Source organism: Pseudoalteromonas sp. MMG005, from assembly GCF_018101015.1.
Taxonomy (GTDB): Bacteria; Pseudomonadota; Gammaproteobacteria; order Enterobacterales; family Alteromonadaceae; genus Pseudoalteromonas; species Pseudoalteromonas aurantia.
Genome location: NZ_JAGJEK010000001.1, coordinates 1 through 57,671, shown reverse-complemented (window position 1 = coordinate 57,671; position 57,671 = coordinate 1). Strand labels below are relative to the sequence as shown.

57 protein-coding genes and 1 pseudogene are annotated in these 57,671 nt (G+C 40.9%); 18 read left to right on the top strand and 40 right to left on the bottom strand.

Going from position 1 to position 57,671, the window contains the following annotated elements; all coding sequences use genetic code 11:
* The first annotated feature begins 500 nt into the window (after positions 1–500).
* The 4 genes from J8M01_RS00290 to J8M01_RS00275 all read left to right on the top strand — a co-directional run bounded on the left by J8M01_RS00290 (position 501) and on the right by J8M01_RS00275 (position 4,733).
* On the top strand, positions 501–1,457 hold the full coding sequence (locus J8M01_RS00290; RefSeq protein ID WP_211056656.1) for a porin: 957 nt from the start codon (positions 501–503) through the stop codon (positions 1,455–1,457).
* Positions 1,458–1,635: 178 nt separating this feature from the next.
* Positions 1,636–2,325, top strand: a complete 690-nt coding sequence (gene phoB / locus J8M01_RS00285; RefSeq protein WP_010362411.1) for a phosphate regulon transcriptional regulator PhoB — start codon at positions 1,636–1,638, stop codon at positions 2,323–2,325.
* Positions 2,326–2,359: 34 nt separating this feature from the next.
* A complete protein-coding gene (phoR, locus tag J8M01_RS00280; protein ID WP_211050411.1) occupies positions 2,360–3,694 on the top strand; it encodes a phosphate regulon sensor histidine kinase PhoR in 1,335 nt (444 codons plus the stop codon).
* A gap of 70 nt (positions 3,695–3,764) precedes the next feature.
* Positions 3,765–4,733, top strand: a complete 969-nt coding sequence (locus tag J8M01_RS00275; RefSeq protein ID WP_210997252.1) for a phosphate ABC transporter substrate-binding protein PstS family protein — start codon at positions 3,765–3,767, stop codon at positions 4,731–4,733.
* A gap of 51 nt (positions 4,734–4,784) precedes the next feature.
* Here the strand turns inward: J8M01_RS00275 and J8M01_RS00270 are convergent, their stop codons facing one another.
* The 8 genes from J8M01_RS00270 to sfsA all read right to left on the bottom strand — a co-directional run bounded on the left by J8M01_RS00270 (position 4,785) and on the right by sfsA (position 11,028).
* Positions 4,785–5,024 carry a hypothetical protein gene (locus J8M01_RS00270; RefSeq protein WP_192508645.1) on the bottom strand — a complete coding sequence of 80 codons (240 nt, stop codon included), beginning with the start codon at positions 5,022–5,024 and terminating at the stop codon, positions 4,785–4,787.
* A gap of 11 nt (positions 5,025–5,035) precedes the next feature.
* On the bottom strand, positions 5,036–5,884 hold the full coding sequence (gene panC, locus J8M01_RS00265; RefSeq protein WP_211050413.1) for a pantoate--beta-alanine ligase: 849 nt from the start codon (positions 5,882–5,884) through the stop codon (positions 5,036–5,038).
* Entirely contained in the window at positions 5,884–6,678 is a 795-nt protein-coding gene (gene panB, locus J8M01_RS00260) for a 3-methyl-2-oxobutanoate hydroxymethyltransferase (protein WP_192508643.1), read from the bottom strand. Before panB ends, panC begins: the two co-directional genes overlap by 1 nt.
* 33 nt (positions 6,679–6,711) lie before the next feature.
* Positions 6,712–7,194: a 2-amino-4-hydroxy-6-hydroxymethyldihydropteridine diphosphokinase gene (gene folK / locus J8M01_RS00255; RefSeq protein ID WP_211050417.1), complete on the bottom strand. Its 483-nt coding sequence runs from the start codon at positions 7,192–7,194 to the stop codon at positions 6,712–6,714.
* Positions 7,194–8,489, bottom strand: a complete 1,296-nt coding sequence (pcnB, locus tag J8M01_RS00250) for a polynucleotide adenylyltransferase PcnB (protein ID WP_211056655.1) — start codon at positions 8,487–8,489, stop codon at positions 7,194–7,196. Before pcnB ends, folK begins: the two co-directional genes overlap by 1 nt.
* A 295-nt stretch (positions 8,490–8,784) precedes the next feature.
* Positions 8,785–9,690, bottom strand: coding sequence for a tRNA glutamyl-Q(34) synthetase GluQRS (gluQRS, locus tag J8M01_RS00245; RefSeq protein WP_210997247.1), 906 nt, complete (start codon positions 9,688–9,690; stop codon positions 8,785–8,787).
* 12 nt (positions 9,691–9,702) lie between these two features.
* Entirely contained in the window at positions 9,703–10,146 is a 444-nt protein-coding gene (gene dksA, locus J8M01_RS00240; RefSeq protein ID WP_192508639.1) for an RNA polymerase-binding protein DksA, read from the bottom strand.
* Between the two features lie 174 nt (positions 10,147–10,320).
* Positions 10,321–11,028 carry a DNA/RNA nuclease SfsA gene (sfsA, locus tag J8M01_RS00235; protein ID WP_211056654.1) on the bottom strand — a complete coding sequence of 236 codons (708 nt, stop codon included), beginning with the start codon at positions 11,026–11,028 and terminating at the stop codon, positions 10,321–10,323.
* Positions 11,029–11,110: 82 nt separating this feature from the next.
* Here sfsA and pepB point away from each other — a divergent pair, with 82 nt between their 5' ends.
* Entirely contained in the window at positions 11,111–12,406 is a 1,296-nt protein-coding gene (pepB, locus tag J8M01_RS00230; RefSeq protein ID WP_192508637.1) for an aminopeptidase PepB, read from the top strand.
* Positions 12,407–12,468: 62 nt separating this feature from the next.
* On the opposite strand, the gene J8M01_RS00225 is transcribed toward pepB, so the two are convergent.
* From J8M01_RS00225 to gpmM, 5 genes are all read right to left on the bottom strand, one after another.
* Complete coding sequence (locus J8M01_RS00225) at positions 12,469–12,888, bottom strand: CBS domain-containing protein (RefSeq protein WP_211056653.1); 420 nt, start codon at positions 12,886–12,888, stop codon at positions 12,469–12,471.
* A 109-nt stretch (positions 12,889–12,997) separates the two neighbouring features.
* Complete coding sequence (locus J8M01_RS00220; RefSeq protein ID WP_318782629.1) at positions 12,998–13,768, bottom strand: divergent polysaccharide deacetylase family protein; 771 nt, start codon at positions 13,766–13,768, stop codon at positions 12,998–13,000.
* Positions 13,769–13,813: 45 nt separating this feature from the next.
* Positions 13,814–15,037 carry a S41 family peptidase gene (locus J8M01_RS00215; protein WP_247670919.1) on the bottom strand — a complete coding sequence of 408 codons (1,224 nt, stop codon included), beginning with the start codon at positions 15,035–15,037 and terminating at the stop codon, positions 13,814–13,816.
* A 37-nt stretch (positions 15,038–15,074) separates the two neighbouring features.
* A complete protein-coding gene (locus J8M01_RS00210; protein WP_247670918.1) occupies positions 15,075–16,181 on the bottom strand; it encodes a peptidoglycan DD-metalloendopeptidase family protein in 1,107 nt (368 codons plus the stop codon).
* Positions 16,182–16,210: 29 nt separating this feature from the next.
* On the bottom strand, positions 16,211–17,755 hold the full coding sequence (gpmM, locus tag J8M01_RS00205) for a 2,3-bisphosphoglycerate-independent phosphoglycerate mutase (RefSeq protein WP_211056651.1): 1,545 nt from the start codon (positions 17,753–17,755) through the stop codon (positions 16,211–16,213).
* 264 nt (positions 17,756–18,019) lie between these two features.
* Between gpmM and J8M01_RS00200 the strand changes: the two genes are divergently transcribed.
* The 4 genes from J8M01_RS00200 to gpsA are packed head-to-tail and all read left to right on the top strand — an operon-like array spanning position 18,020 to position 20,252.
* Positions 18,020–18,451, top strand: coding sequence for a rhodanese-like domain-containing protein (locus J8M01_RS00200; protein ID WP_192508632.1), 432 nt, complete (start codon positions 18,020–18,022; stop codon positions 18,449–18,451).
* 12 nt (positions 18,452–18,463) lie between these two features.
* The gene (gene grxC, locus J8M01_RS00195) at positions 18,464–18,721 is read left to right on the top strand and encodes a glutaredoxin 3 (protein WP_010362429.1); all 258 of its coding nucleotides are present in this window, start codon (positions 18,464–18,466) and stop codon (positions 18,719–18,721) included.
* Positions 18,722–18,755: 34 nt separating this feature from the next.
* A complete protein-coding gene (gene secB / locus J8M01_RS00190) occupies positions 18,756–19,241 on the top strand; it encodes a protein-export chaperone SecB (protein ID WP_119861134.1) in 486 nt (161 codons plus the stop codon).
* Between the two features lie 3 nt (positions 19,242–19,244).
* A complete protein-coding gene (gpsA, locus tag J8M01_RS00185) occupies positions 19,245–20,252 on the top strand; it encodes an NAD(P)H-dependent glycerol-3-phosphate dehydrogenase (protein ID WP_211056650.1) in 1,008 nt (335 codons plus the stop codon).
* Positions 20,253–20,299: 47 nt separating this feature from the next.
* Here gpsA and trmL read toward each other — a convergent pair whose 3' ends face one another.
* On the bottom strand, positions 20,300–20,764 hold the full coding sequence (trmL, locus tag J8M01_RS00180; protein ID WP_192508630.1) for a tRNA (uridine(34)/cytosine(34)/5-carboxymethylaminomethyluridine(34)-2'-O)-methyltransferase TrmL: 465 nt from the start codon (positions 20,762–20,764) through the stop codon (positions 20,300–20,302).
* Between the two features lie 194 nt (positions 20,765–20,958).
* Between trmL and J8M01_RS00175 the strand changes: the two genes are divergently transcribed.
* Entirely contained in the window at positions 20,959–21,804 is an 846-nt protein-coding gene (locus J8M01_RS00175) for a cation diffusion facilitator family transporter (protein ID WP_192508963.1), read from the top strand.
* Here J8M01_RS00175 and J8M01_RS00170 read toward each other — a convergent pair.
* Genes J8M01_RS00170 through J8M01_RS00160 form a run of 3 tightly spaced genes read right to left on the bottom strand, consistent with a single transcriptional unit; the run spans position 21,762 to position 24,797 of the window.
* On the bottom strand, positions 21,762–22,730 hold the full coding sequence (locus J8M01_RS00170) for an alpha/beta hydrolase (protein WP_211056649.1): 969 nt from the start codon (positions 22,728–22,730) through the stop codon (positions 21,762–21,764). The two genes, J8M01_RS00175 and J8M01_RS00170, sit on opposite strands and share 43 nt — an antisense overlap.
* Positions 22,727–24,130, bottom strand: coding sequence for an ATP-binding protein (locus J8M01_RS00165; protein ID WP_192508628.1), 1,404 nt, complete (start codon positions 24,128–24,130; stop codon positions 22,727–22,729). Before J8M01_RS00165 ends, J8M01_RS00170 begins: the two co-directional genes overlap by 4 nt.
* Positions 24,111–24,797, bottom strand: a complete 687-nt coding sequence (locus J8M01_RS00160) for a response regulator (protein ID WP_210997237.1) — start codon at positions 24,795–24,797, stop codon at positions 24,111–24,113. The genes J8M01_RS00165 and J8M01_RS00160 overlap by 20 nt, the downstream gene beginning before the upstream one ends.
* Before the next feature lie 152 nt (positions 24,798–24,949).
* Between J8M01_RS00160 and J8M01_RS00155 the strand changes: the two genes are divergently transcribed.
* The 3 genes from J8M01_RS00155 (at position 24,950) to J8M01_RS00145 (ending at position 28,039) form a co-directional block, all read left to right on the top strand.
* Positions 24,950–25,390, top strand: coding sequence for a hypothetical protein (locus J8M01_RS00155; protein WP_210997236.1), 441 nt, complete (start codon positions 24,950–24,952; stop codon positions 25,388–25,390).
* 709 nt (positions 25,391–26,099) lie between these two features.
* Positions 26,100–26,417 (top strand): hypothetical protein, encoded by a 318-nt coding sequence (locus tag J8M01_RS00150; protein ID WP_211056648.1) that lies wholly within the window; start codon positions 26,100–26,102, stop codon positions 26,415–26,417.
* Positions 26,414–28,039 (top strand): PepSY-associated TM helix domain-containing protein, encoded by a 1,626-nt coding sequence (locus J8M01_RS00145; RefSeq protein ID WP_211056647.1) that lies wholly within the window; start codon positions 26,414–26,416, stop codon positions 28,037–28,039. Before J8M01_RS00150 ends, J8M01_RS00145 begins: the two co-directional genes overlap by 4 nt.
* A gap of 91 nt (positions 28,040–28,130) precedes the next feature.
* On the opposite strand, the gene yacG is transcribed toward J8M01_RS00145, so the two are convergent.
* The 7 genes from yacG to nadC all read right to left on the bottom strand — a co-directional run bounded on the left by yacG (position 28,131) and on the right by nadC (position 34,896).
* Positions 28,131–28,370: a DNA gyrase inhibitor YacG gene (gene yacG / locus J8M01_RS00140; protein ID WP_192508623.1), complete on the bottom strand. Its 240-nt coding sequence runs from the start codon at positions 28,368–28,370 to the stop codon at positions 28,131–28,133.
* Between the two features lie 49 nt (positions 28,371–28,419).
* Entirely contained in the window at positions 28,420–30,102 is a 1,683-nt protein-coding gene (pilB, locus tag J8M01_RS00135; protein WP_211056646.1) for a type IV-A pilus assembly ATPase PilB, read from the bottom strand.
* 110 nt (positions 30,103–30,212) lie between these two features.
* Positions 30,213–30,818 carry a dephospho-CoA kinase gene (gene coaE / locus J8M01_RS00130; protein ID WP_211056645.1) on the bottom strand — a complete coding sequence of 202 codons (606 nt, stop codon included), beginning with the start codon at positions 30,816–30,818 and terminating at the stop codon, positions 30,213–30,215.
* A gap of 6 nt (positions 30,819–30,824) precedes the next feature.
* Positions 30,825–31,712: an A24 family peptidase gene (locus J8M01_RS00125; RefSeq protein ID WP_211056644.1), complete on the bottom strand. Its 888-nt coding sequence runs from the start codon at positions 31,710–31,712 to the stop codon at positions 30,825–30,827.
* Between the two features lie 59 nt (positions 31,713–31,771).
* On the bottom strand, positions 31,772–32,995 hold the full coding sequence (locus J8M01_RS00120; RefSeq protein ID WP_348772701.1) for a type II secretion system F family protein: 1,224 nt from the start codon (positions 32,993–32,995) through the stop codon (positions 31,772–31,774).
* Between the two features lie 75 nt (positions 32,996–33,070).
* Entirely contained in the window at positions 33,071–33,532 is a 462-nt protein-coding gene (locus J8M01_RS00115; RefSeq protein ID WP_210997230.1) for a prepilin-type N-terminal cleavage/methylation domain-containing protein, read from the bottom strand.
* A 506-nt stretch (positions 33,533–34,038) separates the two neighbouring features.
* Positions 34,039–34,896, bottom strand: coding sequence for a carboxylating nicotinate-nucleotide diphosphorylase (nadC, locus tag J8M01_RS00110; protein ID WP_211056643.1), 858 nt, complete (start codon positions 34,894–34,896; stop codon positions 34,039–34,041).
* A 140-nt stretch (positions 34,897–35,036) separates the two neighbouring features.
* Here nadC and ampD point away from each other — a divergent pair, with 140 nt between their 5' ends.
* Both ampD and ampE read left to right on the top strand, forming a co-directional pair.
* Positions 35,037–35,576 carry a 1,6-anhydro-N-acetylmuramyl-L-alanine amidase AmpD gene (ampD, locus tag J8M01_RS00105; protein WP_211056642.1) on the top strand — a complete coding sequence of 180 codons (540 nt, stop codon included), beginning with the start codon at positions 35,037–35,039 and terminating at the stop codon, positions 35,574–35,576.
* A 13-nt stretch (positions 35,577–35,589) separates the two neighbouring features.
* Positions 35,590–36,444 (top strand): beta-lactamase regulator AmpE, encoded by an 855-nt coding sequence (ampE, locus tag J8M01_RS00100; protein WP_211056641.1) that lies wholly within the window; start codon positions 35,590–35,592, stop codon positions 36,442–36,444.
* 19 nt (positions 36,445–36,463) lie between these two features.
* Here the strand turns inward: ampE and J8M01_RS00095 are convergent, their stop codons facing one another.
* On the bottom strand, positions 36,464–38,959 hold the full coding sequence (locus tag J8M01_RS00095) for a PilZ domain-containing protein (protein WP_211056640.1): 2,496 nt from the start codon (positions 38,957–38,959) through the stop codon (positions 36,464–36,466).
* A 209-nt stretch (positions 38,960–39,168) separates the two neighbouring features.
* Between J8M01_RS00095 and radA the strand changes: the two genes are divergently transcribed.
* Positions 39,169–40,539: a DNA repair protein RadA gene (gene radA, locus J8M01_RS00090; RefSeq protein WP_192508614.1), complete on the top strand. Its 1,371-nt coding sequence runs from the start codon at positions 39,169–39,171 to the stop codon at positions 40,537–40,539.
* A gap of 13 nt (positions 40,540–40,552) precedes the next feature.
* Complete coding sequence (locus J8M01_RS00085) at positions 40,553–41,473, top strand: hypothetical protein (protein WP_211056639.1); 921 nt, start codon at positions 40,553–40,555, stop codon at positions 41,471–41,473.
* A 79-nt stretch (positions 41,474–41,552) separates the two neighbouring features.
* Here J8M01_RS00085 and serA read toward each other — a convergent pair whose 3' ends face one another.
* The 15 genes from serA to rsmD all read right to left on the bottom strand — a co-directional run bounded on the left by serA (position 41,553) and on the right by rsmD (position 56,585).
* The gene (gene serA, locus J8M01_RS00080; protein ID WP_192508612.1) at positions 41,553–42,782 is read right to left on the bottom strand and encodes a phosphoglycerate dehydrogenase; all 1,230 of its coding nucleotides are present in this window, start codon (positions 42,780–42,782) and stop codon (positions 41,553–41,555) included.
* Between the two features lie 12 nt (positions 42,783–42,794).
* A complete protein-coding gene (rpiA, locus tag J8M01_RS00075; protein ID WP_192508961.1) occupies positions 42,795–43,448 on the bottom strand; it encodes a ribose-5-phosphate isomerase RpiA in 654 nt (217 codons plus the stop codon).
* 74 nt (positions 43,449–43,522) lie between these two features.
* Positions 43,523–44,143, bottom strand: a complete 621-nt coding sequence (locus J8M01_RS00070; RefSeq protein WP_211056638.1) for a 5-formyltetrahydrofolate cyclo-ligase — start codon at positions 44,141–44,143, stop codon at positions 43,523–43,525.
* A gap of 2 nt (positions 44,144–44,145) precedes the next feature.
* Positions 44,146–44,685 (bottom strand): hypothetical protein, encoded by a 540-nt coding sequence (locus J8M01_RS00065; RefSeq protein WP_192508610.1) that lies wholly within the window; start codon positions 44,683–44,685, stop codon positions 44,146–44,148.
* Between the two features lie 122 nt (positions 44,686–44,807).
* A complete protein-coding gene (gene purD / locus J8M01_RS00060) occupies positions 44,808–46,091 on the bottom strand; it encodes a phosphoribosylamine--glycine ligase (protein WP_192508609.1) in 1,284 nt (427 codons plus the stop codon).
* 15 nt (positions 46,092–46,106) lie between these two features.
* Positions 46,107–46,940 carry a class I SAM-dependent methyltransferase gene (locus tag J8M01_RS00055; RefSeq protein WP_211056637.1) on the bottom strand — a complete coding sequence of 278 codons (834 nt, stop codon included), beginning with the start codon at positions 46,938–46,940 and terminating at the stop codon, positions 46,107–46,109.
* A 97-nt stretch (positions 46,941–47,037) separates the two neighbouring features.
* Positions 47,038–48,624: a bifunctional phosphoribosylaminoimidazolecarboxamide formyltransferase/IMP cyclohydrolase gene (purH, locus tag J8M01_RS00050; RefSeq protein WP_211056636.1), complete on the bottom strand. Its 1,587-nt coding sequence runs from the start codon at positions 48,622–48,624 to the stop codon at positions 47,038–47,040.
* A gap of 249 nt (positions 48,625–48,873) precedes the next feature.
* Positions 48,874–49,164 (bottom strand): DNA-binding transcriptional regulator Fis, encoded by a 291-nt coding sequence (fis, locus tag J8M01_RS00045; RefSeq protein ID WP_005491017.1) that lies wholly within the window; start codon positions 49,162–49,164, stop codon positions 48,874–48,876.
* An 18-nt stretch (positions 49,165–49,182) separates the two neighbouring features.
* Positions 49,183–50,154 carry a tRNA dihydrouridine synthase DusB gene (gene dusB, locus J8M01_RS00040; protein WP_192508606.1) on the bottom strand — a complete coding sequence of 324 codons (972 nt, stop codon included), beginning with the start codon at positions 50,152–50,154 and terminating at the stop codon, positions 49,183–49,185.
* A gap of 252 nt (positions 50,155–50,406) precedes the next feature.
* Positions 50,407–51,291 (bottom strand): 50S ribosomal protein L11 methyltransferase, encoded by an 885-nt coding sequence (gene prmA, locus J8M01_RS00035; protein WP_211056635.1) that lies wholly within the window; start codon positions 51,289–51,291, stop codon positions 50,407–50,409.
* Positions 51,292–51,369: 78 nt separating this feature from the next.
* Positions 51,370–53,208 (bottom strand): RNA polymerase sigma factor RpoD, encoded by a 1,839-nt coding sequence (gene rpoD / locus J8M01_RS00030; protein WP_192508604.1) that lies wholly within the window; start codon positions 53,206–53,208, stop codon positions 51,370–51,372.
* 104 nt (positions 53,209–53,312) lie between these two features.
* A complete protein-coding gene (gene dnaG / locus J8M01_RS00025; protein WP_210997219.1) occupies positions 53,313–55,070 on the bottom strand; it encodes a DNA primase in 1,758 nt (585 codons plus the stop codon).
* Between the two features lie 104 nt (positions 55,071–55,174).
* Positions 55,175–55,621, bottom strand: coding sequence for a GatB/YqeY domain-containing protein (locus J8M01_RS00020; RefSeq protein ID WP_192508602.1), 447 nt, complete (start codon positions 55,619–55,621; stop codon positions 55,175–55,177).
* Between the two features lie 20 nt (positions 55,622–55,641).
* Positions 55,642–55,857 carry a 30S ribosomal protein S21 gene (gene rpsU / locus J8M01_RS00015; RefSeq protein WP_010362466.1) on the bottom strand — a complete coding sequence of 72 codons (216 nt, stop codon included), beginning with the start codon at positions 55,855–55,857 and terminating at the stop codon, positions 55,642–55,644.
* Between the two features lie 125 nt (positions 55,858–55,982).
* Complete coding sequence (gene rsmD / locus J8M01_RS00010) at positions 55,983–56,585, bottom strand: 16S rRNA (guanine(966)-N(2))-methyltransferase RsmD (RefSeq protein ID WP_192508960.1); 603 nt, start codon at positions 56,583–56,585, stop codon at positions 55,983–55,985.
* Positions 56,586–56,845: 260 nt separating this feature from the next.
* On the opposite strand from rsmD, the pseudogene J8M01_RS00005 reads away from it, so the two are divergent.
* Positions 56,846–57,671, top strand: a pseudogene (locus tag J8M01_RS00005) (signal recognition particle-docking protein FtsY); the annotation flags it as partial.

Sequence of the window (57,671 nt, the reverse complement as noted above, 5' to 3'; positions counted from 1 at the left end):
ACACACCTGATTAAATTAAAGCTCCGAATACGGGGCTTTTTTTTGGATCATTATTTTATTAACTTTCTTTATTCACAGGTAAACTCATAATGTATTGATAAAAAACAGTAATAACTTATTCTCAGGGCCCCAATTAGAGCAAGTTGATGTTAAGATCATGTTGGGATCACGATTGTACTAACGATATCCAATGTAGATCAAGATTGTACTAATTGATCACGGCTTAATGCCTATTTCACTTGGTTTACGCCGTGTTAGTCATTATGTTTATACTGTTTGATCTAACTAAAGTGGCGTAAAGCTAGTAAAAAACTGATCCCAAACAGGATCGCGTTAGTAAGATTTTGATCCTGATAAGTTGGGTTGATATAAATTTGATCTGTTCCTAATCACTGACTTGATCTATTTAGAATTACAGCTAGTTTTTAACTTAGACGATAATTATATGAGCATCGTATGGACTCGGTGTTTTCCTCTTACAATTATGAGGCTGCGCTAATATGAAAACCAAATTATTACTCTCTCTTTTTACACTCTGCTTGCTTGTAATATCTGATGTTACGCTAGCGAATGAAGTTAAAGTCTATGGTCGAGTTCACGCCGGTTTACAGTTTAGCGATACGGGCGATGAAGATGAAACATCGATTAAAAGCTATGCATCGAGGATGGGCCTTAAGGGTAAAGCGAAGATAAATGAGGGTGTTGATGTTTTCTTTAAATATGAATTCGAAGTTAATCCAGTTGATAACGATAAAGATGGTAAAGATGGCGATAACATCACCGCCCGGTCGCAATATGTTGGGTTAAAAGGTAGCTACGGGGAAGTACTTGTTGGACGAAATGACACTCCAGTAAAAAAGTCACAAGGAAAAGTTGATTTAATGAATGACTTTGCCTCTGATATTAAGTCGCTATTTGCAGGGGAAAACCGCCTAGGGGATACGATTCAATATACCTCTCCATCACTTAACCATATGAAGTTTGTGGTTAGCTATATTGCGGAAGATAACAGTAAACAAGATGGAGAAACAGGGGTATCTATTGCGGGCGTGTACGGTGATAGTAAATTGAAAAAAACACCTGTTTACGCCAGTGTTGCTAGGGATTCAAAAGTTGCTGGACGCGACATTACACGGGTTGTATTGCAAGGAAAGCTAGGCGATGTGACATTAGGTGGCTTATACCAGCAAAGTGAAAAAGTGGATAGTGATGATTCTGTTGATAGCTTTGTTGTCAGTGCCGCGTATAAACTCCCGAATAGTTATAAATTATTAGCTCAATATCAAGACACCGATGGTGCTGAAGGTAAATTGAAAGATTCTGGAAACTCGACGTCGTTAGGTGTTGAGAAAAAGCTATCTAAACAAGCGCGTATGTATTTATGGTATTCCAAATTTGATCTTGATAACTCAGCAGATCAAGATCACATGGCGTTAACATTACGTTATGATTTTTAAAAAAACTTCCTAAAAAATGACATGATATAGTCATAATACCTTGTTAAAAAAATCGTTTAGCGCAAATAGTTAAGCGATTTTTTAGCAGGTTTTGTAGATCCACGTTACACTTTCATAAAACTGTCACACTTAGTCATAATAATGAAAACATCTTCGGTAATGAAAGAGAATATTGGGAATGTCACGTAAAGTACTTGTAGTTGATGATGAAGCACCTATCAGGGAGATGCTGGTATTTGTGCTGGAACAAAATGGGTTTCAAGCGATTGAAGCAGAAGATTACGATTCAGCAATTACGGCGATGGTCGAACCATACCCAGATATGGTGCTGTTGGATTGGATGTTACCCGGTGGTAGTGGGATTCAAATCGCGAAAAAGTTTAAGCAAAGTGAATATACGCGTCAGATACCAATTATTATGCTAACTGCGCGTGGTGAAGAAGAAGACAAAGTAAAAGGCTTAGAGGTTGGCGCTGATGATTACGTCACGAAACCTTTTTCTCCAAAAGAATTGATGGCGAGGATCAAAGCAGTGATCCGTAGAGTATCGCCGACTTCTTTAGAGGAGGCCATCGAAGTTCATGGTCTGCGCCTTGATCCTATATCACACCGTGTAACGTCGGCTGGCAGTGAGTTAGATATGGGACCGACCGAGTTTCGTTTGTTACACTTCTTTATGACACACCCAGAGCGAGTATATAGCCGAGAGCAATTACTTGATCATGTCTGGGGTACTAATGTCTATGTTGAAGATCGTACTGTTGATGTACATATCCGTCGTCTACGTAAAGCGATAGCACCTCTGGGTCATGATAGATTAGTACAAACTGTGCGCGGTGCCGGCTATCGGTTTTCAAGTAAACTGTAGCGGCATGATGAATTATATTTAGGGTCCATCGTATATGTACCGAGTGATTAATAAACAGGCGTTGTTTAAGCGCCTGTTTTTGTATTTTTTACCACTAACTTTGATCGGTATTTTGATTGGTGCACCTTTTATTTTATTGTTTATAGGTGCATTGTCTTTACTGCTTTGGCATTATCACCAGCTATATAGATTAAGTGATTGGTTGCTTAACCAACGAAGCTTTAACCCTCCTGAAGGTGAAGGGGCATGGGAACAAATATTTGAAGGAATATATCATTTACAACATCGAAACCGCAAAAAGCGCAATGAGTTAGCAGAATTGATACGCCGCTTCCGCGAAGGTGCAGAGGCGGTACCCGATGCGGTTGTAGTATTACAACAAGATCTCAGTATTGTGTGGTGTAATCAACTTGCTTTAAAAGTGCTTGGGTTGCAGTGGCCAACAGATCACGGTCAGCGATTAGATAATTTGATCAGGGATCCTAAGTTTGTTAAATACATGCAACTGCATCACTTTGATGAGCCGTTAGAGCTAGACTCAAGCCATGCAAATGATCAGGTACTCGAATTTCGTGTTATGCCATATGCTGAACAGTTGATGATGGTTGTCCGGGATATCACGCGTTTAAAGCAACTAGAACAAATGCGTAAAGACTTTGTGGCAAATGTTTCACATGAACTGAGAACACCATTGACGGTTGTTACGGGTTATTTAGAAATGATGGATGCTGATAATATGCCACCGCCTATGATGTGGGAGAAAGCGCATACAACCATGATTGAACAATGCAAACGCATGGATAGCCTAGTAAATCAATTATTATCATTATCACGTATTGAAGGTGCAAGGCGACATGAGAAAGACAGGCCCGTTAATGTACCTGCTATGCTTGCCTTAATTCAAACTGAAGCATTATCTGTTAACCAAGACAAGCAGCACGAAGTTGTATTTGATGTAGATCCACTTTTAGATATTTTAGGGTCTGCTGATGAATTACGCAGTGCATTCTCTAATCTGGTGTTTAATGCGATTCATTATACAAAACCACATGGCAAAGTCGTTGTCTCTTGGCAGTACAATGATAAATCAGCTTGTTTTTCAGTGAAAGATAATGGTGATGGTATTGCCCCTGAGCATATTCATAGATTGACGGAGCGTTTTTATCGTGTTGATAAAGCACGTAGCCGTAAGACGGGTGGCTCTGGGTTGGGGTTAGCAATCACTAAACATGTGCTAACAAGGCATGATTCTAGTTTAGAGATCCAAAGCACGTTGGGAGAAGGATCATGTTTTTCTTTTTCCTTCACGCAAGATAAAGTAAAAATTATGACAGATGGTGAAAGTCATGAAACTGTCACTTTAGAGTAATTTTATTGTCATTAAGTCGCGGCAGAATAAATCGCGTTATTTAATGGGAAGAACAATTGGAGCAACCCAAATGAAATTCAAAAGTTTAGTCGCCGCTATGGGCGTAGCTGTAACAACACTTGTCGCAACACAGGCGTCAGCGTTAGATAAAAACCTAGTTGAGTATAATAAAACGAGTGGTATTTCAGGTAATTTTTCTTCAGTTGGTTCTGATACCCTTGCCAATATGATGACCTTCTGGGCTGAAGAGTACAAACGTATTTACCCTAATGTGAATATTCAAATTCAGGCAGCTGGCTCTTCAACAGCGCCTCCAGCATTAACAGAGGCAACTTCTAACTTTGGCCCAATGAGCCGAAAAATGAAGTCAAAAGAAATTGAAGCCTTTGAGAAACGTTATGGATATAAACCAACAGAAGTCCGTGTAGCTATTGATGCACTTGCCGTTTTTGTACATAAAGATAATCCGATTGAAGGCTTACGCATTGATCAAGTTGACGCTATTTTTTCATCAACACGTAAGTGTGGTGCTACAGACGAAGTTAAGCGTTGGAGTGACGTAGGTTTAGCTGGAGATTGGGCTGCCAAAGATGTTCAACTTTATGGACGTAATTCGGTATCAGGTACATACGGTTACTTTAAGAAAAAAGCTCTGTGTAAAGGCGACTTCCGTAATAACGTGAATGAACAGCCTGGTTCGGCATCTGTTGTACAGTCAATTTCATCATCTGTGAATGCTATTGGTTACTCGGGTATTGGTTATAAAACGTCAGGTGTACGTACTGTACCATTAGCTAAAAAAGGTAATAACTTTGTTGATGCTACATTAGAAAATGTTGCTAAAGGGAAGTACCCATTATCTCGATTTTTATATGTTTATGTAAATAAGCACCCGAATAAAGCATTGTCACCTATTGAAGCTGAATTTCTAAAAATGGTTTTATCAAAAGATGGACAAAAAATTGTTGAGAAAGATGGTTATGTACCACTTTCAAGCAAAATGGCGACCGTTGAACTGAAAAAACTTGGTTTACTGTAGGAATAACAGATAAAAAACCGCTCATTTGAGCGGTTTTTTTGTAAAATTAACTTATTGGTACTGCCGAGTTTTACTCTTCGTCAGTTGCTGGGCTTGAACTTTGCACTGGTTAAAAGTTTCAATACATTCATTATTACATATTTGATGTGACATTGTTTCTGGTGTATTACTGTTCACACAGCTTGTTTCACATTGATAATTTTGTTGAGCACATTGATTCAATTCTGCTGAATTGTTACTTTGGCATGCACTTAATAGTAATATTGCGCAGAGTGACAGTACAGTTTTCATCTTACTTCCTTCTAGATAGAGACTTGTAAGTTATCTATTAAGCGTACTGATCCTAAAAAGGCAGCCGCTAAGATCACCAAGTGATCATCTCCAAGTGTAGCAGGATTTAGTGTATCTTTATTTGCGATAGCAAAGTAATCAGCTTTTAAACCTTTTTGTTCTAGTGACACTTTTGCATCGGCTTCTAATTGAGCAAAGTTGTGGTTACCCGCTTTAAGTTGAGTCGAGATCTCTAGTAGGGATTGATAAAGCGCTTTCGCTGTTTCCTTCTCAGTCTCGCTTAAATAGCCATTACGAGAACTCATTGCCAAACCTGAGAACTCTCGCTGTGTTGCAACACCGACAACTTCAATTGGCATCGAAAGGTCGCGTACCATGGTTTTGATGACTTGCAGTTGCTGATAATCTTTTTCACCGAAACATGCGAAATCGGGTTGTACCATGTTAAATAATTTCGTCACGATGGTTGCAACGCCTTTAAAATGGCCAGGCCTTTTACCACCGCAATAACCCAGTGATATACCAGGCACATCGACATAGCTCTGAGCACTTAAGCCATTAGGGTATATAGATGCAACAGAAGGTGTAAAAACAATATCAGTGCCAAGCTCTGCTAGCCCTTTTTTATCTTCGTCTAGGGTGCGAGGGTAATTATCTAAATCTTCATTTTCACCAAACTGCATAGGATTGACAAATATACTGACAACAACTTTATCTGCGAGTGTTTTGGCTTTTTCAACAAGTGAAAAGTGTCCTAAATGCAAATTCCCCATTGTTGGTACAAATGCAATGCTCAGCCCTTGCTGTCGCCACGCTTTAATTTGGCTACGTAATGATTTAATTTCTGAGGTTGATTGCATTAACTAAACTCATGTTCGCTAGTTGGAAAGGTGCCCGATTTAACGTCGGCGCAGTATTGTTTAACTGCTTCTGGCATGTTGCCCGTTTCAGCTAAATAGTTTTTGGAAAACTTAGGAATATAACCCGCAGAAATCCCAACAAGATCATGCATTACTAATATTTGTCCATCGGTATCTTTACCTGCCCCAATGCCAATGACTGGAATATTAACGGCTTCAGAAATACGTTTGGCAAGTGCTGAAGGAATACACTCAATGACGAGTAGCTGTGCACCAGCTTGTTCTAAGGCTTGTGCGTCAGCAACCATTTTATCAGCCTGTGCTTGTTCTCGACCTTGTATTTTAAAACCTCCAAACACATGGACTGATTGTGGTGTAAGGCCTAAATGGCCGCATACAGGAATGCCTTGTTGGGTGAGAGTTTGAATAGTTTCATATAACCATTCGCCACCCTCTAACTTCACCATATTGGCACCAGCACGCATTAATTTAGCAGCATTATCACAGCTTTGTTGTGGATTTGCATAGCTCATAAATGGCATGTCTGCGACCACAAATAGTTCTTTACTTCCAGCGCGCACACAACGGGTATGGTAAGCAATTTCATCGGTGGTCACTGCTAACGTATCATCAGCGCCTTGTAATACCATACCAAGTGAGTCGCCAACCAACACAATGTCCACGCCATTGTCATAAAATAATTTTGCGAAGCTTGCATCATAGGCGGTTAACGCCGTAATTTTGTTCTGCGCATGTTTCATCTTCGCCAACGTTGACACTGTTACTTTAGCCATGTCCATTCCCCTTGATATACAGTAATCATTTCATTAATTAAGTGCTATTAAGTTATTTAATGCAACGTGTTCACTGACGTCCTGTAGTTTTCGACCATCAGGTAAAACGAGGTATGGTTCGATCTCGAGTAAGGGGTAGACCACAAACTCTCTCTCACATAACCCATAATGTGGGATGACTAATCTTTGAGAATCAATCACCTCATTGCCAAATAACAAAATATCTAAATCTAAAGTGCGCGCACCCCAACGTTCATTTTTACGCTGCCTGCCTTGTTCTAACTCGATTGACTGTAAAACATCTAAAAATGGCTCAGGGGCCAGCGACGTTGTCAATTTAGCCACTGCATTCACGTAATCAGGTTGATCTTGAGGCCCCATTGGCTTTGAAGCATAAAATTTAGAGACAGCCAGCAGCTCGCAGGTCGTTACTTTTTTAAGAGTTGCTATTGCACTGTGAAGCTGTGCGCTAGGGTTATCTAGGTTAGCGCCTAACCCTATATAGACAGTTCTCATCACTCACTAGGCTTCTTTTTAGGCTTTCGGCGAAAGCGACGTCGAGGCTTGTTTGACTCACTAGGGCCTAATGAACGTACCATTTCTTTCTGACCGTTTATATCTTGTTGTAAATAGTTTGTCCACCACTCAGCTAATTCAGCTTGTTCTTGCTCTCCACTTTCAACTCGAAGTAACAAGAAATCGAAAGCAGCTTTGAAACGAGGCTGTTGACTGATCCGGTATGCGCGTTGCCCACCACGTTTATCTAAGCGTAATTGAATATGCCAAATATCTCTTGCACCGAGTGTAAATCGCTTAGGTACTGCTACACTTTGTGCGTTTTCACTCAAGACATGATTCATAGCTTGTGCGTAGGCATCAAAAATAGGCATGTTTTCTTGTTGTAGCTGTTCACTGCGTTTTAATAGTGGAAACCACAATAAAGCGGCGTAAACAAACGCTGGCGTAACCTTTTTCTCTGCATTAATACGTTTGTCAGTGTTAGCAAACATTTGAGCAATAAAGCGCGTTTCAAAGCCTGTTTCACTATTTTCGATAATATCGTCTAAAGCAGGGAACAGCTGTTTGAATAGACCAAACTCACGTAGCATATGATAATTAGCTTCGGCCTTTCCATTTAAAAATAATTTCAATGTTTCTTCAAATAAACGAGCTGCAGGAATATGCGATAGCAAATCAGCTAGTTCAGAAATAGGAGCTTTCGTTGGTTGTGCTATTTCCATATCTAACTTGGTGGCAAATCGCACCGCTCTTAACATGCGCACGGGATCTTCACGATAACGTGTTTCAGGGTCACCGATCAGCTCTATTTTTCGATTGGCAATGGCATTCATACCATTGGCAAAGTCATGAATAGTAAAATCCTTGATAGAATAATAAAGTGCATTAATAGAAAAGTCTCGGCGCTCAGCATCTTCTTCTATCGTGCCATACACATTATCACGCAGTAATTGGCCATGCTCACTCGACTGACTGGTTTGATTTTTACTGGCACTGGCTTCGTGGTGGCCGCGCATGGTAGCAACTTCAATAATTTCACGTCCAAAAACGATATGGGCTAAGCGAAACCGGCGACCAATTAGGCGGCAATTGCGAAATAACTTTTTTATTTGTTCTGGAGTTGCATTGGTGACTACATCAAAGTCTTTGGGCTCAACACCTAACAAAATATCACGAATGCAACCACCTACTAAATAGGCATCGTAACCGCCATCTTTTAGGCGATAAAGTACTTTGATTGCATTTGGGCTAAATTGTTTGCGAGAAATACTGTGCTCACTGCGGGGAACCACTTGAGGGTCAGTACAGGTGACAAGATCTGATGAGCTTTTCTCACCATTGACTAGCTGTCTGCAAAATTTTAATAGCTTAGAAATAATAACCTGTCTCCTAAAAACTCATACCGATGCATGCTCGACTTAATACTAGGCTCACTTATTAGTGGTTAATCACTGTATTTATCAGCAATTAATACGGCGCCTAAGGTGGTTGCTTGAAACCGCTTACAGTGTAGGCAATTTTGCAAGGCTCGCTATGATATACCAGCAACGTGAAAAAATTAAGTTACAGGTGATAAATAATCGTAGATCAGGCGTATTCTATAAATTGACGTTCAGAAACAGCAGGAATCGCGCTTAAGCTGAAGTGTGCTTGTGACCAATGTAGAATATTATCAATATTGGTATGCATGATGTCTTCAGGTGTCTCGACGCCCAAGTATTTAAGGGCTGAGCACAAAGTTGGAATTGGATTACTTTCATTAATTGCAGGCGCGTGATTTTGTTTTGACAATTTAAACCCTGGTTTAGTTACAATCACGGGAATATGGGCAAATTCAGGTGGAGTGTGGTCCAGTTGTTGAAATAAACCTAACTGTCGAGCGGTGGGTTCAAGTAAATCGGCACCACGAACAATATGAGAAATACCTTGATCTATATCGTCGAGTACAACAACGAGTTGATATGCATAAAGGCCATCACGGCGTTTAACGATATAGTCTTCGTGAGCTATTTGCTCAGACGTATAGACTTTACCCTGTACCATGTCGTTGTATTGTAATATGGGGTGATGTTGTTTAATTCTCAGTGCATTGTTTGTCGGAGGGTGATTAGCGTGACGACAATGCCCTGTATATAAACCGCCTTGTAATTTAATTTCTTTGCGTGTGCATGTGCAGGCGTAAATTAAATTTTGTTGTTGGAGTGTGTTTAACGCATCGTTGTAGTAGTCATGCCGACGGCTTTGGTAAACGACTTCTCCATCCCAATGTAAGCCAAAAGCATCGAGCGTGCGTAAAATATCACTATCAGCGCCCTTAAGCATTCTTGGGGTATCTATATCTTCCATACGGACTAACCACTGACCATCGTGTACTTTAGCTGCTAAATAACTTGCGAGTGCAGCTACAAGTGAACCAAAATGCAGTGATCCTGATGGCGAAGGAGCAAACCGGCCACGATAGCTCCCTTGGATGGGTAATGCTGGGGTTAGCATAAATGGCAGAGTTTAACCTCTGCCGTTTTGTTTTTCTTTAATCTCGGCCAGTGTTTTACAGTCGACACATAAGTCAGCTGTTGGGCGGGCTTCTAAACGACGGATCCCAATTTCAATACCACAAGACTCACAGAAGCCAAAGTCATCATCTTCAATCAGTTGCAGTGTTTTCTCAATTTTCTTAATCAGTTTACGCTCACGGTCACGTGTACGTAACTCTAAAGAAAACTCTTCCTCTTGCGCTGCACGGTCTACAGGATCTGGAAAGTTTGCTGCTTCATCTTGCATATGCGTTTTTGTACGATCAACTTCATTACGTAGATCTTTACGCCATGCATCTAATATTGCTTTAAAATGCGTACGTTGTACGTCATTCATGTATTCTTCGCCTGGTTTTTCCTGATATGGTTGTAAACCGGCTTGAGCCAACAACCCTAGTTTCTTTTGGTCTGGCATAGCATTCTCCTAAATCCTTAACACAACACCCCAGCTAACGCCGGCGGCTATAAATAGCAGAATCTCACACCCTTAGCAAATACTTTGTCTCAAAAGTTAACAATTGAGTGGGTAAGAATCAGTCATAGAGGTTAAATTCTAATGAGCAGCGATATGGGGGCTGGTTTTTAAAACTCAAGCCATTAATATCGGTACACGTTGTTTTATTTTTATCTCATCAAGGCTGATTATGGTGTTATAAGCATAAATTTCAACACCAATTTCTTTTGCTTTAACAAGCAGTTTAGCATATTCGGGATCGATATGTGCTGCTGGTTTTACTGAGTTGATACCACTGTGCATAACAATAAATAAAAGTACGGCCCGATCTCCTTGTTGTTTCATAGTCATTAACTCTCGGATATGTTTTTGCCCGCGAAGTGTTTGGGTATCTGGAAAATATCCTTGTTGTTGCTCTAAAAGAGTTACCGACTTGACCTCGACATAACAATCTTGTTTCTTATCATCGCTTAATAGGATATCGATACGGCTATTTTCGTTACCATATTTAACTTCGCTATGCGTGTGTTGATAATCGCTAAGTTCAGGTATTTTTTGGTATTTAATGGCTTCAATAGCCACTTTATTTGCATGATTGGTGTTTACACAAATCATCTGCTTAAGATGGTTGCTAGTTATTTCAAGAGAGTGGGGGTATTTTCGTTTTGTATTGTCACTCGTTGAGTAATAGGCTCGAAAACCGGGGTCAGCACACCCAGTCATTTTACCTGTATTAGCGCAATGAACTGTGAATTCAACACCATTAGTGTCAATTAAATCAACGAGAAATCGTTTATAGCGCTTAATTAATCGGGCTTGACTTAATGTACTAGAAAATTTCATATATTAATCGCAAGTCAGTTGGGTGATGTAAAGGGCTAGTGTACACTGCTCAACATTATATAAGCGCTAAGGTTAGGATAAAATGTCTGATAAATTTATTGTTCGATTAAGTGAGCAAGCTGCTGCCCCTCATTGGGGGCAAGGCACAAGCCTGTCATTCACTGAAGATGGTGCAACCATTCACTTGCAAGAAACTGAAACATTGAAAAATGTTCAAAAGGCCGCACGAAGTATTGCGCAGCAAGGCGTAAAAAATGTGACGCTTTTGGGCGATGTGTGGTGTACCGAATCTCAATGGGCGTTTTATCAAGGTTATGTTAGTCCTAAACAGTTAAGTGGCGTTACATTCATTGAAAATGCACAGTCAGATTTGAATGAATTGATTGCGTTACAGAAGTCTGCAACGTGGGCTCGCAGCATGATTAACGGCACCGCTGAAGATGTGTATCCAGAAAGCTTGGCTGGAAATGCAGCAGAGTTTATTCAATCTTTAGCGCCAGAGCATGTGAGTTATCAGATCATCAAAGGTAAAGCACTACTGGAGCAACAATGGATAGGCATCCATGAGGTTGGTCGAGGTAGTGAACGTCCCCCTGTATTGTTGGAGTTAGACTACAATCCGACAGGGGATAAAGATGCGCCGGTGAGTGCTGCATTGGTTGGTAAAGGGATCACGTTTGATTCTGGCGGTTACTCAATCAAGTCTAGCGAAGGTATGCTGGGTATGAAATGCGATATGGGTGGTGCTGCAACGGTCACGGCCGGTCTTGCTTTGGCAATCCAGCGTGGTATGAAAAAGCGTATTAAGTTGTTTTTATGTTGTGCTGAAAACTTAATTTCAGGTCACGCATATAAGCTTGGCGATATTTTGACCTATAAAAATGGCACAACGGTCGAGATTGTTAACACTGATGCTGAAGGGCGCTTAGTATTGGCTGATGGCTTGATGGCTGCGGGTGAAACGGGAGCGGAGCTTATCATTGATGCAGCAACATTGACGGGTGCAGCTTTGGTAGCGGTCGGGCAAGAATATAACGCCTTATTTGGATTAGATAAAGCGTTAGTTAATGATGTTCAACAATTTGCCAGTGATGAATTTGAAGCCGCATGGCCGTTGCCTTTAGAGCCGTGGCACAAGAATAACTGTCCTTCACCGTATGCTGATACTGCTAATAGCAGAGCACAAAAAGGTGGTGGTTTTGGTGGTGCGTCAAATGCAGCAGGCTTTTTGGCTCGGTTTGTTCCAAATGAAGGTCAAGGTTGGGTACATATTGATTTAGCTGCTGCATTTCAAAATAGTGCTGGTGGGCAATGGGCTGCTGGAGCAACGACATTGGGTATGCGCACGATAGCCAGAACATTACAAGAAAAAGCATAAATTGTATTTTAGTGAGTAAATAAAGAGTATGCCAAGCATGCTTTTTATTTACCCGCTGTGTTTTACGAGAGCAAAGCAGCCGCCAAGCGAACAAAATCTGACGAGGTTAATATCCCTATTAGCTCTTTTTGAACATTAGTTACAGGCATACACCCGTGGCGATTATCAACAAAAAATTGTGCTACTTTACTCAAATTTTCTTCAGGTCCAATACAAACAAAGTCAGTGGCCATAATGTCACTTACTAATGTATGTTTTTCTTTTCTTTCAAGTGCAGTCGGCCCATAGGTGGCAATGATCCGCATTACTTCAGCAATCATAATTTTTTGGGTTAACATACCACAGAGATAGCCTTGTTCATTAGTAACAGGAATATGTCGAACGTTTTTGGTGCGCATTAAATCGTGAGCATCACGTAAAGATTGATCTTGATTGACGCTATAGGGCTTATGTGTCATCAAATCAGAAACTGTTTGTAGCATTCGGATACCTATAATTAAACTTGGTATATTAGTTATAACTGAAGCTGGCGAAATTTGAAGAGTAAAGTGGGGAATACCTGAGCGATATCAATTAATCGGTATAAATGTTTTATTTAATCCCTCGTCGATTGTTAGGTAAGTGCGTATTTTGTTGTTGTGCTAACTGAATATATTTATGTTGGACGAGCTGGGAAACCGGCACAAGTTCAAAACCCTGCGCAATTAACTCAGGTAAAGCTTTGTTCAAAAATGAAATAGTGGTTGGGTATGGATGAGCAATCGCAATGGCTGAATCTTGACTTTGTGCAAGGAGTTTGAGCTGTGTTAACTGTGATTGTAACGCATCTTCTGTGGGGACATTGTCTAAAAAGACATGGCGTCCGATGTTTCTCACACCGTATAAATTAGCTGCATGCTGGGCTTGTGTTTGTTCTGTTGTACGACTATCTAAAAAAAATAAACCTCGTTTTTTGAGTACCTCCATCGTCCAGTTCATAGGGGTAATATATTGCGTAAGCGCTGATCCCATATGATTATTTACGCCTCTTACTTGAGGAAGTGTTGCAAGAGCATGGCCAAGTGTTGTTTGTAACTGCCATTTGTTCATCTTTAGCGTTAGGGCGCCAGGACCGAGTACCTTATTTTCGATGGATTGCATTGGCACGTGCAATAGGAGTTCTTTATTTTCTTTACTCGCTAAGCGAGCAAATAGTTGCGAGTATGGTGTATGAGGTAAGATCGAAAAAGACAACTGGCCCGGGAGGTTCAGAAGCTCAAGATCACGTTCATGATTGCCAACGTCATCAATAACGATGGCAATTTGTTTTGCATAACTAGGTGCGAGCGCTAAGCAAAAGCAAATAACCCCCCAAACAAATATCTTTAACACGGTGCCTACTATAATTATTGTTATATGTTTTAATCGTTATTTTTGTAGCAACCTTTTAGCTGTCATGATGTGCGAGTCCAGCTTTGCTAACACGGTAATTTTGTTCGTTTGTTCACCATTCATTATAACGTCTTTGCTTAAATTCGAAAGGCTTTGTGGCGTGATAATGATATCAGGTTTAATGCCAACACCTTCAATAGATTGCCCTGACGGAGTAAAGTAACGGGCGGTTGTGAGTTTTAATGCGGTGGTACCATTGCCTAAAGGAATTAAAGATTGCACAGATCCTTTGCCATAGGATTGTTTGCCAATAATTAATGCTCTACCGTTATCTTGTAATGCGCCCGCAAGTATTTCTGCTGCAGAAGCTGATTGTTCATTGATTAACACAACAATCGGGGCACCATTTAAGATATCGCCGTGCTCTGCACTGAAACGCTGGTTTGCGTCAAAGAACCGGCCTTTTGTTGTAACAATGGTGCCGGCCTGTAAAAACAAATCGGAAATAGCCACCGCACTGCTGAGTGTGCCGCCTGGGTTATCTCGTAAGTCAATAATAAGCCCTGTTAGTGGCGCGCCATTTCTGCTAATAAGTTTATTGATGTGTCGTGATACATCATGATAGCTATGGTTATTAAAACTATTTAATTCAATATAGCCATTTCCGCTTTTTAACAGTTGGCTGCTAACACTTTCTAAGTTTATTTCCTGTCTACGAAGAGCAAGCGTAAGGTTGGTTTTTGCGCGCTCTACGGTGATGTTGATGGTTGCGAACTTGGCGTCCCGAAGCAGTTTAGATACATGGGCTATGTCTTTTTTCGTCACATCCGTTTGTCCAATTGCAACCAGTTTATCTCCGCCTTCGATACCTGCTTGCGCAGCAGGCGAGCCGGGTAAAGTATTGACGATGACAATGCGCTCATCAACTCGCTCAACCTCAATTCCAATACCTGTGTAGCGACCATTGGCTGCGCTGAAAATAGCTTCAAGTTCATGTTCTGAAAGGTATTTTGAGTAAGGGTCCAAATCTTTAAATAGTGAGTTTATGTTGTTTGCTTGAATATGGCTAAGCGGAATATCTTCCACGTAATAAGTGTGGATATGGTAGACAATTTCATTGATTTGTTCATTGTCAAATTGCGTGGCTGCATTGACCGTATGTAGCTGTAGTGCAATGCAAAATAGCAGCGTCGTTATAGCCATCTGCCAGTAATTAAGTATGCAGTGTGTGCTCGCTGCGATTTGATGTGATTTTTTCATGTGCTGCTCCAATGTCTTGGGCAGCACAGTTAATCAATTAACTTGCTCTGCACCATTTTACTGGGTCGACAGCGCTTCCCTTATGCCGTATTTCAAAGTATAGACCAGAACTTGATTGTCCGCCGCTTTGTCCAACTAAAGCAATTGGTTCTTGGCTCGTTACTAGGTCACCAACATCTTTTAGCAGTGTTTGCGCATGGCCGTATAAGCTCATAAAACCTCTACCATGATCAATGACAATGACCCAGCCAAATCCATTTAACCAATCAGCAAAAACAACTTGGCCTTGATTGATACTTTTAATTGCTTGTCCATTTGGAGATTGAATGACGATCCCTTTCCAGCTCATACCGGCATGTTTTCGTTGGCCAAAGCGGTGTTTAATTCGGCCCTTACTAGGCAGCGTGAGTGTTCCTTTGTATTGCGCAAGACCATTGAGAACCACCTCTTCTGGGACTGTTACTTTAGCTAAATTTTCTAATGCGCTTAGTAAAGTTTGTTCATTCTCTTTTAAATAAGAAATGGCTTCTTGCGTTTCATTTAAGGTTGCATCTAGTGTCGTTAAGTTCTTTTTTCGTTGTAGCTGCATTTTTGCAAGCGCACTTTTGCGTTCAGTTTGTTGAGTGAGCAAATGCGCTAGTTGATTTTTTTTGCGAGCGAGACGATTTTGATTTTCAGCCAGTTGTGCAACGACGCTTTTCAAAGTATCTAATTGTGTTATACGTGCTTTATTAAAATAATCATAATAACTTAAAGTACGTTCAAATGTGGCGCTAAGCTCCTGATTTAGTAACATTTTAGAGTAATCGTGAGTGCCCGTCATGTAAGCACTTTTTAGCTGCGCAGCCAGTAAGTTTTGTAATTTTCGCTTTTTATTATTAAGACGCTTAGACTCGTTTAAAAGTGCATATTGCTGTTGTTGGTTTTCATTGATACCAAGCTGAGTTAACGATAAAGCTTTCGCATTTTTGGCAATATCGAGTTCTTGTGCTTGCAATTTTTGTTGTAAAACTGAAATTGCTTTTCTTTGTTGTTGATAGTTTTTTTGGTTTTTTTTAAGCTCTTTTTGTACTTCGGTTAAGTCTTGCTTTGTACGAGATTCATTGGCCGTAACATACGTTGCGGCCAGTAAACATAAAAACAAAACACACCTGAGAAAGGAGAAGTGCATACTTATTTTATCGTCATAATTGGAGTACCGGTCATTTCAGCTGGCTGTTCCATACCAATTAAGTGCAATATGGTCGGTGCAACGTCGCTGAGCGCTTTGCCTGCATGAGGCAACGCATCACGACCAACGTAAATAAAAGGTACAGGTTCACTGGTGTGGGCTGTATGAGCTTGACCTGTTGCAGGGTTAGCCATTTGCTCTGCGTTACCATGATCTGCTGTAATGAGCGCTTCACCGCCGACTTCTTTGAGTGCAGAGACGACACGACCGATACATGTATCGACAGCTTCACAGGCTTTTACTGCGGCGTCAAATACCCCTGAATGTCCAACCATATCTCCATTTGGGTAATTACAGATGATCACATCATGTTCACCGCTATGAATTGCTTCAACTAAGGTATCGGTCAGTAGTTCAGAGTTCATTTCAGGCTGCAAATCATACGTTGCGACTTGAGGGGAAGGAATAAGAGCTCGTTTTTCGCCGTCGAAAAGGTCTTCACGTCCCCCACTGAAAAAGAAGGTAACGTGTGCATATTTTTCCGTCTCAGAAATTCTAAGTTGAGTTTTATTATGTTTGGCGAGCCATTCTCCGAGTACGTTATGGAGTGCTTCAGGTGCAAATGCAACTGGCGCATCGATATCTGCGGCGTACTCAGTCATCATAACAAAGGCGCTTAACTTTGGAGAGCGCTTTTTAGCAAAACCAGTGAATTCTTTATCAACAAAAGCACGGGTCATTTGACGCGCTCTATCGGCTCTAAAATTCATAAATATAACGGTATCGCCATCGTTAATTGTGGCAGCGGAGGCATCTTGCGGCTGGATAATTGAAGCCGTGACAAATTCATCATTTTCATCACGTTCATAGGCTGCATTCAGTGCTTCAATACCTGAGCTATAGTGATTAGGTGCTTGTGCACAAACCATTAAATCAAACGCCGTCTCAACACGTTCCCAACGGTTATCTCTATCCATCGCATAGTAGCGGCCTACCACTGAGGCTAATCGACCACATTGCAATGCTTCGAAGGTAGTTTCAACGCGCTTGATAGATGCTTCGGCACTACGGGGTGGCGTATCTCGGCCATCTAGAAATGCATGAAAATAAACTTGCTTTGCGCCTCGTGCGGCAGCCAATTCGATGGCGGCAACAATATGGTCTTCATGACTATGAACACCGCCAGGGCTCAGAAGGCCCATTAAGTGAACTGCTTTATTGGCTGCAACAGCCTTGTCAATATTGGAGACAAGTATTGGGTTATGTGCGAATTCACCATCATCAATGGCTTTAGTTATACGGGTAAAGTCTTGATAAACGATGCGCCCAGCACCTAAATTCACATGGCCAACCTCGGAATTGCCCATTTGCCCATCAGGTAAACCCACATCTAAACCAGAACCTGAAATGAGTGTATGAGGTTGGGTTTGCCATAACTCATCTAATACTGGGGTATTAGCGGCTAAAATTGCATTACTTTCTGTTTCTTCTCTGTAACCCCAACCATCTAAAATCATTAAAACAAGTGGTTTTTTCTGTGCAGTCATTTGAGCTCCTGAAATATGGCACGATGTTTAGCTCTAGCATACCTTGTTTTGTATCAATGTTCAGCCCGTGAACGATGATTTATGCTCACGTTGGAGTGGTTCAAATGATAAATCAAGCGGTGAAGCATAAGGAGGCATGATGATTTGTTTAATGGTGGACTAATAAAGGGCTATACCCAAGTGATCGCAAAATGTATACTTCGGGGTTATTAAAAATCATACATAATCGCTGCGTTTTGCTGCGAGATTAAAGTTGGAAGGTTCATGGAACAATATATTGAATTTGTTGGCAATCATGCTGTATTGAGTATTATTTGGTTGGCGATAGTCGCAATGATAGTGAGCAGCTTTATAAAAAGTAAGTTTTCTGCAATTAGACAAATTAACCCTCAGCAATTGACGTTGTTGGTTAACCGAGAAGAAGGTCAGGTTGTTGATATCAGAGCGATTAAAGAGTTTAATGCAGGACAAATAGCCGGCGCCAAACATTTAAGCGCTGAAAAAGCAAAACAAAGTGAATTTGTTGGCCTTGAAAAACTAAAAAGCAAACCCATTATATTGGTATGTACCACAGGTATGACTGCTTCTGGCATCGCAAATACCATGCATAAAGCTGGATTTGAGCAGGTTTACGTATTAAACGGTGGTATGGGAGCTTGGCAAAATGCAGGCTTACCGACTACGTCAGGAAAATAAAGAGAGAATTCAATGAGCCAGGTTGTTATATACAGTAAAGATTACTGCCCATTTTGTCATCGTGCCAAAGCATTGTTTGATGCAAAAGGTGTCACATATACAGAGTATGATATTGGTGTTCAACCTGAGCTACGTGATGAAATGATTGATAAAGCGAACGGGGCATATACTGTGCCGCAAATCTTTATCAATGATAAGCATATTGGTGGTTGTGACGACCTTATGGCCACAGAAGCTCAAGGTAAACTCGATACCTTGCTAACAGCATAATTATACAAACAAAAAATTTAATTTAGGAACACTCATGACTGAACAAAATCAAAACGCAGCGGCAGAGCAACAAGAAGGCGCACAATTTAACATTCAACGTATCTTTACTAAAGATGTCTCGTTTGAAACGCCTAACTCTCCAGCTATCTTCCAAAAAGAGTGGACACCTGAAGTTAAACTAGACATGGACACGCGTTCAAATAAGCTTGACGAGAATGTATATGAAGTTGTTCTTGCATTGACTGTGACTGCAACAATAGGTGAGGAAACGGCATTTTTATGTGAAATTCAACAAGCAGGGATCTTCTCTATTGCTGAATTGGAAGAGCTACAAATGGCGCATATGCTAGGTGCTTATTGCCCTAATATTTTGTTCCCATATGCGCGTGAAGCAGTAGCAGGCCTTGTTAACCGTGGTACTTTCCCACAGTTAAACCTAGCACCAGTTAACTTTGATGCATTGTTTTCTCAGTACATGCAACAACGAGCTGCGCAAGCAGAGCAAACTGCTGACGCATAATTGATGACATCAGCACATACAGCTGTAACTGTTTTAGGGGCGGGGTCTTATGGCACCGCCCTTGCTATTTGTTTTGCCCGAAATGGTCATAAAGTGACGTTATGGGGTAGAAACAAGCAAGACGTTGAGACGCTAGCAGCTGAGCGCAAGAACCAACGTTACTTACCGGACATTACCTTCCCTGATTCTCTGACTTTAGAAGTAAACTTACAGAAAGCCGTACAAGCCAGTGAACTCGTTTTAGTGGTTGTACCAAGCCATGCTTTCGGACAAACCTTAGAGCAAGTTCGAAATGATTTATTACCCAATGCCAGAGTTGCTTGGGCAACTAAAGGGCTAGAGCCAGAAACGGGTCGATTGCTACAAGATGTGGCGACACAAAAACTCGGGAATACTATTCCACTGGCAGTACTGTCAGGGCCCACGTTCGCTAAAGAAATGGCCGCAGGGTTAGTTACAGCAATTTCCGTTTCTGCTACGCATAATGAATTTGCAGCAGAGCTGGCAAAATTACTTCATTGTGGGCGCTCATTTAGAGTGTATAACAATGATGATTTTATTGGGATCCAATTGGGAGGTGCTGTTAAAAATGTGATTGCGATTGGTGCTGGTATGTCTGATGGGTTTGGTTTTGGTGCAAATGCACGAACGGCTTTGATAACTCGAGGCTTGGCTGAGTTATGTCGGTTAGGGTGTGCATTGGGTGCTCGTTCAGAGACTTTTATGGGGATGGCTGGGCTTGGGGATTTAATTCTCACATGTACAGATAACCAGTCAAGAAATCGCCGTTTTGGACTTGCATTAGGCAAAGGTCTTGCTGTGCAAGAGGCCATGGATAGTATAGGGCAAGTTGTTGAAGGGTTTAGAAATACCAAAGAGGTTTACCTTTTAGCAAAACGCTCAGGCATCGAAATGCCGATCACTGAACAAATTTATCAAGTCCTTTATCAACAAAAAGATGTTAAAGAAGCTGCGATGGCATTGCTTAGCAGAGAACAAAAAGCGGAGTAACTTCTCCGCTTTTTGTACATGCCCACTTATTGTATCAGATGGTGCTACTACTTCGCGTTAACGAAGTCTAATTGTCGCCAAGACTCATAAACAAACACTGCGACGGCATTGGATAAATTCATGCTGCGGCTATCTGGGCGCATTGGAATTCGCAAGCGTTGCTCTTCTGGTAATGAAAAAATAATATCATCAGGTAAGCCTCGGGTTTCAGGGCCGAATAACAGGCAGTCACCGGCTTGATAATCTGGCTGATGATGGTATTTAGTGCCCTTGGTGGTGCAAGCGAATACACGTGTTGGCTGTTGTTTTTCCATATATTCAGCAAATGAGGCGTGACGTTGCACATTGCTAAACTCATGATAATCTAATCCCGCACGCTTCACGCGTTTATCGTCCCAATCGAACCCTAACGGTTCTATTAAATGTAGTGCGTAGCCCGTATTCGCACATAAACGAATGATATTGCCTGTATTAGGCGGGATCTCTGGTTGATATAGTACAATATCTAACATAGTAACCTCGAATAATGTAATAACGTTAGTATATCGAAAAGTTACCAGTGCGATAACTATTTTAAAAGTGATGTCATGTGCCGTTAATTTGCATGTGCTAGGTTATGTACAGTAGTATCGCCAAGTTAGTAACGGTGGAGGGTGTTGTGAAGCACAGTTATGATGTTTTAGTCAGATTTTCTAGTATATTTACCATGATTATGGTGAGCCTAATGATTGCGACTAAGTGTTGGGCTTGGCTGTCATCTGGCAGCGCCGCGATGTTGGGCTCATTGACAGATTCTATGTTGGACATTAGCGCGTCCATGATGAGTTTCTTAGTGTTGAGTTATGCGCTAAGACCAGCGGATGATGACCATCGCTTTGGGCATGGTAAAGCTGAAGCTTTGGCAGGGCTTGGACAAGCTGCATTTATTGCTGGCTCAGCCTGTTTATTGGTTTTTCATGGTATTGAGCGTATCTTTAACCCAGTTGAATTAGGCCATTCGCTACTCGGTGTTTGGGTGAGTCTATTTGCGATAGTGTGTACATTACTTGTGGTATTTGTACAGCATCAAGTATTGAAACGGACTCAATCAATAGCGGTTAAAGCGGATGCTTTGCATTATAAAGGCGATATATTACTGAATGTTGCAGTCCTGATAGCTATTCTTTTATCCTACTATGGTGTTATATATGCAGACCCGCTTTTTGCTATAGGGGTGGCTGGTTACTTACTCTATAACTGTTGGGATATTGCTAAAGAAAGTGCAGACCATTTGATGGATAAAGAATTGCCAGATGATGAAAAGAGTGAAATCGTCTTGTTGGCATCCAGTCATGAGGATGTATTTGGGATTCATGAATTGCGGACTCGACAAAGTGGCAAAGTGAAATTTATACAGCTGCATTTAGAATTAGATGATAATTTACCTTTGATAAGGGCTCACCATGTTGCAGATGAAGTGGTTCAAAGTATTGAAGCGGCATTTGAGGGAGACGTTGATGTACTTATCCATCAAGACCCGGTGTCTTTAGCTGTAAATGCCAACGCGTCATAAAATTCATACATATCCGTCAGGACTGCGTGTCTAATATCATCTGTTTCACATAGCAGCTCATGACGCGCCTCGGCATATTGGCTCAGTGTTACATTGTCATGTCGAGTAGCCATACTGAACTGCGCTTGGTTGTTCACTATCATGTCATTGTTTGCACTGGCAATGTGTATTGGTGTCGTGGTTGATAAAGCGTTAGTTTTTGCAACATACTTGAATACTTGCGCTAACCAGTTAAAACTGACGCCACCTAAGCGTAGCTCTGGCTCATTATGATATAAAGTTCTGAACCGTTGATAACGGGTTGCGCATTGGGTTAATTTGTTTTCCCAAAACTCAGGCGGTGCATAGTCTTTTTGTCCAAATGCATAATGTTTGGAAAACCCGAATATACAGCCCACATGAGCGATAAACTTTGCGAGTGCATAGGGTACTTCGTGTGTCTGGATATCAAACATAGGAGCGCTGAAGAAAGCGCCTGAAATACTATTCTCATAGTGGCATAAATACTCGTAACTAATAGCAGCGCCCATTGAATGGGCCAAAATGAAGGTTTCTCCTACGGCATTAGGTTCAACAATATTTTTTATAAAATAATGGAGGTCCTCAGAATAATCGCTGAAGCGACGTACATGCCCAATATGAGAGTTTGCCAGTGTGCGGGTTGATAAACCTTGACCAATATGATCATAGCTAAACACAGCAATATTGTTTTTTGCCAGCTCCCACAGGAGCTCTTGGTACTTCCAAACTGACTCAATACGGCCATTTACCAAAACCAGACTATACTTTGCTGCTCTTGGTATATGGTAGGCGTAGAATAACGTTCCCTGTGGAGTTGAAAAGTAGCCTTGCTGGCAGTTTTGCCAGTGTTGCTCAATAGCAACTTGATGTTTAGCAAGTTCAGTACTGTGGCTATAAAAGTTCATAGTGGTAATCGTATCTCTGCAGCGAGCCCTGTAGGCGTGTTATGTTTAAGTATAAGTTTACCATTATGAGCGCAAACTGCCCGTTTAGTGATTGCAAGCCCTAAACCAATTCCTCCTGAACTTCGATTTCGAGAATCTGACACTCGATAAAATGGTTGGCATAAACGGATTAACGCCTCATCCGTGACTCCAAAGCCATCATCATGAACAAAAATGCTGAGAGAGTCAGCTGTTTGCGAAAAAGACACCGAGATATGATTTTGTGCGTATTTAATTGCATTTCGAATGACATTTTCAATCGCACTATTTAATAGAGACCCGTCACAAATAAGGGTAACAGAGGGGATTGGTTGACTGTTAAATATACGGTCTTTTTGTTCTGCTTCAAAGTGTGCATCATTGAGGAGGTTACTCATCAATGCATCTAAACTGACTTCTTCCAATTGTAATGTTTGTTGATTTTGTTCTAAGCGAGAGAGTGTTAGGACGTCAGAAAGCATTTGGTCTAGACACTTTGCTTCTTTCTCAATACGTATTAGGTAGCCATTTTGTGTGGTTCCTTGAGTGTCTTGTGCCATGGCATTTGCAAGGGTAAGGCGCGTTAATGGCGAGCGCAATTCATGAGACACATCGGCAAGCAATTGTTTATGGGCATGAACACTGCTTGATAAGCGTTCAGCCATAAAGTTGAAGTCGTGCATTAGCGAAGCAATTTCATCATGGCGTTTGGCTGGAACGGTGACTCTAGCCGATAATTTTCCTTGCGCGAGCTTTTTCGCAGCTTTACCAAGTTCCGTCAAAGGAGCCACTAATCGACGACTAAATAAAATACTCAGCACGATAGAAGGTAATAGTATAGCCAGCCCTTTTAACCAAAATGGCAGCATTTTTATTCGCGTAAGAAAAGCGGGTGCTTTCAAAGCTTTAATTTGAAATAACTGATATTCTTCACTGTTTAAAGTGACAGGAAGCGGCCCGTAAGCATAGTATTTGTCGGTGACAATAAAGAGGGGCTCTGTTGGAGATTCAAAAAAAAGCAAGGACAAATCCAGTTGTTGTTTGTTTGGGCGAGAACTCACACTCTCTTCTATTTTCTTATGCGATAAATATAACCATTTATGTTCACTGAGGCGCGGGTGCTTAAGTGCTTTTGCGATGGGTTTGTGTTTAATATTAACGAACCGCTCTAAATTGTGCTGAATATGTATCAATGAGCCTAGCATTTTACCCCGTAATTTTTTTGACTCTAATTGCTCTGGGTGTAATTGACTGAGTAATAGCAGCATTAAAAATATGCCTAATATCGTTAACCAAAATCCAAAAAAAGCTTGGTAAACTAAAGAGCCAGGCTTACTTAGAGTACAATTAAGAGGGCGATATTTATTCAGCCAAGAAAACATAGCCACTACCTCGGATTGTTTGAATACATTGAATATCACTATACTTGGCTATTTTCTTTCTTAAATTACTTACATGCATATCAATAGAACGATCAAATGGGGCTAATCTTCTGCCCAGTACATGCTGACTTAAGGCATCTTTATTGACCACATCGCCAATGTTAGACATTAACTTTTGTAAGATCGAAAACTCAGTGCCAGTTAAGACTAGTAGATGATTATTTACCGCGGCTTTACGGGCTGCGATATTGAGTGTGACATGGGAGGAGGATAGTAATTGATCATGTTGTTCAGTTTGTTTTACAAATTCGATTCGGCGGCTGATTGCATGGATGCGGGCTAGTAATTCCCGATGATTAAATGGCTTGGGAAGATAATCATCAGCACCTAACTCTAAACCGAAAATACGGTCAAAATCGTCGCCTTTTGCTGTGAGCATTATAATAGGCGTTAGGTGGCTAAGGCGAATTTTCTTGAGTACTTCAAATCCATCTAAGTGTGGAAGCATCACATCTAGCAAGATAACATCATAGTTATTACTGGTCGCTTGTTTTAGTCCAGATAAACCATCAAATGCTTGTTCAACGTCACAGCCTTGAGATGTTAAATACTCACTCAATAAATCACTGAGCGCTCGATCATCTTCGATTAATAATAATTTACTCATGCGGTTCACAATTAAGGGCGTTTTATTTAGTTTACCTCTATGAATATTAAATTGCAGATCTTTACACAGCCTTTACATTGCTTTGCGTTGCTTTTCATTAGGCAGCGTACACTCAAGGTGTTGTCTAATTTTACAGTGGAAAGGTAATAAATATGAATATTAAAAGTGGCTTAACATCAATTGTATTGTGTTCCGGAGTGTTGTTCGCATCGCTGACATATGCCGGTTCAGCTCATCACAGTGGAAAACATTTTTTACTTACAAAACATGCAGCAATGAAGTTGGCTCTTACGGACGAGCAGCAAAATAGAATTAGTGAAATATTAACCGAAAAGCGCAGCCTAGTTAAGCAGGCAAAGGCAGCCCGAGCTGATAATAAAGGTGCATTTAAAGCAATAGTGGAAGCTGATAATTTCGATGAGCAACAAGCTAAAGAGACGATTGCAAAAATGCAGACTGTGAAAGCGCAAGTCTTATTAGCAAAATTGAAAAGCAAACAGCAAATTTGGCAACTGTTAGATGCTCAGCAACGAGAAAAGCTCTCAAATATTCAGCGCAAAAAAATGAAGCGACATCAACAAAAAGAAATGTAGTGCAACAATACACCTTCGAAAAAGCGCTTTATCTGAAGCGCTTTTTATGTAACCTCAGGTTTAGATTAGGGTTTTGGAGTAGAAAATGTTTTGCAAACAAACTTACGTACAATCCAATGATGATATTTTGTTCAATTTCAAGGCGCTTTTATGCAGTAGCAGCGGGCTATTACAAATGAAAGTAACGCCGAGAGTGAGAAAAATTATTGGGCAAATTCGCTTATCCAGAGCTGAGGTTATGTAGTAAATAAATGTCTCAGTATGTATCACTGCAATAAACCCCATCATCGATGAGCCCTTTTTACTTAAGCTGCGCGTGAATGTAACGGACAATAACCAAGTGAAAATGGTTATCATTGTTATTTTTATCGTTGTTGTATTTTGGTATTTTGGGTATAATTCAAACTGTTTCCATTAAGAGTACTTACAATTATCAATAATGACTTGGAGTAAGGCGTGATTTTAAGCTTATTTGTTATCTTGGTCATAACGTCAGTTATTTTGCTCTATTGCAGTAATAAGCATCAATATTTACTTATAAAACCATTACCAACTCATTATAAGGGGCTCAGCTTGTGCTGTAGTATGGCTGCCTTGTATGTGGTGAACTTACAATTGAGTGGTGTTGCAGCAGCGATGACTTGGCTGGTGGTGACGATGTTATGTCTGATAATACTACCTAGTACCATTTTTTTTGTGAAGGTAAAGAATGAACGATAGGCAAAAAGGAAAAATTCAGCCTCAGTGGTTATGGAAAACTCTGATTTCTTTGGTTTTAGGTTTAACGCTGAGTTTTGGTTTAGTTGGCTTATTCGCATGGTTTGGACCAGATAGCTTAAACAGTGAATTATCTGACGAGCGTCTACTTTGGAAGACACAAATACATATGTGGATGGTCCCTCCAATATGGATGATTATTGTAACTGTTGGATATTTGTTTAAAACAGCCAAAGAAGCAGCTATGAGCTTACTTATTGGCAATGTATGTGTATTTGGTTGCTTGATATTCTTCAAGGATTTATTATGAAAATCCGTCCCGATATCATCAAAACATATCAAGTTTTACACACTTGGACAGGGATTTGTGCCGGATTGTTGTTGTTTATTGGTTTTTTTGCCGGTTCATTAACCATGTTTAGAGGTGCAATTGATCAATGGGCAACACCGCCAAGCTATCAGTTACCACAAGTGCACAGCAGTCAATATGATATTCTAATCCAAAAAGTATTGACGGATTACCCCAAAGCTGCCGACTCAATTAGCTTACATTTTTCAGAAGCCCATTCACCGATAACTTGGTATGAGTCAGGCAATGGTCGAGGGATATCTTTAGGCGATCAAGTTTACCATGCAACGCTTGATGAACAGGGGGAATTGGTTGCAGAATTGCGCCATGTCAACGAATTGTCAATGCTTGTTGATTACTTGCACCGAACCGCTGGTATAATGGGTGAAATAGGGCATGATCAAGCCGGTGTATATGTTTTAGGTGTTGCCTCTTTTTTATATTTTATTGCGTTAATCTCCGGAGTAATCTTTTTATTACCCACACTAACAAAGAGTTTTTTTGCGCTGCGTAATAATAAATCAAAAGCGCGGTTTTGGTTAGATACTCATAACTTAATTGGTGTTAGCAGTTTACCATTTCATATCATTATCTCCTTCACCGTATTTGTATTTGCTTTTCATGATTTGATTTATGGAGGAGTCGCTCAAATTTATGGTGATAAGCCTTTATTTAAGAGCAAAGCGAGATCTGAAGCTGTATATAAAGTTGAGAATTTACCAAAGTTAGTCGAGTTACAGGACGTCATCAATAAATATGCGCCGGAGTATGTAATTACGCAAATTGATTTTAGTGGTTTATCTGAATCAGGTCCTAATGCCGCAATTAAAATAAAAAGTACAGAGAAACTGATGCGAGGCCCAGTTACCGATTTTCTGTATATGCAACCTTATACATTTGAGATCTCAACGAGCAGCGTACGTGGAGGAGATCAAGGTGTATGGAGTGATCTCGTCTCTAGTTTCTTCGGTTTACACTTCGGAAGCTTTGGTGGTGACTTCGGCCGTTGGGTTTATTTCTTTATGGGGCTATTAGGGGCGGTATTATTCTACTCTGGAAACTTATTATGGCTAGAAAAGCGCAGAAATAAACAGGTACCAGAGCAAGCGAAATCAAGTAATGTACTGGCAAGCCTAACCGTTGGTATTAGTATTGGGTGTATCGCTGGTATCGCGAGTTCATTTGCCGCAACAAAGTGGATCGGGCTATTCAATGTCAATATAAACATTGTTTATCTGTATCTGTATTATTGCGTGTTTTTTGTAATTCTTGCAATGAGCTTTATGTCTGGCGCTGCTCGTACTGCGATTGCTGGTATGCGTTTTATAGCCGTGCTCTGTTTTAGTATTCCACTCACTTCTATTTTAGCGACTATATTTCCGATTGATCCTATTTGGGCGGCATATAATGTCACAACCATCAGCGTTGAAGTCGCAGCCTGTGTTTTTGGTTCTGCTTTTGTCATCATGAGTCAAAAGGTAATGAAACGCGCGTATAGCAGTGAGGCCAATAGTGTTTGGCATATATCAAAAGGTAAGTCAGCGATAGCAAGGTTATCAAAAACGCCCATTAACGAATTGTAAGGGTAGGTATATCTACTTACCCTAAGCACTGAATGTAAAACAAAAAATGAGACTATTTTAAAGATATATTAAATGGAAGCTTATGGAATGCTCATTTGAAAAAATCATCATTTTTTGCAAGCATGGCTTCCATATCTTCAATCAAATCTTGAGCTGCCTGAGGGTCTAGCTCAGCATCGCTTTGAATTGTTGTGGAGATCTTATTATTTTCGAAAGACCATTCGCCTAAATCAATAAGTTGGCAACGCTTGCAACAAAAGGGGCGATATTGACTTTGCTCAGACCAAACAACATCTGTTGCACAGGTTGGGCAATTTACTACTGTGGGCATATAATTAACCTCGTCGTTAACTCAGCCCACAGTGTAATAAACAACGAGTCTAGAAGCTAGTCACTCGGTTTATTTCTAACAGTGATGTAACTCCTGAGGCTGCTTTTTTGAGGCCTGATTTGCGTAAATTAGCAAACCCTAACTGCTCAGCCATTTGTGCAATTTTAATCGAGTTACCTCCCTCCATTATCACCTGAGCTATCTCGGGGGTAATTTTAACTACTTCATAGATACCAACACGTCCTTTATATCCATCAGTACAATGTTCACAGCCCTGCGGTGAGAATAGGGTGATATCTTGTATTTGCTCCGAGGTAAATCCTTGTTTAAGCAGTTCCTCTTCCGGCAGTGTCTCAGCTTGTTTGCACTTAGGGCATAAACGACGAGCAAGACGCTGTGCAATAATTAAGCTTATCGAGCTGGCTACATTATAGGCAGGTACGCCCATGTTGAGTAATCGTGTTAATGTCTCTGGGGCGGAATTGGTATGCAGAGTACTTAAAACCAAGTGCCCAGTTTGAGCCGCTTTAATCGAGATCTCAGCAGTTTCTAAGTCTCGTATTTCGCCAACCATAACGACATCGGGATCTTGTCGTAAGAATGCCTTTAATGCGTTGGCAAAAGTCATATCTGCACGAGGGTTAATTTGTACTTGGTTAATCCCCTCAAGATTGATCTCAACAGGATCCTCCGCGGTACTGATGTTACGCTGTGGTTTGTTGAGAATATTTAAACCTGTATACAGAGAAACTGTTTTACCAGAACCAGTCGGTCCTGTGACTAATATCATACCTTGAGGTTGCTCAAGCGCATCCATGAATAGGGATTTTTGTTCAGCTTCATACCCTAAAACATCGATGCCTAACATGGCACTTGATGAATCGAGTATACGCATTACAATTTTTTCACCCCATAATGTAGGTAGGGTGCTGACACGAAAGTCGATACTTTTACGTTCTGATATTTTTAGCTTAATACGGCCATCTTGGGGTTTTCGTTTTTCAGCGATATCTAAGCGAGCCATGACTTTGATTCGAGCTGATAAGCGCGTGGATAAGCTTGTTGGTGGACTTGCCATTTCATGCAATAAGCCATCAATGCGAAAACGCACTCGATATTTATGTTCATAAGGCTCAAAGTGCAAATCGGACGCCCCTTTTTTAATAGCATCCATGAGTATTTTATTAATATATACAATGATTGGGGCATCATCTTTATCACCCTCATCATTTTGCTGCTGTGCGCTTTGCGTGTCTTCAATATCTAAGTCTGCGAACTCTTTGTATTCTTCATCGCTGAGTGAGAGACCACCTGTGGAGTCGAAAAGTAGATCAATTTTTTGTTCAAGTTGCTTGTAGTCAACGACAACGGCTTCGCATTGTAGACCCGTGCTAAATTCGAAGTTCTCAAATGCCCCATAATCGGTAGGGTCTGATGTCGCTATATAGAGTTTTCTCCCCTTTTTAACTAAAGGAAGTAAGTGGTGTTGCTTAATGAGTTTTTCTTTAACTAATTCAGCTGGTAACTGTTCAACATCAAAATCGGTTAAATCAAATAAAGGAACTCGAAATAAGTCAAGGCATTGTTCTGCTAACTCTTTACCATTCATACCTGTGCACAAACAGATTAACTCCGCGGTTGATTGTGCTTCTGCTTGTTTTAGCTTGAGCTGCTCCGGTGTGACTTTACCCAACGTAATAAATTTACGTAGTAGTGGTGAGTGATGCTCCATAATGCCTCTAATGCTTACCTATACTGAACTCAGTTTAGCAAAAATATCAATAACTAAACTCTTTCTATGGTTAAATATCTTAAATTAGCGTGCCGCTTTGTCGCACTAATTTAGGTTAATTGCGCTTTGATTATCAATTCTTGATGTAGTGTATTTAGGTTATCGTACATTTTCTCTAATGAACCATTGTTATCTATAATTGTGTCTGCTTTTTGCCGTTTCTCGTGCCGAGACATTTGTGAAGCAATAATACGTTTAACATGTTCATTCTCAACATTATCTCTTTGAGAAGTTCTTGCTATTTGGGTTTCTTCGCTGACATCAACCAGCAATGTATGATTACACAATTGCTCGAGTTTGTTTTCGAACAGTAAAGGTGCAGCCAAGACAACATAGGTCGATTTGGCTTGCGCCAGCTGTGTGAGCGTGGCCTGGCGAATGATGGGGTGCAGTAAATCGTTTAGCCAACTTTTATGGTCATCATTGGTGAAGATAATGTGGCGTAACTTGGCTCTGTTTAAACTGCCGTCATCTTGTAAAATGTCTTTACCAAATTTATCAACAACTGTATTTAGCCCAAAGGTACCGGGTGCAACGACTTCGCGTGCAATGATATCGGCGTCGACGATACAAATGCCTTTTTCAGCCAGCGCATCACTGACAGCTGTTTTGCCCGCACCAATTCCTCCTGTGAGGCCTAAAACCCAATTTGCCATAGCGTATTAATACCCAATTAAATTGAAATACCAACTTTGTATTTGTTGCCCATATAAGAGCATAAGCCAACCGGCTATTGCTAGATAAGGACCGAATGGTATAGGCGTGCTTTTATCTTTCCCTTGTATTGCAAGCTGAGCACTTCCTATGATTGCACCAACAAGACTAGACAACAATACAATGGTTAAAATTGCTTGCCAACCAAGCAAGGCGCCGAAAATAGCGAGTAATTTGAAGTCGCCAAACCCCATACCTTCTTTACCTGTGAGTAACTTAAATAGCCAGTACACACTCCATAAACTGAGATAGCCTACTGCAGCGCCAATAATTGCTTGTGCAGGTAAAATCGTTAAATCAAAAATACTGGCTAATAATGCGAACCATAATAATGGTAATGTAATTTGATCTGGTAATAGCATATGGTCGATATCAATAAATATCAGTGCCACTAACGCCCATGTAATGACTAAATACAGCATCATTGTTTGAGTCGGGCCAAAAGAATAGGCAACGAGCAAAGAAGCTAAAGTGGTGCCCATTTCAATTAATGGATATCTTACAGAAATACTGGCGTTACATTCGAAGCATCGGCCTTTTAATAATAGCCAACTAAGGACTGGAATATTGTGCCGCGCTTTGATCGCACTGTTACAGTTTGGACAGCTAGAGTGAGGGGTAGCAAGATTAAATGTAGCATTATCATTTTTCGGGTTGTCGCTCGCAAGTTCATCGGCAAGTAAAACACGGCACTCGCTCTGCCATGACTTATTCAACATAATGGGAATACGGTAGATGACAACGTTTAAAAAACTGCCAATACAAAGGCTAACGAGGCCTATAGTGAGAAGGAAAAACCATGGTTGAGTTTGTAGTACCTGTATTACTTCTTGCATTTTTATACTTATTAGAATGAGTTGTGAACGCTAGAAAATGTGTGTTCTAGCGCTTCGAGTTAAATGACAGAGCCTAATTGGAAAATAGGTAGATACATTGCAATAATTAGCCCACCGACCAAAACACCCAAAACAGCCATTATTAGCGGTTCAAGTAAACTGGATAGTCCGTCTACGAGATCATCAACTTCTTGTTCATATATATTAGCGACTTTTGCAAGCATACTATCTAGTGCGCCAGACTCTTCACCGATGGAAACCATCTGTATGACCATGTCAGGGAACACTTTTGAGTTTCGCATGGCCCAGTTCATTTGGTTACCAGAACTAACTTCGGCTTTAATGTCTAAAATGGCATCTCGGTAAATAACGTTACCAGACGCACCAGCTGCTGAATCTAATGCATCAACTAAAGGGACACCTGCAGCAAAAGTGGTTGATAGCGTTCTTGCATAACGTGCTACTGCTGCTTTTTGTAAAATCATGCCAACAACCGGGAGCTTGAGCATTATTCGGTCGTTTAAGTTACGGGTGGCTTTAGAGCGAAGGAGCGCTTCTTTATAGCTATATCCGCCACCTGCAATAATAATTAACGCTACCCACCAGTACTTCTGTAAAAATTCAGAGATATGAATAACCATTTTTGTGAATGCGGGAAGTTCAGCACCAAAGCCATTAAAAATATCTTGAAATTGAGGGACAACAAAAATCAGGAGAATAGAGGTAACAATAATAGCAACCATCACCACGGCAATAGGGTAAAAAAGCGCTTTTTTAATCTTTGACTTGAGTGCTTCCGCTTTTTCTTTATAAAGCGCAACACGATCAAATATTTGATCAAGAGAACCAGACTGCTCACCAGAGGCGACTAGGTCACAATATAGATCATCAAAGTAACGAGGGTAAGCCCGTAATGATTTTGAAAACGGGTGGCCTGCTTTAACTTCATCTGCAATGCTGCGTATGAGTTTACTTAAGGATTTATTTTTAACGCCTGATGAGATCATTTCTAAAGATTGGATTAAGGGAACACCGGCTAAAAGCATGGTTGCGATTTGACGCGTTGTCACTGAGATATCTTTGGCTGTGATCTTTTGTTTGCTATTAAAACCAAATAGCGCTTTGGGTTTTCTTTTAACTCTGGATGGAGTAATACCTTGTTTGCGCAGCTGTGCTTTAACGAGTGCGATGCTGGCACCAGCCATTTCGCCTTCTAAGCGCTTTCCTCGAGAGCTTACACCTACCCAAAGGAATGTATCAAGCGTATTTTTATTATCAGTCACAAGCGTCCATCTATCGTATATAGAGGAAAGGGAGAATGTATCTCCCTTTCAGTTTATATCGAATTTAACCTAAATTTAGCCACCTGATGCAGCAACAGTACAGCTGCTTGGCAACCAAGATGTTTTCGCTGTTCCAGTGGCTGCGCCAGTACATGTCCACTCAGTGATTGTAAACCCAGCGGTAAAGTTAGCAGCAGTGGCAGCACTAGCACCATTTTGTGGCGTAAGGACAATTGTTAAACCTGCTAGATCATCATCGGCTGTGGCAGTAATGACCCCTAGAGCTGTAATTGCGACACCTGAAACATATTTGGTGGCTTTAAAGTCTGCAGAGCAGTCAGCTGGGCTCGCGCCTACTTGTGCTTTTTCAGATGCACATGTTTTAACCGTACTTGCGGCAAGCATAACTTCTGTTGCTTTTGCTCTATTGGTGTAATCACTGTATTGAGGTAATGCAACTGCGGCTAAAATACCAATGATTGCAATTACAATCATTAATTCAATAAGGGTAAAACCACCCTGGTGTTGTTTAGTCATGATGTGTCTCCTAAAGGATGTATATCTAACTTTAATTACAAAGTTAGGTGATTATTAAAATTATTGCAATAGCTGCTAGTCTCACGAAAGCTCATCGGCTTTGTGCTATTTTGACCTATATTCTTTTATTAACTCTGTTGCTTTTGTTAACAAAGTTTAGAATATTGAATCAATTTATCCAAATGAACCTATGATATTTATCAATGATTTATTTAGGTTTCCTAGTTTAACTCTGTTATCACCGCAACACATTGTATCTATATTATCGGTCATTACTGGCTAATACTTTAATAACAATTACTGATAGTAACAAGAAAAATTAATGATATTTTAGCCTGTAACTCAGCGGTAAGCTGAAACTAACCATACTTTATCATCAATTTAACCATTATTGATAAATTTTTTGTTACATTCTGGTTCTTTGTTCGTATTAAAGTTTTTTTTCACTTACCTGTCAATTGATTAGGTGGCTATTTTTGATTTGATCACCCTCTTATTGATCTCGATTAAGAATCGAAACGCATGGAAAGGTCGATACTTTGTAAGTTTTTTGTAAGTGCACCGCTAGAAATAAAGTCCACGCCAGCTTGCGCATAAGTAGTAAGGGTCTCGATTGTCATATTACCAGAGACTTCTAATTTGGCTTTCCCTTGAGTGAGTGCTACAGCATTTTGAATATCAGGCACGCTGAAATTATCAAGCATAATAATATCTGCACCTGCTTCCAGCGCTTGCTTTAATTCATCTAAGTTTTCGACCTCAACTTCTACCGCTTTGTCTGCATGGCTCGCTTTGGCTTGAGTGACAGCTGCATTTATCCCACCACATGCAGCGATGTGGTTTTCTTTTATTAAAAAAGCGTCAAATAAACCTATTCTATGGTTTTTACCACCGCCACAAGTGACCGCATATTTTTGCAATGCACGTAGGCCTGGGATTGTTTTTCGCGTATCAAGTAGTTGTGTATTACTGCCTGCAAGTGTTGCAACGTACTGTGCGGTTGTGGTTGCTGTCCCACTGAGTGACTGGACAAAGTTTAAAGCGGTACGCTCAGCAGTTAATATTGCGCGGGCCGACCCTTTAGCTGTAAATAATTTAGTATTTGCAGTCACTTTCTCACCATCTTTGACTAATACATTCACAACAACACTCGGGTCAACCTGTTTGAATACTTCTAAAATTAAGTCTGCGCCACAAAATATGCAATCTTCACGGGTAATAACAAAAGCATTTGCTTGTTGTGTTTCAGGGATCAATTGTGCGGTAATATCACCATCACTGGCTGTTTGAAAATTTAAGTCTTCATTTAATGCTTGGGTCACCAATGAAGTAATGAGTTCAGATGTGATGAGTTGGCTTTGCATAGTACCGTCACTTATATGTTTATATTTAAGAGAATTCAGTAAATTTTACTGCGTAGCGGACTATTACACAATCAAGGTAGTGAATTTAAATAAAGCTTGTTATGGTAAAAATAGATTAAATGATTAAATAAGTGAACGACATGGCTCAACGAGATTGGTCGAATTTGGCATCTCCTCGTCCTTGTACATTTTTTGATGACAGACCAGATAGTGAAGAGATATCATTGTTGGTGATTCATAATATTTCACTACCAGCGGGGCAATTTGGTACGCCTTATGTTGATAGTTTATTTACTGGACAGCTAAATTGTGATGCACATCCGAGCTTTTCTGATTTACGAGGATTAAAAGTGTCGGCGCATTGCTTTATTCGCAGAGATGGCTCCGTATTGCAATATGTCCCATTTGGTAAACGGGCTTGGCATGCTGGGGTCTCAGAGTTTGCTGGACGAGCAAGATGCAACGACTTTAGTATAGGAATAGAGCTTGAAGGAACAGACTGCATAGAGTATTCCTCTGAGCAATATGCTAGTTTAGCTGCATTGACCCGAGAAATTAGGCATTATTATCCTGCTATTTCACTGGATAGAATTGTGGGGCATTGTGATATAGCACCGGGAAGAAAAACAGACCCTGGCGCTATATTTAAGTGGCAAAAACTTTTAGATTTAATTACATAAAAAGAGACAGTTTATGATCTTAATCTCTATTATTCTTGCTTTGGCATTAGAGCGATTAGGTGCACGTAGTTTACATTGGCAAATAGATTATTATTTGACGCGTTATTTGAAAGCAGGCTATGACAATAAGACTATCAGTAAATTGTTAAACAAAGATATGGGGTTCATATCTTATTTACTGCTTCCCGTGCTTTTGATTGCTGCGGTATATCAAATTTCAGATTTCATAGTTTGGCAGTTCCCTATAAATACTGTTTTGCTCCTTATATGTTTTGGGTGTGCCGTGCCGAGGAAAAAGTATAAAGGCTATCTGAATGCCTTAACGCGCGGAGACAAAGAAGCCGCTACACTTTATGCGTTGCAAATGGGCCAAATTAGGACTGAGTGTGAGCAAGACGGGGAATGGTTCGGGCAAACGCTAGCATGGATAAACTTCCGTTATTATTGTGCTGTGATGTTTTGGTTTGTGTTACTAGGCATACCCGGCGCTGTGTTATATGCATCAATTCGTTCAGCGTTTGATATTGCGAGTGAGCAATCACAAACATCACCTTATGCACGCCATCAAGTACGATTAAATGCATTATTGTTTATATTAAACTGGCTACCTGCACGACTTACGAGTTTTGGTTACTTGATTATTGGTAACTTCTCTAAAGGAACACACCATTTTATTAAGTATGCACTGGACTTTTCAACATCAAACCGCAAGCTTGTAACGACAACAGCGTTAGCAGCAGAGCAAATAGAGCAGCAATATGTTGGATGTACTTATGAGGCAACATGCATGATGCGATTAGTGAAACGTAATGTATTGCTGTTTTTAGCACTTGTTGCAGCTTTAACTCTATTTGGGCTGTTAGCTTAGCGTGATATACGGGCCCTGATTAATGCAGAAGCCCGTCTGACCACTGTTTTTTGCGTTGTAGCATGGCTTTGATAAGCCGCGGCTCAACATCAAGTTGACGTATTGCTTCATCACTAATATCGATTAAGTCACACACACCGGTTACAGACCACAGTGCCTCTTCTAGATCCTTAGCTTTGTGTAATGCGTAGTGACTGACGTATCGTAATTCATTTGCCAAATAATCGGTATCAGGACGCCCGGTTTTGGAAATATGCAAATGGAATACAAATAGTATGTCTTTCTTAATCGCTTTTTTCAAAAACAAGTAAAGTGGCTCTATCGGTACATCAAAAGCAATACATTGACTTTTTATCGCATCGGATAGGTGTTCTTTGGTACTGTCAAAACGAACAAATACAGTATATTTTAAAGGCTTATCTTGGCGACTAATATGACGGAATGCCTCGTTTAAATGCTCTTCAATGAAGTTCTCAGGGAACAGATTGGTAGCATCTAAGTGCTCAACGCCCCCTGTATGATAGGACATTAATAATTTATGCAGATTTGTTGGGTATAGGCCAAGGCCGATAGCACCAATATTAAATAGTGCCGATTCTTTATGAATATATAGTGGAAATTGGCATACACTTTTTGTGACCATGTTTCTGAGTGCAGTAGATAACCCCGGGATTTTTGGTGTTTCTTCACATGCGTGTAGTTTGCTTTTATTCATGTCAATAAGCTGTTTAAAAAACTCCATTCCGACATGAGGTAAATCTGTTAACCTGCTGACCTTGAGATTTATAATGGTTTTAGACTTACTGACAGCCATAACTTCATATCTAAGGTTATTCAGTTGATGTTGTTTAGTTATTTTTTGCAAATCGGGCAGTTCTAAATGAACAATATCACCTTTTTTAACGGTCGAAGGTGATGGTGTCTCGAGCTGTAACCCCATCACTGAAAAGTCTCGGGTATTACCAGAGTCAGCGTGGTCAGAATCAACATGCATGGTGACGGCTGTTTTGTATAAATAGCGCTTATGAGAGCGTAAATTTACGTATTCTAACGCAACAACTTCGAGTGATGGCGGGTTTGTGGCTTTACCATGGCCAAATGCTTTTAACTTATTTACTGAGTTACTATCAAATTGATGGGCTTGATAAGCATTTAATTGCTGTTTACTTGAAATATCAGTTAGTAGCATCAAGAATTTTACGTCTTGGATAATACCTTGCACTCGAGGCGTCGGTCTTTTGTTGAGCTTTTCCACATTCTTTCCTGCGCTAAGAGGTAAAGATAGAGGAATAAAGGCATCTTCGTGATGGCTAGGCATGAGCTGAACTTTATAGGTACGCCAGCTTTCTTTTTGGCTACCAAAGCCAAGAAACAAGGCTTTGAGTTCTGGATGTTCGTCAAGTTCATATCCAAAGGCTGAATAGTAGTATATTTTGCCACCATTGGAGTGTGTGAAAGTATACACAGTCGCTTCTTTGACGGCGTTTGGAAATGCAAGTATTCGCGCTAACCTACTTTGACTAAAAATACTATATAAGCATGAAATTTTACGTTCGTCTTCAAAGTAGTAGTTTATGTATGCGTTATTTTCATTCGTTAGCGCAATGGTCGGAAGTAAGTGTTTGCCTTTCTTTGCGAAGTATATGAATAATGAGCTCACTCTAGGTAAATAAAATTGTTCATATCCTTTGCATACAACCGCGTCCATTGTGTTATCGAGGTTTATTTTATAGCGGCGCTTATTTCCATGTATAAAGCTCTGTAAAAATTCATCAAATCCAGAGTTATTTTCAATAAAAGTCCGTTTTAGACGTATGTGTTGGTAGTCCCTAGAAACAGGCTCAACAGCAACAACTTCATATTGAACCCCTCCTTTTAATCCCAACTCAAAGTCTTGTTCTAAGCCAACCAATCTAATACCAATGAGTTGCTCTGGTACAAGAGAGTAATTTGGAGAAAGCTTTATCTTTGCACCACTGAGGGAAATGTCAGATGTAGTGGCCGATACAGTGCCTTCTTTACCTAAGTCAACGGTAATTTTAATCGAGTAATTCATTCGCTCTTCACAGCGGCTTTCATAGGAAGCAAAGCGTATAAGCTTTGTTCCATTGGCTAGTTGCTTTTCAGATTGTGAAGACGCCCCTTGCTCATCTTGGTTTTTTTGCATCACCTTGTAATTATTTTCAGTGTGCATTACTGCTTCGTATACGGCTAAAGTATATTTTCCATGTCTTGCTAATTCTTCCTCAAATACATCAATAGCAACATTGTCCATAAAGTGCTGCTTACCATCATGTTCGTAAGGTTTAACTTCACCAGCGACTTGGCCTCGTAAGTCAATAAATCGGGCTACTGGCTGAGAGAGTCGAGACATCTCCATTTTTAATAAGAATTGATCTGGTTTTGACAGCGAAGAAGTCGTTTGTGCAAAAATTTGGTCAAAATTAGGATCGCCTAATTGCAACTTTAAATCGTCGATGAGGGGTTGATATTTTTGCAGCTTATCTTCAGCCATAAATGAACCGTATTCTTACCTGTATTCTTGCCCTGAGGCTATATCGTTATAATTTTCTAAATACTTAGCCAATACTATGACAATATTAGGTCATAGTTAACATTATTCGTAAACAATTACAGAAACTCAGCTTGTTAGTGCCAGTATTTCGTATATATTGCCGGATAAGTTAGATTAAAAATTAATTAAGCAATAAGTGTGCCTTTATTATGGTGAAAAAGAAAACTGCGTTTGTGTGTAATGATTGCGGTGCGGAATTTGCGCGTTGGCAAGGGCAATGCTCAGAATGTCGCGCTTGGAATACGGTGACAGAGTTTAGAGTACCGTCGGTGAAAGCACCACCAAAAGGTTCAGCAATGTCTGGGTATGCAGGTATGGTTGAAGCAACAGTACAAACTCTAGATGAAGTGAATTTAGAAAGTCTACCGCGTTTTTCAACAGGTTTTAAAGAGTTCGACCGAGTGCTTGGGGGCGGGGTTGTACCTGGAAGTGCAATTTTGATAGGGGGATCTCCCGGTGCCGGTAAAAGTACAGTGTTGTTGCAAACGATGTGTTTACTCGCTGAATCAATGAACACGCTCTATGTGACAGGTGAAGAGTCTCTGCAGCAAGTCGCTATGCGAGCGCATAGGTTAGGTTTACCTACCAACAAATTAAGGACATTAGCTGAAACCAATGTAGAAACGATTTGTCAGTTAGCGTTGAAAGAAAAGCCAAGCATTATGGTTATTGATTCAATTCAAGTCATGCATATGAGTGATGTTCAATCAGCCCCTGGAAGTGTATCTCAAGTGCGAGAAAGTGCGGCGTATTTAACGCGTTTTGCGAAGCAAAATCAGGTTGCTATTTTTATGGTTGGTCATGTCACAAAAGATGGCTCTCTTGCGGGCCCTAAAGTATTGGAGCACTGTATAGATTGTTCTATCTTACTTGAAGGGAGTAGCGACAGTCGATTTCGAACCTTACGAGGTAACAAAAACCGTTTTGGAGCCGTCAATGAGTTGGGGGTTTTTGCGATGACAGGGCAAGGGCTTAAAGAGGTCAGTAACCCATCGGCTATTTTCCTTAATCGAGGAGAGGAGCAAACACCGGGATCTTTGGTGATGGTTATTTGGGAAGGAACGCGTCCATTGCTTGTTGAAGTACAGGCGCTGGTGGATTATTCACAGCTCGCAAACCCTAGAAGGGTAACGGTTGGCTTGGAACAAAATCGACTCGCTATGTTACTCGCTGTCTTGCACCGCCATGGAGGTTTGCAAGTTGCTGACCAAGATGTGTTCGTCAATGTTGTGGGCGGCGTTAAAGTGTCGGAAACAAGTGCTGATTTAGCACTTATTACCGCACTGGTGTCGAGTTTTAAGAATTATGCATTAGACCGTGAGTTAGTGGTATTTGGTGAAGTCGGGCTTGGCGGTGAAATTAGGCCTGTACCCAGTGGCCAGGAAAGGTTAAAAGAGGCTGCTAAGCATGGCTTTAAACGTGCTATTGTACCAAGTGCAAATAAACCAAAGGAAATCATCGAGGGTATGGAAGTCATCGCTGTTAACTGCTTAAGTGATGCCCTTGAAGCTTTATTTTAAAATGGAAAAATAGATGAAAAAACCAGTCATTATGTTGCTAGTCACAGGCGCACTTGCAGCAGGGTATGTGGCATTGCAATCACATATGAATCAAGTTGTTGATGAGAAATTACAAACCCAACTAGCTATTGCTGTTGAGGATTCAGGTATGCAGTTTGACTATGCCGATGCCTCAGTGAATATGTTTAATGGTAATATTGTTGTCAATGGTCTGATGGTTTCGGACCCACAAGGTGTATCGGCTTTTGGAATTGAGGAAATTGTTCTTATTGGTTATGAAGAAGAAAGCATTAGTGAGTTTACGCAAGTAAACATCCATGGTTTTTCGCTCTTTGAAGCGATTAAAAACAACAGTCTTGATACGCCCAAGCCTTTATTGGATGCGAAGTATGATTTTAGTACGTCATTGGCCTTTGATGCTGAAACAGGATATAGCCAATTAAAGTTGGCATTAGCAGCACATAATATTGCACAGTTTGACTTTGATATGGAGCTCAACAATAGCGGCCCTTTAATGGATGTATCTTTTGATATGCAAAAGCAGCAAAGTGTTGCCGCGTTAACTGTGGAAGAACAGCTACAGATACAAACTAAACTTATGGGTGCAATGCAGCAGCTAGTTCCAAAATCTCTACAGCTTCAGATCGAAAATAAAGGCCAATTGGCACAACTATTGGATGATCAAGTAGCGATGGCTGGATTAGATCAAGTGAGCTTTGAAAATATGCTACAAATGCAACTGACACAAGCGCCGCTTCCACAGATTGCAAAGGACGCAATTGTTGCATTTGTACAAGGGAAAGAATCACTGCATGTTTCAGTATCTCTACCAGGTGATAGTGATATTCAAACAGTATCACAACATGTAATGTCTCTTGCAGAACAGCCTGAAGAATTAGCTAAATTAATGAACTTGGAAGTTCACGGAAAATAGCTTAACAACAGACTTTTATCCGATGATCAGGTGTATTTACCCATGTTAAGCACTATTTACACCTATCTGTGAGTTACTATTAATGTAAGATACGTGCTCTTATAGTCCCTTCCACCGCGCTGAGCTCTTTTAATGCGACTTCTGAATGATCGCTATCTACGTCAATCACGACATAACCAATGGAGTCGTCAGTTTGTAGATATTGCGCAGCAATATTGATACCGTGTTGCGCAAAAGCTTGGTTTATTTGCGTTAATACTCCGGGGCGGTTTTGGTGTACATGGAGTAAACGGCTGCGATTAGCAAGCTCAGGTAAAGAAACCTCAGGAAAGTTAACTGCACTTAAAGTTGAGCCATTATCAGAGTATTTAGCAATTTTTCCAGCGACTTCAATACCAATATTTTCTTGTGCTTCTTGTGTAGAACCGCCAACGTGTGGAGTTAAAATCACATTATCAAATTCTCGTAATGGGGAAATAAACTCTTCATCGTTAGATTTAGGCTCTGTAGGGAATACATCAATCGCAGCTCCAGCTAATTTTTGGTCACGTAAAGATTCAGCTAATGCATCAATATCGACAACAGTACCTCGAGACGCGTTGATTAAAATAGCGCCGCGTTTCATAACCTCTAGCTCAGCTAAGCCAATGAGGTTCTTAGTCGATGGTGTTTCAGGAACGTGGAGACTAATAACATCAGCTCGTTGTAACAAATGAGTTAAGTTCTGTACTTGTTGTGCATTGCCTAAAGTGAGCTTATCTTCAATATCGTAAAACTCTACTCGCATTCCGATATTTTCAGCCATGATCCCAAGTTGAGTGCCAATATGTCCATAACCAATGATCCCGAGAGTTTTACCCCTAGCTTCATACGAGCCGATTGCTGATTTTAGCCATTCTCCACGATGTGCCATCGCATTTCTTTGTGGGATCCCTCTAAGCAGTAATAAGATCTCACCTAATACCAGCTCTGCAACAGAACGGGTATTCGAAAAAGGGGCATTAAATACAGCGATACCACGCTCTCTTGCAGCGTTGAGTGCAACTTGGTTAGTCCCAATGCAAAAACATCCCACTGCGACTAACTTTTCTGCTGCGTTAAGCACTGACTGAGATAAATGTGTACGAGAGCGGATCCCAACGAAGTGGACATCTTTGATCCGCTCAATCAATTCACTTTCAGGTAGCGACGTTTTGACATAATCAATATTACTATAACCATTACGTTTAAGTGTTTCTACAGCACTTTGGTGAATACCTTCTAGGAGTAGTATTTTGATTTTCTCTTTAGCTAACGATACCGTACTCATGTCTCATTCCTGTTAATTTATATTGGGACCCTCAGGGGTGCCGGTTATAACAATATCAGCGCCGCGTTGTGCAAATAAGCCATTTGTCACTACGCCCACGATTTGATTTATTTTCTCTTCAAGTTGCTTTGGCTCTAAGATACTTAAGCCATGAACGTCTAAGATAACATTGCCATTATCCGTTGTTACGCCATGTCTATATACCGGATCGCCACCTAGCTTTAACAATTCTCGTGCGACATAGCTTCTCGCCATTGGAATAACTTCAACGGGCAATGCAAAAGTACCAAGTGTTTCGACATGCTTGGTATTGTCAACGATGCAGATAAATTTATTTGCTACTGCAGCAACTATTTTTTCTCTAGTTAAAGCAGCACCACCGCCTTTGATCATGTCATTACTATGATTTATCTCATCAGCGCCATCTATGTAAACGTCGAGCTGAGCCACATCATTGAGTTCAAATACTTCAATACCGAGTGCTTTAAGCTTCTCTGTAGATGCCTCAGAACTAGAAACAGCGCCTTTAATGGTGTCTTTAATTGAGCCAAGTGCATCTATAAAATGGTTAACGGTAGACCCAGTGCCTACGCCAACGATGGTATTTTCTTGTATGTAATCCAGTGCAGCCCATGCAGCCGCTTTTTTCATTTCATCTTGGGTCATCACGCAATTCACTTTGTTATCAAAATTTATCGCAGTATACCTCAAAATATCTGATTAAATACCTGAGATATAATTTACCAAGTATAAAATTTAGTGGGCGTTAATATATGTTGCAGTGGCACGTCCCAAGCCGCTATTGGTAACTTTTCAACTTTTTGACAGTCATGAGCTAAACCAAAGACAATGGGCTTTGCGATGTTGTTACGATAATAATTGGCCAAAGTTTTATCGTAATAGCCCCCCCCCATACCAAGTCTGTTCCCAAACTCATCAAAGGCAACCAGTGGTGTAAATAAGTAATCTAGAGAGTACAAAGGGCATATATGACTGCAATTTAACTCAGGTTCCAAGATAGCATAGCGGTTATGGACCATGGGTGAATTTTCTTCATACTTTTGAAATAGTAATGTAGTGCCGTTAAAAGGGTGGATTACAGGCAGGTATACAGTGTGATTTTCTTTTATAAGATACTGAATTAATTTGTTTGTTTTGAGTTCTCCATCATTGCTTAAATACAGAGCGATTTTGGCGTTTTTAGGTGGTTTTACATGTTGAGAAAAATTAATACAAAGGGCTGTTTCGGCTGTTTTTTGCTCTTCACACGTCAGGGATTTACGTGCATTTCTAATTGACTGGCGAATTGTTGCGCGATCTTGCCTATGTTTATCGCAAGCATATTGAAATGTGTTACTCATAATTACATTGCTACGAGGTTAGGAAAAGCAATCGCAAGTGCCAATATGATTAATAATATGATGAGTATCGCACCCAAGCCATATTGAACTGTTTTGCTGCGCTTCGGGGGAGGGGAGTCTAATTCAAGCTCTTCGAAGAGTTCATCATCTTCCCATTGTTCTGAGGCTTTTTCATTACTTTCAGGGAGTTGTTCAGGAAGGCGCTGCTCTAATTCTTCCAAACGTTCTTCAATTCGAATTAAACTACTTGTAATATAGTCTAAGGCACCAAACAATCTCTCATCACGTTGGCTTTGAGCGAGCTGTGAAGTAGAGGGAGAACTAGCTGGTTGAAGTTTTGCTTGTATGCCCAATGAAGCAAGTAGTTTAAGCTGCTTAGTACTTTTTTCTTTATCTGCGATGGAGAATAGGGGTTTGCCTGCAAAGAACGCTTGTACTTTTGACTCTGGAATTTTCAGCTTTTGGCTTAACTTTGTGGTCGCTTCTGCGGCTGAGATACCTTCATTTAAGCTCGTAAATACAACGCGATATTTGTCCGTCATGAGCGCAATCCTAATAATTATACTATTGGATTGAGTATACCCAATTTTTCATGTGATGCGAATCACACAGATAGTGCGGTAATAAAAGAAAGGCCAGCGAGCGCTGGCCTTATTAGAGATAACTATAGTTCTCTAGCGATGGCACGATAGGCTATATCAGTACGATATTCGACACCATCCCATTTTATATCTGCAGCCAAAGCATATGCACGCTTTTGTGCTTCAGTCACCGTATGTCCTAGTGCGGTTGCACACAACACTCTCCCACCGGCTGTAACAACATGCTCACCGTCTTGCTTGGTACCAGCGTGAAATACCTTTTCGCCTTCAGCATAGCTCACCTGTAATCCAGAGATAACATCGCCTTTTGGATAACTTGCAGGGTAGCCTTTCGCTGCTAATACCACTCCAACAGCTGCACGTGGGTCAAATTTAATTGGTGTGCTATCAAGCTCTTGTCGGTTAGCGGCTTCAATCAATTCAACAAGATCTGATTGCAAACGAAGCATAATTGGTTGCGTTTCAGGGTCACCAAAACGACAGTTATATTCAATCACTTTAGGTGTACCATCAGCAGCAATCATCAGACCTGCGTATAAAAAGCCTGTATATGGGTTACCTTCATTTGCCATACCATTGACGGTTGGAAAAATAACTTCATCCATGATCCGTTGATGAATGTCGCCTGTGACAACGGGTGCTGGGGAGTATGCCCCCATACCACCAGTGTTTGGACCTAAATCGCCATTAAATGCACGTTTATGATCTTGACTGGTGGCGAACGGTAACACATTTTTGCCATCAACCATTACGATAAATGAAGCTTCTTCACCTTCAAGAAACTCTTCAATTACGACACGGCTACCAGCTTCACCAAATGCATTACCAGCGAGCATGTCGCGAATGGCCTCTTCAGCTTCAGCTTCTGTCATGGCGACAATGACACCTTTACCTGCCGCTAAGCCGTCTGCTTTGATCACAATCGGAGCACCTTTTTCTTGCAAGTACGCAAGCGCAGGCTCGATCTGTTCAAAAGTTTCGTAGTCAGCAGTAGGAATGTTATGTCGCGCTAAAAAGTCTTTGGTGAACGACTTTGATCCTTCAAGTTGTGCGGCTGCAGCAGTAGGACCAAAAATCGCAAGGTCTTCTTCACGGAAGCGGTCAACAACACCTAGCACCAAGGGTACTTCTGGGCCTACAATGGTAAGTTCAACATTGTTTTCTTTTGAAAAAGATACCAGTGAATCTAGATCTTCCACCTTGATATCAATGTTTTCTAATTTAGGCTCAAGCGCCGTACCTGCATTACCAGGTGCGACAAAAACAGTTTTTACTGAAGGGTTTTGAGCGGCTTTGAACGCAAGAGCGTGTTCACGACCGCCACTGCCAATGACCAGTACATTCATGGCTTAATTTTCCTATTAAAGCTTTTTAAATTTGAGCGTCATGCGGTCACTTTCCCCAATCGCTTTATATTGATCTGCATTTTTATCACCCAATGCTAAGCGTGGTGGCAATGTCCAAACACCTTTTGGGTGATTAGCACTGTCTAAGGGGTTAGCGTTCACATCACTTTCAGCCACTAATTCGAATCCTGCTTTTTTCGCTATATCAACGACATAACTTTGTTTCATATAGCCAGATCGTTTTTGATCTGCATCATCACGATGTTCAGGCAAACGGTGTTCAACTACACCGAGTACACCGCCTGGTTTGAGTGCTTTGTTAAATGCTTGAAATGCATTTAATACACCTTCATCACCTTGACGCATATACCAGTTATGGACATTTCTAAATGTAAGCACCATATCAGCAGAGCCTGTCGGCGCGATATCTGAATGTGTAAGCGGTGCAAATTCGGTTATTTTCACTTCGCTAAAACGGTTATCTTTTGTAACTTTATCTTTAAAGCCAGCTAAAGAACGTTGATAGTACTTAACCTCAGAGTCTGCTGGGAAGTGCGCAGCATACAGAGTACCGTTGCCTTTAACAGCAGGTGCAAGTATCTCAGAATACCATCCTCCCCCTGGTGCAATTTCTACCACGGTCATATCAGCTTGTAGACCGAAGAAATCAAGTGTTTCAACAGGGTTTCGATACTGATCACGCGCACGATTTTTTTCCGTACGCTCAGCATTATTTGCAGCAGAAACGAGTTCAGATGCGGCTTGAGAGCTTGAACTTCCATTACTCGCACAGCCAGCAATAGCGGCTACGATACTTGCTGCAAGAAGTGTTTTTAATCCAAATTTCATTTTTCTGTCCTTCACTTTTGTGATTGTGTTTTAAGCAGAATACTTGAATTTAGGGCAAACAAAAAGCACGAAACGATAAACGCTTCGTGCGAGTAGGTTAATGACGGAAGTGACGCATGCCAGTTAATACCATTGCCATGCCAGCTTCATCTGCTGCGGCAATAACTTCTTCATCGCGCATTGAGCCGCCAGGCTGTATAACTGCGGTAATACCCGCTGCCGCTGCAGCATCAATACCATCACGGAATGGGAAGAATGCATCAGATGCCATGACTGAACCTTTTACTTCTAAGTTCTCATCAGCAGCTTTAATACCTGCAATTTTAGCAGAGTAAACACGGCTCATTTGACCCGCACCAACACCAATTGTCATTCCGTCACGCGCATAAACAATTGCGTTAGACTTAACAAATTTAGCGACTTTCCAGCAAAATAGTAGATCTTTCAGTTCTTGTTCTGTCGGTTGGCGTTTTGAAACCACGGTTAAATCACCAAGCGTTACCATGCCTTGGTCGCGATCTTGAACTAAAATACCACCATTGACGCGCTTGATATCAGATTGGGTTGTTTTCGCATCCCATTGTCCACATTCTAGTAAACGAACGTTTTTCTTTGCAGCAACAATTTTCGCCGCTTCTTCACTGATACCTGGGGCAATGATTACTTCTACAAATTGACGTGCCACAATCGCTTCAGCGGTTGTTGCATCGAGCTCGCGGTTGAATGCGATAATGCCGCCAAAGGCAGACGTTGGATCGGTTTTAAATGCTCTGTCGTATGCAGCTAAAATGTTTTCGTCAACAGCAACACCACATGGATTTGCATGTTTAACGATAACACACGCAGGTGCGTCAAATTCTTTTACACACTCAAGTGCTGCGTCGGTGTCAGCAATATTATTGAAAGATAGCGCTTTACCTTGTAATTGTACTGCTGTGGCAACAGACGCTTCTTGCAAATCATTTTCAACATAAAAAGCAGCGTCTTGGTGAGAGTTTTCACCGTAGCGCATGTCTTGCTTTTTAGTGAATTGCATATTGATAGTACGCGGGAATTTAGTCTCAGTAGCGGCTTCTTCAGTGTAATCAGGCACCATTTTACCAAAATAGTTGGCAATCATTCCGTCGTACTGTGCGGTGTGTTCATAGGCAGCAATGGCAAGATCAAAACGCGTTTGGTAAGTTGTTGAACCATTGTTTTCATTCAATTCAGCAATAACGCGGGTGTAATCTTGCGCATTTACAACAATAGTCACATCTTTGTGATTTTTTGCTGCTGCACGGACCATAGTTGGGCCGCCGATATCAATGTTTTCAATTGCGTCTTCAAGGCTGCAGTCAGCTTTTGCAACAGTTTGTGCAAAGGGGTATAAGTTAACCACAACCATGTCAATTGCAGAAATATCGTTTTCTGTCATAACGCCTTCATCCTGGCCGCGACGGGCTAATATGCCACCGTGTACTTTAGGGTGAAGTGTTTTAACGCGACCATCCATGATTTCAGGGTGACCTGTATAGTCAGATACTTCCGTGGCAGCAATGCCGTTATCAGCTAATAATTTGTATGTACCGCCAGTTGATAAAATCTCAACGCCTTGCGCACTCAGTGCTTGGGCTAATTCAACGATACCGGTTTTATCTGACACACTTAATAGTGCGCGACGAATTGGACGATGTATATCCATGATGGTTAGGGTTTCCTCAATGATAAGTTAAGGGCTAGCTTAGAAGGGCGCTATTTTAGCCTATCTGGAACAAGAAAACGATGGAAAAGGCAAAAGTGCAGTTGAGAAAATTACAATTTATTTGGTTAGCAAGGGTTTAATGTCTGGATTAAGTGCCAAGGAAGAATGCGGGAAATCAAAATGAGAGGAATAAAATACAAAAAGCACAATTAAAGTGCTTTTTGTATTTAGGATGAATTAAGCGAGTGCTTAGTTCATGCCGTATTTTTTTAGCTTCTTACGAAGAGTACCACGGTTGATACCAAGTAAGATTGCTGCACGTGTTTGGTTACCACGTGTGTATGTCATTACTTCTTCAAGTAATGGCGCTTCTAGCTCAGAAAGAACAAGGTCGTATACGTCTTGTACATCTTGACCATTAAGCTGCTTTAAATAGTGATGAACAGCTTTTTTTACTGCATCACGTAAAGGTTGCGGTTTCTCTTGTGACTGAACATGAGCGTTAGTGATAAATGGAGAAGTCACATTTTGTTCGAACATCGTATGTCTCTTTCTTTCTTAGTTAGCTGCTAGTGTTTCAAAGTATTTTTCCAATGCCTCGATTTGCTCATTTGGCGCTTCGAGGGCATTGAATACTCGCCTAAACTGACCTGCTTGGTCATGGGTTTGCAAATACCAAGATACATGTTTACGTGCGATACGCGCTCCCATTGGCTCCCCGTAAAACTGATGAAGATTAATTAAATGCTCCATCAAAATACTACGTACTTCAGATATTTCTGGCGTAGGTAGGTGTTTTCCAGTTCGCAAAAAGTGGTCTATCTCCCTAAAAATCCAAGGGCGACCTTGGGCGGCTCGACCAATCATGATGGCATCTGCACCCGTATATTCCAGTACCTGCTTCGCTTTCTCTGGTGATGTGATATCACCATTGGCAACCACAGGTATTGATACCGAACGTTTTATATCCCTAATCGTGACATATTCAGCCTCACCTTTGTACATACACGCTTTTGTGCGGCCATGTACAGCAAGTGAAGCAATGCCATTACGTTCAGCAATTTTGGCAATCTCAACCCCGTTACGATTTTCCGTATTCCATCCTGTGCGGATTTTAAGTGTTACAGGTACTTCAACAGCATTTACTACCGCATCAACTATCTCTTCCACTAAATCTGGATATTGTAACAATGCTGAGCCTGCCAGCTTTTTATTCACTTTCTTTGCGGGGCAGCCCATATTGATATCTATGATCTGTGCCCCATTTGCAACATTGAACTGAGCTGCTTGCGCCATTAATTCCGGATCGGCACCAGCAATTTGTACTGAACGAACGCCTGACTCACCACTATGATCCATGCGGTTCATCGATTTGTCAGTTTTCCATACCTTTGGATTTGAAGACATCATTTCCGAAACAGCTAACCCAGCCCCTAATTGGCGGCAAAGTTGTCTAAACGGTCTATCTGTGATCCCTGCCATAGGGGCCACAATAATGTTGTTATCAAGTTGGTAAGGACCAATACGCACAGTAGTTCAATCTGCCTCTTTTCAAGGGGCGCTAAGTTTACGGCTTTTTTTGCAAAAATCAAAGGCTATAAATTGAACATTATTGCTTTTTTTTTAAACTTAGTGGGTTGACTTTTTATAACAGTTTGAGAGTTCGATTTATTTGACTGTTTTTTAATCTAAATTTTTCATGGTGATTGAAAAATGTTCAGACTGTTTTATGAAAATAAGTGGTAAAGCCTGTTAAAGCGAGGCTTTACCAGTTACAAACTACTAACTCTCACGGATATTTTTATGGCCACTTACACGTGTCCATTCACCCTCTTGTGCAATGTCATCAAGTTGAATAAATGGTGCGTAAACTGTTGCAACAGACTGAGCTTGCTCTTCTAAAATTCCTGACATGGCGATTTCACCACCTGGTTTTAGAAATGCTAAAATGATTTCGTGCAGCTCTCGCAGAGGTTGAGCGAGAATATTGGCAACCACAATATCAGCACTAAATTCAGGTTGGTTTTCCGGTAAATAGACTTCAAGCTGATCAGCAACACCATTGCGCCCTGCATTATCTTTACTTGCAGCGAGTGCCTGAGGGTCGATATCGATACCGATCACGCGCTCAGCGCCAAGCTTAATGGCTGCAATGCCTAGGATGCCTGAGCCACAGCCAAAATCAACGACGGTTTTACCGATTAAATCTTGGCGTTCTAGCCACTTTAAGCACAGTGATGTGGTAGCATGAGTCCCGGTGCCAAACGCAAGGCCAGGATCGAGTAATACATTGACTGCATCTGGCTCAGGAATATCTCGCCAGCTTGGACAGATCCACAGGCGCTCGCCAAACTTAATTGGGTGAAAGTTATCCATCCACTCACGTTCCCAGTCTTTGTCCTCAAGCTGCTCAATCTTATAGGTAAGCTCAGAGTCACTATTGGCTTTGAGGTAAGCAACGACTACATCCATATCATGAGCTGCATCGAAAAGGCCAATAACAAGCGTATCAGGCCATAAGATCACTTCGCCTGGCTTAGGCTCGTAGACAGGGTTATTGCTGGCGTCCATAAAGGTCACTGAAGGGCAGCCAACATCCAGTAATAAGTCACTAAGTTGGTCGGCAGAGTCTTTGTTTGCGTGAATTCGGATTTGGATCCAAGCCATGATTATTCCTAATAAATATGTCAACAAAAAGGCCGCTAAAGCGGCCTTTTTAGATAAAAATCTTTTTGTAAAAAGGGATTAGCCTTTTACATCTAAGAAGCTTTTTAATAGATCTGAGCGAGAAGGGTGGCGTAACTTACGTAATGCCTTCGCTTCAATCTGACGAATACGTTCACGGGTTACGTCAAACTGCTTACCTACTTCTTCAAGTGTATGGTCGGTATTCATATCAATACCAAAACGCATCCGTAATACTTTCGCTTCTCTTGCTGTTAAGCCTGCCAGCACTTCATTGGTGGCACCACGAAGGCTTTCCATTGTTGCTGAATCAATCGGAGACTCAATCGTAGTGTCTTCGATGAAATCACCAAGATGTGAGTCTTCATCATCACCAATGGGCGTCTCCATTGAGATTGGCTCTTTGGCAATTTTCAGTACTTTACGAATTTTGTCTTCTGGCATCATCATGCGCTCAGCCAGCTCTTCAGGGCTAGGCTCACGACCCATTTCTTGCAGCATTTGACGTGAAATACGATTTAATTTATTAATCGTTTCAATCATGTGCACAGGAATACGGATTGTTCGTGCTTGGTCAGCAATTGACCGTGTAATAGCCTGACGGATCCACCACGTTGCATAAGTTGAGAACTTATAACCACGGCGGTATTCAAACTTATCTACCGCTTTCATCAAACCAATGTTACCTTCTTGGATCAGATCCAAGAATTGTAAGCCTCGGTTGGTGTATTTTTTCGCAATAGAGATTACAAGACGTAAGTTTGCTTCAACCATTTCTTTTTTCGCACGGCGGGCTTTTGCTTCACCAATACTCATGCGACGGTTGATGTCTTTTATACGCTCGATGCTCAGACCGGTACTTTCTTCAATTACACTCAGCTTATTGATGCAGCGTTCGATTTCAGGCTTTACTTCAGCTAGTTTAGCTGAATATTTTTCGCCAGCAGCGATTTCAGCGTCAACCCATGCCATATCCGTTTCGTTGTTGGCGAAATGCTTAACAAATGTTTTCTTTGGAACTTTTGCTATTTGTACAGCTTGCTTCATAACAATACGTTCTTGAACCCGAACACGGTCCATCATTTCACGCATATTGTTAACCATACGATCAAACTGTTTAGGTACAAGTTTGAAAGTACGGAATAAGTCACCAATTTCCTGAATTGCAACTTGCGCATCAGGGTGTGAACGGCCTTTAGATTCAAATACTTTACGAGCTGCTGTATATAACGAACGTAACTTTTCAAAGTGCTCGCGCGCTTCTTCAGGATCTGGCCCTGTGTCTACCTCATCTTCGTCATCGTCGTCGTCAGACTCATTGTCTTCATCGGCTAAATCTTTATCACTTAGCTCAGAACCAATGTGTGTTGCAGTAATTTGTGTCTCTTCAGCATCAGGATCAAAGAAACCAGAAACAATGTCACTAAGGCGCATTTCTTCTGCTTCAAATTTATCCCATTGTTCAAGTAAATAAGTAATTGCTTCAGGGTACTCTGCGACAGAGATTTGTACCTGATTGATACCTTCTTCAATTCGCTTAGCGATTTTTATTTCGCCTTCACGAGTTAATAGCTCAACAGTACCCATTTCACGCATGTACATACGCACAGGGTCTGTTGTACGACCAATTTCTTTTTCTACCGTTGCCAATGCCGCTGCAGCAGCTTCAGCTGCGTCTTCATCGGTTGTGGTTTCCTGCATCATCAATTCATCGGCATCAGGCGCATTTTCAGCAACCTTAATACCCATATCATTGATCATGCTTATAATATCTTCTACTTGATCTGAGTCTATTATGTCTTGTGGAAGGTGATCGTTAACTTCTGCAAACGTTAAGTAACCTTGCTCTTTACCTTTCTGAATCAGAAGTTTGAGTTGTGACTGAGGAGTTTGATCCATAGAGAATTATGCTTCCACTCTGATAAGTTGATACAACAGGCGCCAGTTACTACACCTGAATAATTTACGTGACGCACGTGAATAGAACATTATAACAGCAAAAATTAATTTTGACTAGTTCTTCTGCTAGTCAAAGCTTGAGTTAATAATGCACATTCTAGTCTTTCATCACTATTTAGGCCTTGAGTTTTGTCTTTTATTAATAATGTCTCTAACCGAAAATTTAAACACTGATCTTCAATAAATTTGAAAGTATGCTGAAATTCTTTTACTAGAGCTTGCTCATCGATGTCATGGCGCCACACTGCGAGTTTTCTCAAGGAGTCATATTCAGGCTGATCACGAAAAGATTCTAGGAGTTGAGCACTCGTGTATTGTGGATGCTGTAAACATACTGATTGAAGTCTTAATAGCAATTCAATACCGGGTATTTTCATTAATGCTAAGTCAGGTAAGTACTCAATATTTGTTGCTAATTTAGGATATTGTACAAGTAAACCTATCGCTCTGCGCATCGGAGTGACTTTAAATTTGCGCTCAATGTTTTGCTGTTGCTTTGGTGTCGTGAGTTTTGTACTTAGCTGTTCACGTGTACGGCCTATTAATTTTGCAAGGGTATTAAGCAAACCTTCTTGGTAGTACTCGCTGGGTACTTTACTAATGAGTGGTAATGCATCACTCATTAACTTAGCTTTGCCAGCATCTGAAGTTAATTCACAGCTTTGTGCTAATTTATTAAAAAGTACTTTAGAGAAATCATCAGCTGAGTGGTAGCGGGCCTCAAATGCATCTTTACCTTCTTGCTGCACTAATGAGTCAGGATCTTCGCCATCAGGTAAAAATACAAATTGTAATGCTTTTCCGTCTTTTAAGTTCGGTAAAGCATGTTCAAGTGCGCGCCATGCAGCATCGCGCCCAGCTCTATCTCCATCGTAGCAACATATTACTTTGTCGGTTGTGCGAAATAGAGTTTGCATATGTTCTGCGGTTGTTGCTGTGCCTAAAGCTGCTACTGAATAAGAAATTCCTTGCTCAGCAAGTGCGACTACATCCATATACCCTTCAACAATGAGGATTTGCTCAAGTTTATTGTTCGCTTGTTTAGCTTCGTATAAACCATACAGCTCAAACCCTTTGTGAAAAATACGGGTTTCTGGGGAGTTTAAGTATTTAGGTCCTTGATCTGCGCCCATTACACGCCCACCAAAGGCAATAACACGTCCTCGTTTATCTCTGATAGGGAACATTAAGCGGTCACGGAAAAAATCAAACTGTCGACCTGGTGTTTTTTCTGAGGCGAGCTTTAATTCAACGAGCTGCTGTTTATGTGCGTTTGTGCGGCCGATTTGTTGACATAAGCTTTCCCATTCAGGAGGTGCATAGCCCATCATGTAACGTTGAACGGTTTCTCCTGAGAGCCCTCGACCTTTGACATACTCAATTACATTAGCTGCATTTTTATGATGTTTAAGTTGATGCTGATAAAACTGTGCGGTTTGTAACATCAAGTCATAATCTGAACGTTTTTGTTCAATACTGCGTTCAGGAGCTCCAGAGCCATGCTCTCGAGGTACTTCGAGGTTAAGTAAGTTTGCCAGCTCTTCGATTGCATCAACAAACTCGAGCTTGTCGTACTCCATAATAAATGAAATAGCATTACCATTCGCGCCGCAGCCAAAACAATGATAGAACTGTTTGTCTCTAGCGACGGTAAAAGAAGGGGATTTTTCGTTATGGAATGGACAGCAAGCTTGATAATCTTTACCTGCTTTTTTTAATCCGATACGTGCGTCTATAAGATCGACAATATCGGTTCTGGCAAGCAAGTCATCAATAAATTGTCTTGGGATTTTTCCAGCCATATGCTATGTCGCTATTGTAGCGTTCCTAACAAAAATTTAATGCTTATACGAAGAAACCGAGCGCAAGGCTCGGTTTACTTAATCATACTTTATGTATGTTGGGACTATGCGCTTAACCGTTGTTTAATTAAACCTGAGATTTTGCCCATATCGGCACGACCTTCAGCTTTAGACTTGATTATACCCATAACTTTACCCATGTCTTGCATACCTGCAGCACCAGTATCGGTAACAGCAGAATCAATCAAAGCAATGATTTCTTCATCAGTCAAAGGCTGAGGCAAGAAAGTTTCAAGCACCTTGATTTCATTAGCTTCAATTTCAGCTAAATCTTCGCGACCAGCATCAGTAAACTGAGTATATGAGTCACGACGTTGCTTAACCAGTTTCACTAGTACAGAGGTAATACCTGCGTCATCTAGTGTTACACGGTTATCAATTTCACGCTGTTTAATTTCAGCAAGTACCATACGAATTGCACCAAGACGAATCTTGTCTTTTGCGCGCATGGCATCTTTCTGTGCGTCTTTTAGCTTAGTTAAAAGGCTCATTTATACAAGACCTAAACAAATTAGTATAATTTAACGCGACGTGCGTTTTCGCGAGAAAGCTTTTTCATATGACGCTTTACTGCAGCAGCTTTTTTACGCTTACGCTCTGCTGTTGGCTTTTCATAATGCTCGCGACGACGAACTTCTGAAAGGATACCTGCTTTTTCACATGAACGCTTGAAACGACGAAGTGCTACGTCAAACGGTTCGTTCTCTCTTACTTTAATTACTGGCATTAAAAATTCACCTACCTAATTAATGAGCTATGCTCACGCTGATCAAAGATTGATCAAGTGGTTCAAAAATGGTGCGGTATTGTAATCTGAAGCCTTACCATATGTAAAGCTTAAATTAGTGCAAATTAATTGCTTGCTAGCGCTGAACGTTGATATAGCTTACAAAGTACTTGTCCTGCTTGCTTTTCTTTTAGCAATTGCCATTCTTTTGGGGCGCTAAAATCGAGCTCTTTTTCAATTTCAACGTAAATAATAGCGTCATTAGTAAGCCAATTGTGGGTTTCTAAAGCATGACAGCAAAGGTGTGCGAAGTCTTTTCTAAAAGGGGGATCTACAAATACTAAGCTATATGGTTTGCCTGTATTTCCTTTTTCTAAAAGAGTAATACTATTGTTATTAAATACCTGTGCATGGTTTAGTTCTAATGTATCGATATTTTTTTGTATTTGTGCCGCAGCATATTTGTCTAATTCGATAAAATCAGTATGCTCAGCAAAGCGTGATATTGCTTCAAAACCAAGGCCACCAGAACCCGCAAAGCAGTCTAATACTCTGGCGTCTCTGGTATCTTGCATTAACCAATTAAACACAGTTTCTTTCATTCTATCCGTTGTGGGCCTTAACCCCTCTACGTTTTTAACTGGCAGCTTTCTGCCTCGGAATTTTCCGCTAATAATTCGAATAAATCCATCGGCGTTTACTTTTTTAACAGGGGTTTTCTTTCTCATTGTATGCCAGTTCGCACTATCTGAATGTTTCATATGTTATAAATCACTTAGCGTGCATTTTTCATCCCTTAGGAACATGTTACACTGCGCAGCAATTTTTAATTTTAGGTCAGCTTTATCTCCTTACTTTTAATGCTAACTATTGGTAAGTAGGAAGGTAAGGCTGATCATACACGTTGTTTTGGGCAGGCTCTGTCATCGGAGTTAACTCAAAACTGTAGTTTAGTTTATCAGATTTATTGACATGGTATTTAGCGAGTATGGGAAAAAAGAATAAATTTTTGTCTTGGTTAGGTTTTGGCAAGAAAGAAGCTGAACAGCAAGCACAACAAGAGTCACAAGAAGGGCAACTCGCTAAAGAGCAAGCAAAGCAACTTGAAGCCGAAAGAGCAGAAGCCGAAAGAGTCGAAGCCGAAAGAGTCGAAGCCGAAAGAGCAGAAGCCGAAAGAGTCGAAGCCGAAAGAGCAGAAGCCGAAAGAGTCGAAGCCGAAAGAGTCGAAGCCGAAAGAGTCGAAGCCGAAAGAGTCGAAGCCGAAAGAGCAGAAGCCGAAAGAGCAGAAGCCGAAAGAGCAGAAGCCGAAAGAGTCGAAGCTGAAAGAGTCGAAGCTGAAAGAGTTGAAGCTGAAAGAGTTGAAGCTGAAAGAGTTGAAGCTGAAAGAGTTGAAGCTGAAAGAGTTGAAGCTGAAAGAGTTGAAGCTGAAAGAGTCGAAGCTGAAAGAGTTGAAGCTGAAAGAGTTGAAGCTGAAAGAGTTGAAGCTGAAAGAGTTGAAGCTGAAAGACTCGAAGTTGAAAGACTCGAAGTTGAAAGACTCGAAGTTGAAAGACTCGAAGTTGAAAGACTCGAAGTTGAAAGACTCGAAGTTGAAAGAGCAGAAGCGCAAAGAGCAGAAGCGCAAAGGGTCGAAGCCGAAAGACTCGAAGCTGAAGAAGCCGAAAGACTCGAAGCCGAAAGAATCGAAGCCGAAAGAATCGAAGCGCAAAGAGCAGAAGCCGAAAGACTCGAAGCTGAAGAAGCTGATAGAGTCGAAGCGCAAAGAGTCGAAGCTGAAAGAGTCGAAGCTGAAAGAGTCGAAGCTGAAAGAGTCG

Bases quoted from the DNA above. Each gene is read 5' to 3' on its own strand.
- rpoD (WP_192508604.1), bottom strand. From the start codon at position 53,208: ATGGATCAAACTCCTCAGTCACAACTCAAACTTCTGATTCAGAAAGGT.
- J8M01_RS00275 (WP_210997252.1), top strand. From the start codon at position 3,765: ATGAAATTCAAAAGTTTAGTCGCCGCTATGGGCGTAGCTGTAACAACA.
- phoB (WP_010362411.1), top strand. From the start codon at position 1,636: ATGTCACGTAAAGTACTTGTAGTTGATGATGAAGCACCTATCAGGGAG.
- pepB (WP_192508637.1), top strand. From the start codon at position 11,111: ATGTCTGATAAATTTATTGTTCGATTAAGTGAGCAAGCTGCTGCCCCT.
- J8M01_RS00270 (WP_192508645.1), bottom strand. From the start codon at position 5,024: ATGAAAACTGTACTGTCACTCTGCGCAATATTACTATTAAGTGCATGC.
- J8M01_RS00115 (WP_210997230.1), bottom strand. From the start codon at position 33,532: ATGACTAAACAACACCAGGGTGGTTTTACCCTTATTGAATTAATGATT.
- phoR (WP_211050411.1), top strand. From the start codon at position 2,360: ATGTACCGAGTGATTAATAAACAGGCGTTGTTTAAGCGCCTGTTTTTG.
- J8M01_RS00145 (WP_211056647.1), top strand. From the start codon at position 26,414: ATGAAAATCCGTCCCGATATCATCAAAACATATCAAGTTTTACACACT.
- ampD (WP_211056642.1), top strand. From the start codon at position 35,037: ATGGCTCAACGAGATTGGTCGAATTTGGCATCTCCTCGTCCTTGTACA.
- fis (WP_005491017.1), bottom strand. From the start codon at position 49,164: ATGTTCGAACAAAATGTGACTTCTCCATTTATCACTAACGCTCATGTT.
- J8M01_RS00150 (WP_211056648.1), top strand. From the start codon at position 26,100: ATGAACGATAGGCAAAAAGGAAAAATTCAGCCTCAGTGGTTATGGAAA.
- ampE (WP_211056641.1), top strand. From the start codon at position 35,590: ATGATCTTAATCTCTATTATTCTTGCTTTGGCATTAGAGCGATTAGGT.
- J8M01_RS00125 (WP_211056644.1), bottom strand. From the start codon at position 31,712: ATGCAAGAAGTAATACAGGTACTACAAACTCAACCATGGTTTTTCCTT.
- gluQRS (WP_210997247.1), bottom strand. From the start codon at position 9,690: ATGCTAACCCCAGCATTACCCATCCAAGGGAGCTATCGTGGCCGGTTT.
- gpsA (WP_211056650.1), top strand. From the start codon at position 19,245: ATGACATCAGCACATACAGCTGTAACTGTTTTAGGGGCGGGGTCTTAT.
- J8M01_RS00215 (WP_247670919.1), bottom strand. From the start codon at position 15,037: ATGAAAAAATCACATCAAATCGCAGCGAGCACACACTGCATACTTAAT.
- J8M01_RS00175 (WP_192508963.1), top strand. From the start codon at position 20,959: ATGATTATGGTGAGCCTAATGATTGCGACTAAGTGTTGGGCTTGGCTG.
- panC (WP_211050413.1), bottom strand. From the start codon at position 5,884: ATGCAATCAACCTCAGAAATTAAATCATTACGTAGCCAAATTAAAGCG.
- secB (WP_119861134.1), top strand. From the start codon at position 18,756: ATGACTGAACAAAATCAAAACGCAGCGGCAGAGCAACAAGAAGGCGCA.
- J8M01_RS00055 (WP_211056637.1), bottom strand. From the start codon at position 46,940: ATGAAATTTGGATTAAAAACACTTCTTGCAGCAAGTATCGTAGCCGCT.
- dksA (WP_192508639.1), bottom strand. From the start codon at position 10,146: ATGCCAGACCAAAAGAAACTAGGGTTGTTGGCTCAAGCCGGTTTACAA.
- purD (WP_192508609.1), bottom strand. From the start codon at position 46,091: ATGAATGTACTGGTCATTGGCAGTGGCGGTCGTGAACACGCTCTTGCG.
- J8M01_RS00170 (WP_211056649.1), bottom strand. From the start codon at position 22,730: ATGAACTTTTATAGCCACAGTACTGAACTTGCTAAACATCAAGTTGCT.
- grxC (WP_010362429.1), top strand. From the start codon at position 18,464: ATGAGCCAGGTTGTTATATACAGTAAAGATTACTGCCCATTTTGTCAT.
- trmL (WP_192508630.1), bottom strand. From the start codon at position 20,764: ATGTTAGATATTGTACTATATCAACCAGAGATCCCGCCTAATACAGGC.
- purH (WP_211056636.1), bottom strand. From the start codon at position 48,624: ATGGATATACATCGTCCAATTCGTCGCGCACTATTAAGTGTGTCAGAT.
- rsmD (WP_192508960.1), bottom strand. From the start codon at position 56,585: ATGAGAAAGAAAACCCCTGTTAAAAAAGTAAACGCCGATGGATTTATT.
- rpiA (WP_192508961.1), bottom strand. From the start codon at position 43,448: ATGACCCAAGATGAAATGAAAAAAGCGGCTGCATGGGCTGCACTGGAT.
- J8M01_RS00165 (WP_192508628.1), bottom strand. From the start codon at position 24,130: ATGTTTTCTTGGCTGAATAAATATCGCCCTCTTAATTGTACTCTAAGT.
- J8M01_RS00095 (WP_211056640.1), bottom strand. From the start codon at position 38,959: ATGGCTGAAGATAAGCTGCAAAAATATCAACCCCTCATCGACGATTTA.
- yacG (WP_192508623.1), bottom strand. From the start codon at position 28,370: ATGCCCACAGTAGTAAATTGCCCAACCTGTGCAACAGATGTTGTTTGG.
- nadC (WP_211056643.1), bottom strand. From the start codon at position 34,896: ATGCAAAGCCAACTCATCACATCTGAACTCATTACTTCATTGGTGACC.
- radA (WP_192508614.1), top strand. From the start codon at position 39,169: ATGGTGAAAAAGAAAACTGCGTTTGTGTGTAATGATTGCGGTGCGGAA.
- J8M01_RS00070 (WP_211056638.1), bottom strand. From the start codon at position 44,143: ATGAGTAACACATTTCAATATGCTTGCGATAAACATAGGCAAGATCGC.
- prmA (WP_211056635.1), bottom strand. From the start codon at position 51,291: ATGGCTTGGATCCAAATCCGAATTCACGCAAACAAAGACTCTGCCGAC.
- gpmM (WP_211056651.1), bottom strand. From the start codon at position 17,755: ATGACTGCACAGAAAAAACCACTTGTTTTAATGATTTTAGATGGTTGG.
- J8M01_RS00225 (WP_211056653.1), bottom strand. From the start codon at position 12,888: ATGCTACAAACAGTTTCTGATTTGATGACACATAAGCCCTATAGCGTC.
- J8M01_RS00200 (WP_192508632.1), top strand. From the start codon at position 18,020: ATGGAACAATATATTGAATTTGTTGGCAATCATGCTGTATTGAGTATT.
- J8M01_RS00020 (WP_192508602.1), bottom strand. From the start codon at position 55,621: ATGAGCCTTTTAACTAAGCTAAAAGACGCACAGAAAGATGCCATGCGC.
- J8M01_RS00085 (WP_211056639.1), top strand. From the start codon at position 40,553: ATGAAAAAACCAGTCATTATGTTGCTAGTCACAGGCGCACTTGCAGCA.
- coaE (WP_211056645.1), bottom strand. From the start codon at position 30,818: ATGGCAAATTGGGTTTTAGGCCTCACAGGAGGAATTGGTGCGGGCAAA.
- J8M01_RS00065 (WP_192508610.1), bottom strand. From the start codon at position 44,685: ATGACGGACAAATATCGCGTTGTATTTACGAGCTTAAATGAAGGTATC.
- J8M01_RS00155 (WP_210997236.1), top strand. From the start codon at position 24,950: ATGAATATTAAAAGTGGCTTAACATCAATTGTATTGTGTTCCGGAGTG.
- pilB (WP_211056646.1), bottom strand. From the start codon at position 30,102: ATGGAGCATCACTCACCACTACTACGTAAATTTATTACGTTGGGTAAA.
- sfsA (WP_211056654.1), bottom strand. From the start codon at position 11,028: ATGAAATTTTCTAGTACATTAAGTCAAGCCCGATTAATTAAGCGCTAT.
- rpsU (WP_010362466.1), bottom strand. From the start codon at position 55,857: ATGCCAGTAATTAAAGTAAGAGAGAACGAACCGTTTGACGTAGCACTT.
- dnaG (WP_210997219.1), bottom strand. From the start codon at position 55,070: ATGGCTGGAAAAATCCCAAGACAATTTATTGATGACTTGCTTGCCAGA.
- panB (WP_192508643.1), bottom strand. From the start codon at position 6,678: ATGGCTAAAGTAACAGTGTCAACGTTGGCGAAGATGAAACATGCGCAG.
- J8M01_RS00290 (WP_211056656.1), top strand. From the start codon at position 501: ATGAAAACCAAATTATTACTCTCTCTTTTTACACTCTGCTTGCTTGTA.
- J8M01_RS00160 (WP_210997237.1), bottom strand. From the start codon at position 24,797: ATGAGTAAATTATTATTAATCGAAGATGATCGAGCGCTCAGTGATTTA.
- folK (WP_211050417.1), bottom strand. From the start codon at position 7,194: ATGAGAACTGTCTATATAGGGTTAGGCGCTAACCTAGATAACCCTAGC.
- serA (WP_192508612.1), bottom strand. From the start codon at position 42,782: ATGAGTACGGTATCGTTAGCTAAAGAGAAAATCAAAATACTACTCCTA.